This is a genomic window from Streptomyces sp. NPDC031445, from assembly GCF_055581365.1.
On the sequence record NZ_JBVIJO010000010.1, the window covers coordinates 1 to 57,671 of the forward strand.

Genomic DNA, 57,671 nt, shown 5'->3' on the forward strand with positions numbered 1-57,671 from the left:
ACGCAATCCCCGGAACTACCTGGCCTTTCTCGGCCTCGCCGCCGCCCTGTGCTGCTACAAGAGACTCGTCCACCTCACCACATAGGACACCGTCTTAGTCACCATATGCGTGGGCTGTGCCCTGGGGCGAGGACTCGCCGGGTCCGTAATCGCGGTGGATGCCCGGCGACGCGCTCGCCCGGGCACCGCCGCCTCCCTAGGCCGCGACGGCGCCTCCGGCACCACCCGCTGGAACAGCTCCCACAAGTCGTCCGGCACCAACCGCTCAACGATCCCCACGCCGGGAGGCTACCGACCTCAAGGAGAAGGACCGTAGTCAGCGGCCCATTCGGCGCTGCTCGTCGAACCGAAGCAGCACCCGTACCAGACGCCACACTCCGGCCATCGCTCCGAGCAGCGCGCCCCCCGCCAGTACGCCCTTTCCCGTGGCACCAGAGATGCCAAGGGCCAGAACGAGAGCCAGCGTGACGCCGAAGATCACCCCAGCCAGTACGGCGGCAGTCACGAAGGCAAAAACGATCTCCACCGTCATTGCGTCCTTTTCCCACCGCGACTCACGCCCCATGTCCATGGCGCAAGTCTCACATCACGGTCAAGCCTTGCGCCCGGGTCCGGCAGCCCGACTCTCGCGGGCAGCCGTCACCAATTGAGATAGCTTCTTAGGCAAAGATCAAGCTGAGTACCCGTTTCTGACCTCACCTCTGAGGTGGGTGAGGTGATGGCCTGATCACGCAGTAGTGGACGGCCAGAGTCACTACGCTGAGCGCCTTCACACCTCGGGAGGTTCGGTTGGTACGGCGGAGCGCGCTCGGGCAGGACTTCCGGTGGTTGTGGGGCGCCTACGCGGTCAGCGCAGCGGGCAGTGCCGTCGGCATGGGGGCGTTGCCGCTGATCGCTCTCCTGGTGCTGGATTCCTCCGCGTTCCAGGTCTCTGTGCTCGCCGCGTTGTCCGCGGTGGCCAGCGCGGTGATCGCTCTGCCGCTCGGTGTGCGTATCGAGCACCAGTACAAGCGGCCGGTCATGATCACCGCCGATGTGGCCCGCTGCGTGATGCTGGCGAGCATTCCGGTCGCCATGGCTTTCGGCAGGCTCACCTTCACCCAGCTGTGTGCCGTGGGCGTACTCCAGACGGCCGCGTCCGTCGCGTTCGACGCGGCGAGCGGGGCGCACCTGAAGGCACTTGTCTCGCCCGAGCACCGTCTTCGTGCCAACAGCCTGTTCGAGACGACCAACTGGATCAGCGTCAGCGCCGGCCCGCCCGTCGGCGGGCTTCTGATCGGAGCCCTGGGTACGGCCGCCACAGTGGTGGTCGACGCCTTGTCCTTCCTCGGCTCGGCCCTGGGCGTCGCCCGCATCCGGCAGCCCGAACCCGCGCCACCGCACCGCGCGGCCACCTCTCACCTGGGCCGCGACATCGCTGCCGGATGGCAATTCCTCCTGCGGCACCCAGGACTGCGACCGCTCTTCTTCAACGCGCTCCTCTTCGGCGGATCCATCATGATGTCCTCGCCGCTGATGGCCGTCCTCATGCTGGACGATCTGGGCCTGGCGCCGTGGCAGTACGGACTCGCCCTGGGGCTGCCGTGCGTGGGCGGCGTGCTGGGCTCACGCCTGACCCCGCTGCTCACCCGGCGATTCGGACAGCGTCGCGTCCTGCTGCTGTCCGGTGTCGCACGCACACTGTGGACGATCCTGTTGCCGCTGACGCCCTCGGGCGCCCTCGGCGTGTGCGTCATCGTGGCCGCCGACTTCGGCCTGCTCTTCTGCGCCGGGGTCTTCAACCCGTCGTTCACCACGTATCGCATGGCGGCCACACCGGACGCGTTCATGTCCCGCGTCGGCACCTCCTGGTCCGTCGGCTCGAAGACATGCCAGGCCGCCTTCATGATCACCGGTGGCCTCATCGCCGCCGCGGCGGGGGCACGGGGCGCCCTGCTCATCGCCGGCCTGCTGTGCATGGCGAGCGCGCTGCTCCTGCCATGGCGGAAGGAACGGATGGCCGCCGCCGGGCATGTCCCGGCGCCCGCGACGGAAGCGGTTCCGTCCCCGGCCGCGGACAGTCCGCCCGCGTAGCGGTTTCACCGGACTGCGGTGTCGCGGCTCACGAGTCGTCTCAATGGGTGACTGTTGCAACGGGACGTCAGAGGGTGAGGCCGGCAGCAGCCGGCCAGCCGGGAGACGGTCCGTTCCACGGCCCAACGGTGGGGCGGCCCAGCCGCTGGGAACTGTCCGTTCCTCTGCGGGCGATCCGGCGGCATGCCTGGAGCAGATCGGTCCGCTCCCGTGGGCTCCCACGCCCGATGAGGTCTTCGTACGTATCGAGCCGGAACTGGTCACCGGACGCCGGCTCGTCGGGGGCCGCACGATGTACGGCCCGCGTCGCGGCGGACAGGTCGATGAGCCGCCCCCCACGCCGGCCGCTGACCTTTCCGACCGGTGACCGGCGGTCGGCTTGCGGGTGCGGCCGGCACGGAGGCCCTGACGATCAGGGGGCTACGAACCTCCGCCTCGCCAGTTCGACTGCCGTGCGGACGCCGGTGGCGTACTCCGCCGGGCGCTCCCAGGCCGCGAAGTGGCCGCCGGCGGGTTCCTCGGTCCAGGAGCGGACGTCGAAGAAGCGTGCCGCGAACTCGCGGGGCGCGTTGACGAGGTCCTTCGGGAAGATCGTGAACGCCGTGGGGACGTCGATGCGTCCGGCCGGTTTCGCCGCGCTCTCGGCGTAGGGGGTGAAGGAGGTGCCGATGGCGCCGCTGACCCAGTACGCGGTGATCCACGTGAGCAACTCGTCCCGGTGGAACACCGTTTCCACATCACCGCCGCAGTCGGTCCACGCTCGCAGTTTCTCCAGGATCCACGCCGCCAGGCCCGCGGGCGAGTCACCGAGCGCCACAGCCAACGTGTGCGGCTTGGTGGCCTGTTCGTGCATGTAGCCGCCCTCGGTGGCCTGCCACTGACGACCGCGCCGCACGTACGCCCGCTCCGCGTCGGACAGGTCGTGCGGCGGGTCCACCAGGAAGCGGTACTGCGACACATCGGTCAGGTGCAGGGCGGCCACACGGTCGGGGTGAGCGGCGGCCAGCGCCTCCGCGACGTCGCAGCCCACATCGCCGGCGGACACGACGTACCGTTCGTAGCCGAGCTCGGCCATCGCGTTCGCGATCGCTTCGGCCATGGCCCGGGACGACATGCCTCGGGAGGCGACGGGCGCGGCGAACGGGAAGCCCGGCAGGGCCGGGACGATCACGTGGAGGTCGGACAGCAGGGGCCAGACCTTCTCGAACCGCAGGACGGAGTCGGGCCAGCCGTGGAGGAGCACCACCGCCACCGCGTCGGTGCGCGCCGCTCGCAGATGGACCGCCCGCACCGGTGTCTCGGCCAGGCCGGCCAGGACCCAGGGCAGGGCACGGATCCGTGCCTCATGCTCGCGCCAGTCGTAGGAGCGGGCCCAATGGGAGATCAGGTCCGCGAGGCGGTCGCCGTCGACACCGCGCGCCCATCCGAACCCGGCGGGGACGTCGACTCGGCGGTAGCCACGCAGGCGCGCGCGCAGGTCCTCCAGCACCGACTGCTCCACGGCGGGTGGAGTGGCGTGTTCCGTGCTGATCATGCTCGGTCGTCCTCTCGTTCGCTCGAAACGTCTTTGATGTCCGCGTTCCGGTGACGTTCCCGGGACGCCTTCTCCGGGACAACTGCCCCGCGCTCGGCCGTGATGTCACGCAAGGGCCCGGCGCGGTTGCCGAAGCCGCCGCGCCGGGAACCCGGCCCGGCGCCGGGCCGGTGGACGCGCTTCTGCCAGTCACCACGCCACGCGCTCGCGGATCGCGGAGGCGTCGGGTACCGGACACTCCCTGGGATCGTCCGTCAGGATCCGGCCACCGGGCGTCTTCTACAGGCTTGTAGAAGCTACGCTGTTCCGCGAAACACTTCGGCTCCCTGCCCAGGGGCCGGTGAAAGGAGAGACATGGGTGTCATCGCGTGGCTGGTTCTGGGTCTTCTCGCCGGGGCGATCGCCAAGGCCGTCCTGCCCGGACGTGACCCCGGCGGATGCATCGGCACCACCGTCATCGGCGTCGCCGGCGCATTCCTGGGCGGCTGGCTGTCGGCGACCTTCCTCGACCGCCCCATCCAGCGGGAGTTCTTCGACCTCGCCACCTGGGGCTCGGCCATCGGCGGCGCCCTCGTCCTGCTGATCGCCTACCGTCTCCTGTTCGGCAACTCCCGCAACTGACCTGAGCGAACCTCCAGTCCGCCGGTGAAGCCGCACACGGTCAGGCCCGCGGGGCCGCTCGCCTCCCTGCACGACGCTGCCGTCCGCCGGTCCGGAAGGCGGCGCCCCAGCGGGCTCTGCCCAGGCCGGGCATCGGATCCGCGACCTCTCCGCGGACGGCGGCCGGGCAACCGGCACCGGCGCCCCGCCGATGTCTACATTGCTGTAGAAGTCTGGCGTAGAGCATGATCACTCAACAAGCCCGCCTTCCGGCCCGGTTGGCCGGGAACAGCGTGCTGCGCAAAGGAACACAGCAGGATGACGGACAGCGCCCCCATGGTCCGGCCCGCCACGGCGCGGGTCTCGACGGCACGATGGTGCCGCGCCATCACCGAAGCCCGATGGTTCGCGGTCACCGTCTTCTGCCTGATCCTCGCCAACGCCGCGCTGCTGGGCGCGGAGACCTACACCGGGGTGGTCACCGACTGGCACGGCCGGCTGAGCCTGGCCGAACACGCGTGCGTGGCCGCCTTCACCGTGGAGATCCTGCTGCGTCTGGGCGCCCACGCCGACCGTCCCCAAGGCTTCTTCCGCGACCCGTGGAACCTCTTCGACCTCGCCGTCGTACTGAGCACCTTCCTGCCCCTCGTCCGGGAGAACACCACCGTCCTGCGGCTGCTGCGGCTGGCCCGCGTCCTGCGCACCGCCCGGTTCCTGCCGCAACTGCGCGTCATCCTCGTCGCCGTCGCCCGCAGTCTGCCCGGCACCCTCAGCTTCCTCCTCGTCGGCGCCCTGCTGCTGTACGTCTACGCGATGGTCGGCTGGGTCTTCTTCGCTCGCCACGACCCGCAGCACTACGGCTCCGTCGGCCGCGCCGCCCTCACCCTCTTCCTGCTCATGACCCTCGACGGGATCGGCGACGCCGTCCACGCAGGCCTCGAAATCTCCCGCCTGAGCCTCGTCTATTACGCGTCCTACGTCCTGCTCGCCTCCTTCGTCCTCGTCAATGTCCTCATCGGCGTCGTCCTGTCCTCCCTCGATGAAGCCCGCGACATGGAACGCAACCACGCGGCACCAGCCCCCCGCCCGGCGCCCACCCCGGCCACGCAGCAGACCCTGCACGACCGCATCGTCACAGCCCGCCGCGCCCTGGACGACCTCGAACGCGAACTCGCCCACGCCTCAGCGCCACCAGCCGTCGAAGCGGAACGGACCGTCTCCCCAGCGGGCACGGGTCTTCACCCCTGATCCTGGACACTCGGTGTCCGCATCGGCGGTCGACGGGCGCAGCACCCATGGTGCCGTCAGCCCACGCCGCTGGAGCAGTTCCTCCAGGGCGCCTCGCCGGAGCCGCTCCGATTCCACGGGCGTTCGGCTTCCCGCAGGACCAACTCGCCGTTCAGGCGAGCTGCACGCACTGTCCCATCAGGCCGGCGGGGATCGCATCCGACCCGTGGTACGCCCCGCACGACCTCCGGTCACCCAGGCAGGGCCGGACGGCACCGATGTCCGGGAGCGCGGTGAGGGGGTCGGTGTCCTCGGGCGTCACTCCGTTACGGGCAGGCACTCGGCGAGCAGGTCGACGACGTCCCGCCAGGCTCGCTGCGCGTGCTGAGGGTGAAAACCGACCCCAGGAAGCACGATGTGGTCGACCGGTGGGTGATGGAAGGCGTGCAAGGCGCCGCCGTAGACCACGAGGCGCCAGTCAGCTCCCGCAGCCTGCATCTCGGCAGTGAAAGCGTCCCGTTGCGCGGGCGCCATGATCGGGTCTTCCGACCCGACCCCGGCCCACACCGGGCAGTGGATGCGGGCCGTCTCGCCTGGCCGGCCCGTGGTCAGTCCGTTGACTGTCGCGATCGCGCGCAGGTCGACTCCGTCGCGGCCGAGTTCCAGCGCGATGGCGCCCCCGGTGCCGTAGCCGACGGCGGCGATCCGGTCCTGGTCGGTCCGCGGCTCGGCGCGGAGCACGTCGAGCGCCGCGTGGCCGATGCCTCGCATCCGGTCGGGGTCGGCGAGCAGCGGCATGCAGCGGGCCAACATCTCCTCGGGGTCGCTCAGATAGCGCCCGCCATGGAGGTCGAAGGCCAGGGCCACGTATCCCAGCTCGGCGAGCGCATCGGCCCGGCGGCGCTCGACGTCGCTGAGCCCCATCCCCTCGGGCCCGACCAAGACCGCGGGCCGGCGGTCGGCACCGGCCGGGAGCGCGAGATGCCCGATCATCGTCAGGCCGTCGGCCGCGTATTCGATCGTGCGTGTTGTGACCGTCGTCATGAGCCTGGACTGTAGTGATCACAGAGCCCGGTCGGGCCGGTGTTCTGCCGCCGGCAGAAGGCAGGTCTCCGGCGTATTCCGGGGAGGTCCCGGGTCCTCCTCGAAGGCGACCGGGTCCTCGATCCCGGTCTGTCACCCAGCGCTGTCGGCGATCGTCATCGGATCCGATGGGATGCGCGTCGCCGCGAACTCACCTATCGCACGGTCTCGTTGGACGTGTCGGCGACCTGTCGCCAAAGGAGCGCTTGCCGACAGGGGGGCGGTGTCGGGCAGTCCGGCTCACCTCTGTCAGGCTTGCACGGTGGGGCGGACGACGATCTCGCTGACGTCGATGCCGTCGGGTTGTCCGATGGCGTAGCCGATCGCGGAGGCGATCGCCGAGGGCGGCATGGCGATCTCGTCCCGCTGCCGGGTCATCGCGGCCGCGACTTCAGGGCTGGCTCCCTTGCCGATGCCTTCGGTATGGGTGAAGCCGGGTGAGACGAGGGTGACGCGCAGGTCGGGTCCCGACTCCTGGCGTAGGCCCTCGGTAAGCACCTTCACCGCCGTTTTGGTGGCCGCGTACACCGCCTGGGGGGATTTGACGACGTAGGCCGCAGTGGAGCCGACGTTCACGAAATGGCCGAAGCGCTGCCGGCGGAAGAGGGGCAGAGCCGCGCCGATGCCGTTGAGCAGGCCGGTGATGTGGGTGGAGACCATGGCGTCCCAGTCGTCCTGGCGCAGGTCGTCGAACGGTGAGACGGCCATCGTGCCCGCGTTGGAGACGAGGACGTCGAGTCGACCGTACTGGTTGAGGGCCGTGTCCGTCAGGCGCTGGAGGTCTTCGCGGCGCGTGACGTCGACGATGACGCCAGTGGCGGTGCCGCCCTTCGCCGTGATGCCGTCCACGACGGCGTTCAGCCGGTCCTCGCGCCGGGCTCCGAGTACGAGTCGGGCGCCCTTCTCGGCGAGGTGGAGCGCGGTTGCCTCTCCGATGCCGCTGCTGGCACCTGTGATCGCGATGACTTTGCCCTGGATGCCCGACATGATCGGCTTCCTTCCTCGGGGTGCGCGCAGGTCGGTGCGGTGACCTACAGTGAAACCGGAGGTGCCCCCAGTTGGTCCACGTTAAGTGGGGGCGTATCCGGTTAGCAAGTTCGCAGGTTCGAGAGCGCTTCGAAGAAGGGATGGCGAGTACTGATGACCGACGGCACGCTGCGGCCGCTGCGAGCTGACGCACGACGGAACAGGGAGAAGATCCTTGCGGCCGCTGTACGCGTCTTCACGACGGAGGGGCTGGACGCGCACCTGGAACGCATCGCCAAGGAGGCGGGCGTGGGCAGTGCGACCCTGTACCGCAACTTCCCCACCCGGGAGGCCCTGGTCGAGGCGGTCTACCGCAACGAGGTGGCCCAGCTGTGCGATGCCGCCCCCGCTCTGCTCACGCAGCAGCCGCCGGCAGAGGCCCTGCGCGCGTGGACACGCCTCTTCCTGGACTACGTCACCGCCAAGTACGGCATGATCGACGCCCTGCGCGCCATCGCCGCGACGGGGAGCAATCCTTATGGCCACAGCCGGGAAATGATCCAGGCCGCCATCACCTCGCTCATGGACGCCTGCACGGCCGCCGGGGTGATCCGCACCGATATCCGGCCCACCGACATCGGCGCTGCCCTGGAAGGCATCGCCCTCACCTCAGCGGGTGCTGAACACCGACAGCAAGCGGAGCGCCTGCTCGACCTCACCCTGGACGGCCTCACGGTCCGCCCGTGAGGACTCGTGCGTCGGTCCGCTCCACCACCGCAGGGCACCGGCGGCCGGGGTCGAGGCGGTGAAGCCGTAGTGGCCCAGGTGTGCTGTGCCGGGACGTTGGTGACACGCGTGCTGAGTGCTTGAACAGGTGAGGGCCTCAGGGGCTGAACGGGTCTTCGACGAGAATGCTGTGCGTCCCGGGCACCTGCGTCGCCAGCCCCGGGGGGATGATGTCGATGACGTTGCCTTGGCACCCCGGAACGTTGTGGACGCGGACGGGAACGTCCGTGAAGTTGAGTACGGTGGAGAGCTGGGCGACCTCGTAGCAGCCGAGCGGGTGGTTGTGGACGACTCCGTCGATGCGGAGGTATCCGTTCGTGGCGAACGCTGATCCGGGAACGGTGAGTACGAGCATTCCGGCGGCCGCGAACATGGTGAGTGTCGAGCTGATGCGACGCATGGCGCGCCTCCTCATGGGCAGGTCGGGGGGTGTTCCAGCCCTGCAAACGACCGTACGGAAGTGTGCGGGTACTGCATCCCGGTGCCGTCCGGACGGGCGACACCGGCCCGCGAACCACCGGGGCGGGGCATGCGGCAGCGTTCGGTCCGCCCGCCGGGGAAGGCGGTCGCGGCGCCCGACCGCCGGCCATAGGCGGGCACCGGTCTCCGCCTGCTGTCGAATTCAGCTGGGCCGCGGTCTCGCTGCCGCAGGCTGACGGCCTCGGCGTCGCGTCCGCCGCGTGTGCCTTCCCGACGCTGTGCAACCGTCTGAGGTGCTCCGGCGACCTTCCGGCTCTCGATCGGCGATCAGAGCTGTACGTGGTGTCCAGTGAGATCGGCGGCTGCATCTGCCGCCGGCCGTGACCAGCGAGGTGAAAGGCGGCCCGCACGCCCGACGCCGCGTCTGCGCACAGCTGATGCGCCCAGAGACCCCGGCGCTCAGTGGCCGCCGCGCGGCTCGAAGCAGCCGGTTTCCAGGAACCGGCCGTTGACCGTGACTTGGTAGTTGGTTGACTGCACGAACGCGGTGACACAGGCGTCGTGACGGACGTTGAGGGCGATGGTGGTACCCGGGTTGCTGTCGGGGTCGTGGGCCTGCACGAAGAGCGTTCCGCGCCCCCGGTCGCTGTCCGGACCCCCGTTCCGGTAGCCGAGCTTGAGCAGCGCCGTGCGCACACTCTCGGCGTCCCAAGTCCTGGCCGTCCAGAGCCGTTTGAGGACGGGCTCGATGCGGGCAGCTTCCGCGCGGGCGGCCTCCTCACTGGCGGGGGACATCTCTTTGGGGACCTTGAAGCCGTTGTTCTCGTGGTAGTGCGGGGCTCCGTCGTGGGAGCCGGGCTCCACGTTGCCCTGTGCCGGACCGGCGGGGGAGGGACTGTGAGGGGTGGAGACGGTGCCGCTGAGGCTCGGGGCGGGGCCGGCCGCCGTCGGTCCTGTGTGCTCCTTGCCGCAGGCGGTCAGGGTCAGGGCAGTGCCCAGGAGAAGGCTCGCAGCAACGTATCTCGGTCTGGGTGTCCGCATGAGGAGGACTCTGCCACAGCGCCGGTGCGGTCAACGTCCGTTCACCGAGCGGGAGTCACGCGAGCCGGCGGCATTCGGACGACGTGCCGCCTCGCGGCGGGACGGTCGTGCGGGCGGACGCGCCGAAGCGGTGGCGGGTATGACCCCGTGCCGCCACCGCCCCCTTGCCGCATCGCACGGCACCGCGCTGACGCGGCTCGCGAACGCATTCCTGACCTCCTGCGTGAACAGGGGCTGCTCGGAGGCCGCGAAGTGGCCGCCGGCCGGCATTCGGTGGGACAGGACGCCCTGCGGCCGGCCGGTGTCGCCGGTCCGGTGGAGGAACTTCTCGCGTCGTCCCGGCCGATCCCGCGGGGCGGACGCCTGCGCGGCGGGCTCCAAAGCGATGTCGCGGGGGTTTCCGGCCATGGTCGTTCTCCTTGTCGACGGTGGGACGTCACCGAGCCTGACGTGCCTTTCCGACCGCCCCTTGCATCAGGGCAGGGACACCACGGATCGGGACGGATGCGGAAGGTGGCGCATCCGTCCCGATCCGTGGTGCTCCTGCCAGGGGGCCGCTGCCGGAGCGCGCTCCGGCAGCGCGGGCGCGGCTGGTCCACGGCTGCGCCGCGCAGCGGCCTTGCCCCCTCGGCGTGGCCGGCCGCGCCGAGGGGGACGAGCGGTGACGGGTAGGGGCGACGCGTCAGCGGGAGACGGCGGCCTCCAGGTTGTTCAGCACGCCCAGCTGGCCGAACAGGACGGTGCCGGACGGGTAGCAGTTGAAGGACTCGATCTTGCCCTCACGCAGCCTGAACACGTCGCAGCACGGCACCTGGATGGTCTGGCCCGTGGGGGCGATGACGCCCATGGGGGTGTTCAGCGGTCCCCGGTGCGTCCCGTTCAGGGACAGCTCCACCACCACCAAGTCGCCCTGCACGTAGACGTCGTAGAGCTCGCGGTGCATGTCGGGGAAGGCCGCGGCGTAGTTCACCACCGGTTGGCCGACGTCCTGGCCGCGGTAGGTGACACCGATCGACTGGTCGGTGAACGTGCCGTTCTCGGTGAAGCAGTCGATCCACCCGGGGATGTCCTGGACCTCGGCCACCTGGTAGGCGTTCCGGATGGACTTCTCGTTGTCGGACGACATCGGATCTCCTCTGTGCTGAGTGGGCCGGGGCAGGGCGTCGGGCACCCGGTCGCACGCATCCGGCTCACCTTGCGGTGGGGGAGGGGTGCGGCGTGGTCGTCGGCTGCTCCGCGTGGCCGCCCGTGCAGGCGTCCGTGCAGGGTCCGTGCGGGGACAGGCGGCGCCGACCGGCCTCGGTGTGAACGGGCCCAGCCTAGCCAGTTTGAGTGACGCGTCAACCGAATGGCGAGTGGAGCAGGGGCTAATCTCAGCCAGGCGGGAGCGCGACCGTGCTCGGCCTCCCGCGAGGACCGCGCTGGTCCGCCGTCGAGATGCTGGGCGGGAAGGCGAAACATGGCGCGATTCAGCGGCGGGTGAACGGGGTTTCTACCTCTGCGGCGACGGCTGCCGGGAACGCGGGGCGAGTGTGCTTTGGCGTGGCGTCCGATTCCCGGCGAGAGCGGTTCCAGTTGACATGTCACCCACTTTCTTCTTGAATCACCACATGGACCGGTCGAGTCTCGTCGCGGACGAACTTCACAGGATCACGCTGCTCGTGGTGGACGGGGTGTCGCTGCTCGACCGGGCGGAGCGCGGACGCCGGCGTGGGGACGGGCGCGAGCCGCAGGCACGCTGCCGCGCGTGACCGGAACCCGACGGCAGAGGAGCACGGACGCGCGCGCCACGGATGCCCACCGGCCAAGGGGTTCTTGGTTCGTGCGCCCACCACACCCACCGCGCCCACCGCACCAGCCGATCCACCGCCCCCACACAAACGGCACCCACCGGACCAACGGCACCCACCGCACCAGCCGATCCACCGGCTCCGCTCTGCCTACCGCCCAGCCATCCCGCCAGTCCCCTCGGACCACTCCACCCACCAGACCCGCGGACCTGCCGGACCCACCGGACCGCGCTCCCCCAGAGGACCAACCGTGTTCAGATCACACCACCCCATGACCACCGCCGAGACGGCCGAGGAGTCGCTTCCGGCTAGCTCGCGCCGTGGTTTCCTGCGGTCGGCCGCCGTCGTCGGGGCGGCTTCAGCCGTGTCGGTCGGGCTGCCCCACGGCGCCTCGGCCGCCCAGCCGGCGTCGGTGGCGGGTCTCACCCTGCCCCCGGCCGGTCCGGACATCACCCGTTTCGATCTCCATGTTCCGCAGAGCGCGCTGGTGGACCTGCGCCGCCGGCTGGCGGCGGCCCGGCTGCCGGAACGGGAGACCGTCGGCGACGTCTCCCAGGGCGTCCCGCTCAGCCGGCTGCGCGGCCTGGTCGAGCACTGGCGCACCACGTACGACTGGCGCGCCCTGGAGTCCCGGCTGAACAAGGCGGGCCAGTACCGGACACGGATCGACGGGCTGGGCATCCACTTCCTGCACGTTCCGTCCAGGCACCCCGACGCCCTTCCGGTGGTCCTCAACCACGGCTGGCCGGGGTCGTTCGTAGAGTTCCTCGACACGATCGGTCCGCTCACCGACCCGACGCGCTACGGCGGCAGCGCCCGGGACGCCTTCCACGTCGTCATCCCCTCCATGCCCGGGCACGGTTTCTCCGACCGTCCCGCGCAGGCGGGGTGGGACCCCGCGCGCATCGCGTCCGCGTGGATCACCCTGATGGAGCGTCTGGGGTACCGCCGCTACATCGCCCAGGGCGGTGACTGGGGAGGTGCCGTCACCACCCAGATGGGCAAGCAGCGGCCGGCCGGTCTGCTCGGTGTGCACCTGAACCTGCCGGAGTTCATGCTGACCAACACGGCCCTGGGGGACGGCACGCCGGAGGAGAAGGCGGCCATCGCCCAGCAGCAGGTCTTCGCCCAGCAGTACTCGGGGTACTTCCAGGAGCAGGCCACGCGCCCGCAGACCCTCGGCTACGCCCTGGCCGATTCCCCGGTGGGGCAGGCCGCCTGGATCTTCGAGAAGTTCATCGACTGGACGGACAGCGACCACCGTCCGGAGCCGCTCCTGGGTTACGACCGCATGCTCGACGACATCAGTCTGTACTGGCTCGCCAACACCGGCGCGTCGTCGGCGCGGCTCTACTGGGAGTTCTACCGGGACAACCACGACCTGACACGCCTGGACCTGCCGGTCGGGGTCAGCGTCTTCCCCGGCGAGCTGGTGCGCACGCCGAAGGTGTGGGCGCAGAAGGCCTACGACGACCTGGTCTACTTCAACGACGACATCGCCGCGGGCGGTCACTTCGCCGCCTTCGAACAGCCCCGGATCTTCGTGGAGGAACTGCGGGCCTACGCCCGTCTCGTCAGGTGACCGCCGCCTGAGCGCGGGGCCCCGGCCGGGGCCCCGCCGTGCGGTACGGTCGCATGCCCGCAGGCGCGGAACCGTGCGACGTGTGCCGCACCAGCCACCTGTGTTGGCGTCGTCCACGCCATGTCTGACGCGCACGTCGGGCGCCCCGGCCGCATCGCAGGCCGATTGGCTTGCTGTACACACGGATGCGGGCCGGGTCGAACTCCTGCGGACCCGGCGACTTCGTGACCGGCGACGGAGAGCGGCAGCAGCTCCAGCCGGGCCGGCAGGACATCGACGACGCGGTCAAGAACGCCAAGGACGCCGAGGCGCGGGGGGAGAAGGTCCTGCAGTGAGGGCCGGACCTCACGGGCCGCCGAGCGAATGTTTCGAGATGCGCGTCGAATCATGTGGAAGGTATTGACGCCGTTCAGTGGTTCCCTATTATCCACCTTGCCCGATACTCCGACACATGTTCGACACTGCGAACGCGTCGGGGTCGCTCCGCTCTGTGCATGTCATGTTCGCAACAATGCGGCAGGAGCCCGCCCCTACTGCCGTGCACGTGCCCTCCGGAACTCGACCCGAGGAGCGATGAACCATGTCCCTGACCACCGAGCGGGCCAGGCGTCCGCGCACGCCGTTCCCGCTGACGCCGCTGACGTCCTTGCGTAGAATCCTGGCGTTCGCGTGCACGGTCGCACTGCTCGCCGTGGCCGCCCCCCTCCTCGCCCTGGAGACGGCGCAGCCCGCGGCCGCGCTGGACAACGGGCTGGCGTTGACGCCGCAGATGGGTTTCAACGACTGGAACGCGTACGGCTGCGCCGTCTCCGAGTCGCTGATCAAGTCCACCGCGCAGGCGATGCACACCAACGGCATGCAGGCGGCGGGCTACTCGTACGTCGACATAGACGACTGCTGGATGACCCACAGCCGCGATTCCGGCGGCCGTCTGGTGCCGGACCCGGCCAAGTTCCCCGACGGCATCAAGGGCACCGCGGACTACGTGCACTCGCTGGGGCTCAAGCTGGGGATCTACGAGGACGCGGGCACCGCGACCTGTGCCGGGTATCCGGGCAGTCTGGGCCACGAGACCACGGACGCCCAGACGTTCGCCTCCTGGGGCGTGGACTATCTGAAGTACGACAACTGCAACAACACCGGGGCGCCCGCCCGTACCCGGTACACCGCGATGCGCGACGCCCTGGCGGCCACCGGCCGGCCCATTCTGTTCAGTCTGTGCAACTGGGGCCAGGAGAACGTGTGGACCTGGGGCGCGGACGTGGGCAACAGCTGGCGCACCACCGGGGACATCAACGCGAGCTTCTCCAGCATGCTCTCGATCTTCCACAGCAACGTGGGGCTCGCCTCCTACGCCGGCCCCGGCCACTGGAACGACCCCGACATGCTGGAGGTCGGCAACGGCTCGCTGACGGCCACCGAGAGCCGTAGCGAATTCAGTCTGTGGGCGGAGATGGCCGCGCCGCTGATCGCCGGCACCGACATCCCCTCGGCCGGCAGGGACACCCTGGCCACGCTGACCAACTCCCGCGTGATCGCGGTCGACCAGGACCCGCTGGGCAGGCAGGGCGTCATGGTCTCCTCCTCGGGCGGCCTGGACGTCCTGGCCAAGCCGCTGGCGAACGGGGACGTGTCGGTGGCGCTGTTCAACGAGACGGGCTCGACGGCGACCATCACCACCAGCGCGGCCGCGATCGGCAAGACCGGGGCCTCCTCCTACACCCTGACCGACTTGTGGTCGGGGGCGTCCTCGACGACCTCGGGCACGATCAGCGCCTCGGTGCCCGCGCACGGCACGGTGATGTACCGGGTCGTGGGCGGCACGAGCAGCGGCGGCGGCACCACTGTGACCGGTGCGCTGCACGGGGTGGGGTCGGGCAAGTGCCTGGACGTCCCGAACTCGACCACCACCGCCGGCACCCAGGTGGAGATCTGGAGCTGCAACGGCAGCGCCAACCAGACCTGGACGCATTCCGTCTCCGACCAGCTCACCGTCTACTCCGGCAGCAGCCAGAGGTGTCTGGACGCCTACGACAACCGCACCACACCGGGGACGAAGGTGGAGATCTGGACCTGCAACGGCCAGACCAACCAGCAGTGGACGCTCAACGCGGACGGCACGATCACCGGCGTCCAGTCCGGCCTGTGCCTGGACGTGACAGGAGGGGCCGGCGCCGACGGAAGCCTCGTCCAGCTGTCGACCTGCAACGGCAGCGGTAGCCAGCGGTGGACGCTGGGGTGACTCCCCCTCCACGCCCCTGCCGAACACCGTACGGGCCCGCCTGCCGCGTGGCTGCCCGCCGCTGGCGACCGGGCGTCCGCACACCGACCACAGGCGGCTACGACGCCTCCGTGGCGGCACCGCCACGGAGGAGGTCTCCACGCCCGGACAGCCGTCGATCGCCGACGAAGGCGATGGAAGGCCACGCTCCTCGTCGCTCTGGCGATGGTCGTGACCGCGTCCGGCACCACGGCGTTCGCCGCGTCCTCCCGGATCGGTAAGGCCCCGCCGCACACCGGCGACCGCACAGTCATCGGGCCCCGTGACCGGGCTCCCCTCCCGCACGGGGACACCTCCCACCTGTGAAAGGAATCCACGTGTCAGCCTTCAGCCGGTTGTTCCGGCGCCTGCGCGTCCTGACCGCAGTGCTCGCGGGCCTGCTCCTGACCGCCGGCGGCATCGTCGCCACGACCGCCGCCCCGGCCCAGGCCGCCACCTCCATCACGATCAACGGCGCGTCCGGCGGCCGTACCTTCGACGGCGTCGGCGCCATCAGCGGCGGGGGCGGCAACAGCAGACTCCTGACCGACTATCCCGAGCCCCAGCGCGGCCAGATCCTGGACTACCTGTTCAAGCCCGGCTACGGCGCCTCCCTGCAAATCCTCAAGGCGGAGATCGGCGGAGACACCAACTCCACCTCAGGGGCCGAACCGAGTCACCAGCACACCCGCTCCGACCTCAACTGCGACCGGGGCTACGAGTGGTGGCTGATGGAGCAGGCCAAGGCCCGCAACCCGGGCATCAAGCTGTACGGGCTCGCCTGGGGCGCGCCCGGCTGGATCGGCGGCGGGAACTTCTGGTCGACCGACATGGCCGACTACCTGCTCTCGTGGCTGGGCTGCGCCAAGCAGCACGGGCTGACCATCGACTACCTCGGCGGGTGGAACGAGCGGGGCTACAACATCTCCTGGTACGAACAACTGCGCAGCGCGCTCGACAGCCACGGCTACGGCAACGTCAAGATCGTCGCGGCAGACTCCGACTGGTCCGTGGCGAACGACATCGACTCCGACCCGGCGTTCGCCTCCGCGGTGAGCGCCATCGGCACGCACTACCCCTGCGGCTACCGGTCGTCCCAGTCCACCTGCTCGGTGCCGTCGGCCGCCACGTCGTCCGGCAAGGCGCTGTGGGCGAGCGAGAACGGCTCGGACGACTACAACGGGGGAGCGCAGGCCGTGGCCCGCGGCATCAACCGCGGATACATCGACGGCCGGATGACCGCGTACCTCAACTGGCCCGTGGTCGCCTCGATCACGCCCAACCTGCCGTACCCCACCATGGGGCTCGCCCTGGCCCCGCAGCCCTGGTCCGGCCACTACGCGATCGGCAAGAACGCCTGGGTGATGGCGCAGACCAGCCAGTTCACCGCCCCGGGCTGGCACTACCTCGACGCGTCCAGCGGCTACATCGGCGGCAACCGGAACAACGGCAGCTACGTCTCGCTGAAGTCCACCAACGGCTCCGACTACTCCACGGTCATCGAGACGATGGACGCCGCGAGCGGCCAGACGCTGAATTTCAACGTCACCGGGGGACTGTCCGCCAAGACCGTCCACGTATGGTCGACCGACGTCACCTCCCAGAACCCGGCCGACTACTTCGTGCACACCGCCGACATCACCCCGTCCGGCAGCGGCTTCAGCCTCACTGTCCAGCCGGGCCGCGTGTACACCCTGACCACCACGACCGGCCAGGGCAAGGGCACCGCCACCGGTCCCGCCCAGGGCACGCTGAAGCTGCCGTACAGCGACTCCTTCGACGGCTACGCCGCCGGTGCCGAGGCCAAGTACCTGATGGACTGGCAGGGCGCCTTCGAAGAGGTGGGCTGCGGCGGCGGCCGCAGCGGCAAGTGCGTGCGCCAGATGAGCCCGCAGAAGCCGATCACCTGGGACGCGCTGTCCGATCCGCACGCCCTGCTCGGTGACACGGGCTGGAGCGACTACACCGTCTCCTCGGACGTGATGCTCGAACAGAGCGGATACGCGGAGCTGATCGGCCGTGCGGGCGCACAGGACTACAGCGGTACCGGAGGACTGAACGCCTACCGCCTGCGGGTGAGCGACACCGGTGCCTGGTCGGTGCTGAACTCGAACACCAACGGCACCCTCTCCACCCTGGCCCGCGGTACGACCGCGGCGCTGGGCACCAACCGGTGGCACACCCTGGCCCTCACCTTCTCCGGCGCCACCATCACCGCCGTCATCGACGGTGCCACGGTCGGTTCGGTGACCGACCGGACCTGGGCCGGCGGGCAGATCGGCTACGGGACCAGCCAGGGTGAGACGGCGCAGTTCGACAACCTGTCCATCACCCCCGGCAGCGGCGGCGGCGACGGCGGCACGACAGGCCCGGTCGTCGGCGTCGGCTCCGGCCGGTGCGTGGACGTGCCGAACCAGTCGCAGACGGCCGGCACCCAGGTGGAACTGTGGGACTGCAACGGCGGCGGCAACCAGCAGTGGACGAACACCTCGGCCGGTGAGCTGCGGGTCTACGGAAGCGTCTGCCTCGACGCGGCAGGCCAGGGCACCAGCCCCGGAACCAAGGTGGAGATCTGGGACTGCAACGGCGGCGGCAACCAGAAGTGGACGCTCCACTCCGACGGCACGATCACCGGCGACCAGTCCGGTCTGTGCCTGGACGCGACCGGCGGGGGGACGGCCAACGGCACCCTCCTGCAACTGTGGACCTGCAACGGCAGCGGAAACCAGCGGTGGACGCGCGGCTGATCACCCCGGTCGCGGTTCAGGGGGCGATGGTGAGCCGGCTGATGAGGTCGCCGTCGAGGGTGAAGCGGAAGCGGAGGTCGACCGTGCCGCCGGGGAAGTCGCCCCGCAGGCGCTGGGTGACGGTGAAGTGGTCGGCGGCGTCCCTGTGCGCCGACAGCAGTTCGGTGGTGTAGGTGTACTCGGAGGCGGCGCCGTCGAGCCACTGCGCGACGGCGGCGCGGCCACGGTAGGTGCGGCCGTCGTCGGTGACGGTCGCGTCTGCGGTGAGGGCCGCGACGGCGGCGGCGGTGTCGCGGGCGGTGTGCGCCTCGAGGTACCGGTGGACGACGCCGGGAAGCTCGTGCGTGCCGGGCGCGGCGGCGCTGGTGTCGGTCATGTGAGTCTCGCTTTCGGATCGGAGGGCCGGGTTCGTGGACAGGGCGGGACTTCGCTCAGAGGGTGGGGAGGGTGCCGCCGTCGATGACGTGTTCCGCTCCGACGATGGCGGAGGCCCGGTCGGACACGAGGAAGGCGACGAGTTCGGCCACCTCCTCGGGGCGGTTGGGCCGGCCGAGCGGGATGCCGCCGAGCGAGTCCATGAGCGAGGACAGGGCGGAGTCGCGGTCGCCCGTGCGCTCGGCGATCCGGTCGACGAGTGCGTCGGCGGCATCGGTCTGGATGAACCCCGGCACCACCGTGTTGACACGCACTCCGTGCGGGGCCACCTGGTTGGACAGGCCCTTGCTGTACGTGCTCAGGGCGGCCTTGGCGGCGGCGTAGGCCAGCGTGCCGTCCCACAGCGGCATGCGGTGCTGGATGGAGGAGACGTGGACGACCGCGCCCCGCCCTCGCGCCGTCATGCCGGGGACGAGCGCCCGGTCCAGCCGGACCGCGGCGAGCAGGTTGTGGGCCAGTTCCTGCGACCAGATCTCCTCGGTGAGCACCTCGAAACCGCCTGCGGGGGCGGACGATCCGCCCAGGCAGTGCACCAGGATGTCGGTGGTGCCCAGCCGGCGGGTCGTCTCCCGGGCCACGTGGCCGGCGCCTTCCGGTGTGGTCAGGTCTGCGCCGACGAAGTCCTCCTCGGCCACGTGGTCCGGCCTGGAGCGGGCCGCGACCAGGACGGTGGCGCCGGCGGCGCGCAGCCGGGCGGCGATCGCGGCTCCGGTGCCCTTGGTGCCGCCGGTGACGAGGGCGTGCCGGCCGGCCAGGGAGTCGTCGATGATGAGGGGCACGGTGCGTCCGTTCCGGTGTGCGCGGGGCACACCCCTTGTCGCTGTGTGACTGCTAAAATGAAAGCCAGTGACTTCGACTTTAGCAGTAACAGGAGAGGGGGGCGCAATGGCGAGCCGGATCCGGCTTGAGGACCGCGCCTGTCCGTTGTCCACGACCGTGCAGCACGTGGGCGAGTGGTGGACGCTGCTGATCCTTCATGACGCCTTCGACGGCTATACCCGGTTCGACCAGTTCCAGCAGAGCCTCAACATCTCGACCAGCATGCTCACCGCGCGCCTGAAGACCCTGGTCGCCGACGGTCTGCTGGAGCGCCGCCCGTACCAGACCCATCCGGTCCGCCACGAGTACGTGCTCACCGAGCGCGGACGTTCGCTGCGCCCGGTGATCGTCGCGCTGGCGGCCTGGGGGAACCAGCACCTGGCGCCGGAGGAACGAGCGATGATCCTCGTCGACGCGCGGACCGGGGAGGAGGTGGAGCCGGTCGTCGTGGACCGGCGCACCGGACGGGACCTCCATGACAGCGACGCGTTCGTCTTCACGGCGGGGCCCGCGGCCGGCGAGACCATGCGCGCCCGGTACGACGAACTGGAACGGCGTCGGCGGGGAGCCGGAGCGGAAGAGCAGGCGCGCGGTGCGGAGGAGCACCCCGCCTGACCGCGCCTTCGGAATGGCGGCACGGCCGCGGCGGCGAGCAGGCCCGCCGCCGCGGCCGTGAGCGATCCGACCCGGATCATGGCTGTCCACTGTTCGCGGGGGTGGCGTACGACGTGCCGATCCACGCCTCGTCGACCCGAAGCCGCTGGTAGCGTGCGGTGTCGGTGGAGGCGGCCCAGGTGGTGTCGACCTCGAGCCGGACGTAACGGGCGTTGGCGGCGGTCAGGTCGATGCCCTGGATTCCCCGGCGACTCGGCAGCCGGCCGGTCTTGACCGCGCTGCCCCAGGTGGAGCCGTCGTTGCTCAGGAACACCTTGTAGTCCTTGATCCGCGCGGACTGCTCGGTGTCGGAGCGGGCGTAGGCCACGGAGTCCTCACGCTGGTTGAGCCCGATGTACCGCACCTTCTTGGCCGAACCGAGGTCGAAGGTGAGGTTCACGGGCAGGGTCTTGCCGTTGTCCCAGTAGGTGAGGTAGTCGCCGTCCCCGGCGGCCGTCGCGGAGTGCCCGCTCGCGGAGGCGCTCGCGCTGACCTTGACGCCGGTGAGAATGCCCTGGCGGCCGGCCGTCGCGACCTTGAAGACCGTGTCGTACGGGTCCCAGTTCCCGAGCCCGCTCAGGGTGAGCACGCCGCCGGACTGCGACCAGGAGACCGCCTTGCCGGTGCGGAGGTCGGTGACGGAGGCGATGCGGTAGCCGTTGTCCCTCACCCGCAGCGTGCTGGTGCCCGGCGGGGTCAGGACGTGGATGTACTGCCGGCCGGGGTCGTTCTTGGCGATGGTGGTCACCCCGTACGCACCGTCGTTCCAGGAACCGGGCTTGAGGCCGCCGTACATGTACCCGCCGCCCTCGGTGCCGTGCAGGGACTCCCAGATGGGGTCGAGGTAGGAGTCCGCGAAGGTGTTGAAGGTCGCCTGGTTCGACGGGAACGTGCCGTTGACCTGGGCTGTCTCGGCCATCAGTGCCTTGACCGAGGAGCCTGCGTCGGTGACGAGGCGGCCGATGGTGAGCGCCCGGTCGACGGAGGGGTCGGAGCCGTCGTACCACCAGGCACCGGTCGACGGGAGTTTGAAGTCGGCCTCGGTCAGGCGGGGCTGTGCGGTGTAGACCGCCTGCGGGTAGTCGTAGGCCGGGGTCATGCCCGTCTTCTGCTCATTGCTGATCATGTCCATGATCGGCGTGTCCTCGTTGTTGTTGCTGAGCGTGTAGTCCGGGCGCTTGTCGTAGATCTGCCGGTAGAGGTCGTGGCTCTCCCAGTACGGGTTGTCGTTGTCGATCCAGAAACCACCGAGGCCGGGATAGCGGTCCATGACCTCGAAGAAGTTGTCGTAACTGAACTGACCGAAACCGTCGTTGGTGGTCAGGTCGATGTCCTTGCCCTTGTAGGCGGAGTAGGCGGCCGAGTCCAGCCACTCGTGACCGCCCTCGTCGTGCCACTGGGGGTCGTTGGTCATGTAGAGGATGACCTTCATGCCTCTGGCCTTGGCGGCCGTGATCAGCTCGCCCAGGAAGTCCCGCTCGGTGGAGCAGGATCCGGGGATCCTGGACGGCCAGGGGCGGGCGTAGCCGAGGCGGCTGTGGAAGGTGGCGAGGACCAGGTACTGGGTGTGCAGCTTCTGCGCCTCGTCGACCCAGTAGCCGGGCGTCCAGCCGCCGTCGGTGACGTCCTTCTCCCAGGCGGTGCAGCTGGTGTGGGCGGGTGCGGTGCGCAGGCCCCAGTGCAGGAAGAGCCCGCCGACGGAGTCGCGGAGGAAGTCCTGGCGGGGGTTCTCCAGGTCGAGCGGCTTCACCGCCGTACTCGTGCAGTCCTGGCGGGAACCGCTCGCCGACACCCGCAGGACGCCACCCGAGGAGCTGTGGCTGTCCGTCAGGCAGTAGCCGCCGGCGTCCTGGAAGCCGACGTCGAACGGCGAGGTGCCGCCCTTCCGCGCGGTGAACCGGTCCAGACGGATGCCACTGGCCGCGTTGGCGACGAACGCGGGCCGGCCGTCGTCCGAGGCGAACGTCACCGAGCTGTCGGTGAACCGGACGTTGTCGGCGTTGTGGAGGTACCAGCCGTAGGCGGGCCGGGTGCCGATGCTCTTGGGGTTGTAGTCGGTGGAGTCGTCGCTGGGCACGCCCGTCGACATGGTGCCGTTGCCACCGGGGACCGAGATGTCGACGTTGGTGAAGGTCACGCCGTCGATGCGGTGACCGGACTCGCCCCACAGGGTCGGGCTGAAGGCGGGGCTGTTGCCGGTCGCCGTGATGTCGTCGTACGTGACGTCGCTGATCGATCCGACGCCCGGACTGTTGCCGCACCGCTTGCGTGTGCCGATCTTCTGCATGATCGGCGAGTGGACGTCGGTCATCGTGATGTCGCGGTAATGGACGTCGGAGATCTTCGAGCCGTCCATCGAGACCATGCCGAGGCCGGACTTGTCCGCGCCGTCGATGCGGATGTTCTCGAACTGGTAGTCCGAGAAGTCGCCGCAGGTCTCGGAGCCGAACATCAGGGCGTTGCAGCACTTGGCCCCGAGGGTCGAATCGCTCACCCGCACATGCCCGCTGGGCAGCTTGGCGCCGAGCGCGTAGTCGCTCTTGAAGACCAGCGCGTCGTCGTTGGCGTGAACGACGGCGTTGGTGATCGTGACGTCGGTCGTGGAGACGACGTTCCAGCCGTCACGGTCGCTCGCGGTGTCGATCGTCAGGTGGTCGGAGGTCACGTGGGCGCAGCCGTTGACGAGGGCCGCGAAGTGACCGCCCCGGCGCAGGGTGAGACCGTCCCCGATCCTGAGCCCGTCGCAGCGCGTCAGCGAGATGATCTTGTCGGCCTCGCCGGACCTGGGGTTGCCGGTGATCAGGTTGCCCGCGCCGTCGATGACGCCCTGGCCGACGAAGCCGATGTCGGTCAGCTTGTCGCCGTAGACCATCGCGTCGTGGAAGTGGCTGTGCCCGTAGTCCTGATAGGCGTCGTTCGGGTTGGACTCGGCCTTGTCGTAGGTGTCGGCACCGGAGCCCTGGAGAGTGGCGCCCTTGTCGAGCCGGAGCGTCACATGGCTTCGCATGTGCAGGGTGTTCGCGGACTTGTAGGCGCCGGCGGGGAAGCGGACGGTGCCGCCGCCCGCCGCGTTCGCCGCGGTGATCGCCTTGTCGATGGCCGGGCTGTCGTTGGTGGAGCCGTCGCCCTTGGCGCCGTAGTCGCGCACGTTGTACCGGGCGGCGGCGCGGGCCGTGGTGTGCGGGGCGGCGAGGGACGCGGGGTGGCTGAGGCCGAGGACGACGGCGACCACGAAGAGGATGACGCCCGCGGCGCGACGGCGGGGATGGGTGGAGGGCTGCACAGGACGGCTCATGTGATGGCTCCTCACACGAGTTGGTAGCCACGGAGGTTGGTGAGCAGGAGGTAGGTGTCCCGCAGGGACCCGGAGGTGTCGCCCAGGGAGCGGTAGATGCCCCACTTCGGGCGGACCCGGTCGGCCAGGAAGGTGTCGACGCCGGTCTTCGAGGCGTCGATGAGGGTCCGTCCGCCGGACCTGAGGATCCAGCGGACGGAGCCCGCCGAGCCGTTGCCGACCTTGATCTGGAAGTCGACGTCGGTCCACTGGTCGTGCAGCGGGTCCAGGTCGGTGCGGCCGATCAGGGTGCCGGAGACGGGCAGGGCCAGCTCGATGGTCTGCCTGCCGTTCACCCGGCGCAGGGACTGCGTGACGATCGGGGAGGTGCCGCTGCCGGGCTGCTTCATCTGCATGACGTGGGTGAAGGTGGTGGTCGCCTTCAGCGAGCCCGGGATGTACATCGAGTAGGTGACGCGCCAGGTCTGGCCCTCGGTCCACTTCAGGTAGCTGCTGGAGCTCGTGCGCAGCCCGGTGACCTCCTGGCGCTGGCGGTCGGTGGAGGTGTCCCGGTCGGCCATGTGCATGGTGAAGCGCCAGTTGTCGCCGGTCGCGAAGATGTGCGGGTGCCCCGCGGGGTGCGAGTCGGCCCGGTCGTCCTCGACGGTCTCGAAGGCGCCGAGCCCGTCGCCGCTCGCGGAGGGGGCCCACCTCTGCTGCCAGGAGGCGGCGTGGGCGGCGGCGGGCAGCCCCAGCGTCGCCCCGGCCGCGCCCGCGACCGCCGCGCCCAGCAGCGCCCTTCTGGATGTGCTCATGACACTGATCACCTCGCAGTTGTTCGTTGCGGGCAGCCCTCTCGATAGGAGGGGAAGCCTGGAAACATCGGAGGAGTAGCGAGTCAACTGTTCACGTTCATGGACTGAATTCAGGAACTCGTTCGCCCGATGCGATCCAGCGTTGCGGTCGGCGGTTCGTCGGTCAATGCTCCGGACCACAGACATCGGAGCACTTCCGGCCAATCTTCGCTTCGCCCACTGATTCATCGGTCAGTTGGGGCCAACGAGGAGGGCACCTGCACCTGATCCGCCGGCGGCGTGCGCGGGGCCCGAACCGGGCGGGGCCCGGCTAGCGTGCCTCCGGGCGCCACCCCAGCGCCCGTGAGATCCCCCGCGCCGCCAGACGCACCGCCGGGATCAGCACGGGTACCTGGGCCGTCGCGTGCGGGACCACGATCGACACCGCCGCCGTCACCCCGCCGTCGCGGCCGTGTACCGGGGCCGCCACCGACAGGGCGTCCTCGGTGATCCGACGACTGCTCACGGCCACACCCGACCGCCGCACCTCGGCCAGTTCGCGGCGCAGTCGCGCGGCGTCCGTGACGGTGTACGGGGTGAACGCGGTCAGCGGCCCCTCGCAGTACGCCTCCTGGAACGGCTGCCCGCTGTGGGCCAGCAGCGCGAGCCCGACCCCGGTGGCGTGCAGCGGCCAGCGGGCGCCCACCCGGATGTGGACGCCGACCGCGGAGCGTCCGCAGAGCCACTCGATGTACACGACGTCCCCGCCGTCGCGCACGGCCAGCTGCACATTCTCGTGCGTCGCCTCGTACAGGTCCTCCAGGTACGGCAGCGCCACCTGCCGTAGCGCGAGCCCGCGCGGAGCGAGCGCCGCGACCTCCCACAGCCTCAGGCCCACGTGGTAGAGACCCTCCGCGTCCCGCTCCAGGGCGCCCCACTCGGTCAGGGCCCCCACCAGCCGGTGCGTGGTGGTGAGGGTGAGCCCGGCCCGGCGGCTGATGTCGGTCAGACAGAGCGCCGGATGCGCGTGGTCGAAGGCCGCGAGCACGGCGAGCAGCCGGTCCGGTGCGGAGCGCACCGTCTGCGGGGGCAGCGCTTCGGCGGTCATCGGGACGGCGTCAGCCGAGTTCGCCCGTGCCCCGCGTACCCGCCTCGTCGGTGACGCGCGGTGAGGTGCTCGACTCCCGCCGCGGGGCGCCCTCGGAGGTGGCGAGGAAACGCCGGCACCGCGTAGTGGCGCAGCCGCAGGCCGGACTCCTGGAGGAACGCGCTGGACAGCCGGCCCGAGTGCGGCCCGAGCCGGTACGGCGGAGAGCCGGTGGCCGCGTGCGGCCCGCGCGTCCACGGCTGACGGGCGTCGATCGGGGCGGAGCCCACGGCGCGTTCCGGGGCGTACTGCTGGCCGGTGATCGCGGACTCCCTGGGCCGGGCCTCCGTCCGGAGGCGGGCGTACGGATGTGCCGCCCCACAGCATGCCGCACGCACCGGTCCGCAACAACCATCGATCTCGTCCCCGGCACCGGTCCCGCAGGCGAGGTGGCCGTCGTCACCGGAAGCCGGCCGTGGCCCCGGCCCGCCCCGCGCCCGTGCCCCCGCCGGCCACGGCGGCGCCGTGGCTTGAGGGGGGGCCGTCACAGATCGAGCACCAACCGCCCGCCCCGGCACCGGGACACGCAGATCATCATGGTCTCGCCGGACGCCCGCTCCTCGTCCGTCAGGACCGAGTCCCGGTGCTCCGGTGTGCCTTCCAGGACGTCGGTCTCGCAGGTGCCGCAGGTGCCCTCGGTGCAGGAGTAGAGCACCTCGACGCCCGCGGCACGCACGGTGTCGAGGATCGACACCCGCGGCGGGACGGTGAAGGTACGGCCGGTCCGCTCCAGGACGACCTCGAACGCGCCGTCGTCTCCCGCGGGTCGCTCCCTGGGCCGGAAACGTTCGACGCGCAGGGCCCCGGCCGGGCAGCGCTGCTCCACCGCGTCCAGCAGCGCGTCCGGGCCGCAGCAGTAGACGAGCGTGCCGTCGGGCAGGTCGTCCAGTACCGGGGCCAGGTCCAGCAGCCCGGTCTCGTCCTGCGGGGCGAGCGTGACCCGGTCCCCGTACGGCTCCAGCTCCGCGGTGAACGCCATCGAGCGGCGGGTGCGGCCGCCGTACAGCAGGGTCCACTCGGCGCCCGCCGCGTCGGCCGCGGCGAGCATCGGCAGGACGGGCGTGATGCCGATGCCGCCCGCGATGAAGCGGTAGCGCGGGGAGGGCCGCAGGGGGAAGTGGTTGCGCGGCCCCCGCACCCGTACCTTGTCGCCCTCGCGCACCCGCTCGTGGACGTACGCCGAGCCTCCCCGCCCGTCGGGCTCGCGGAGCACGGCGATCCGCCACAGACGCCGGTCCGCGGGATCGCCGCACAGTGAGTACTGCCGCCCGAGGCCCGGACCGAGCAGGACGTCGACATGGGCGCCCGGCTCCCAGGCCGGCAGTTCCTCTCCCAGCGGATGGCGCAGGGTGAGGGCGAGCACGCCTTCGGCCGCCGGCTCGTGGCGGTCGACGACGAGCTCGGCTTCGTACTCGGTCATGGGGCGGTTCCTCCGGGCTGGTGTCCTTCGGGGTGTGCGAGCATCCACTCCCACATCCGCACCGGGTCCTCGGCGGTGTTCTCGGCACCGCAGTGACAGGTTCCGTGCAGGATGTCGGTGCCCGGGAGCCAGTCGATGCGGTAGACCTCGCGGCTCACGGCGGCGGACGGCGTGCTCACCGGACCCTCTCCACCGGCTTGTCGCCCTCCTCGACCAGACGGGCGAGGATACGGCGGGCGGCGAGACCACCGGTGTCGATGTTGATGCTCAGCTCCTGGTAGCCGGCCCGCTCGGTGCCGAGCGTCTTCTGCAGCAGGTTGAGCGCGTCGACGTCCTGCATGACGACCGTGTGGTTGAAGTCGTGCAGGAACGCGGTGACTTCCTCGTCGTCCTCCGCGAAGTCCCGGGAGACGGCCCAGAAGTCGTACACCTTGCCGTCGGCGGACGGGGTGATCGCATAGGTGATCTCGGTGTGGAAGCCGTTCGGGTCGCTGCCGTCCGGCTCGGGCAGCACGCCGGCCGGGGCGATCCGGCTGTGCAGCAGGTAGAGACAGGGCGCGTGGTACTCGATGTCCTGCCAGCGGGTGATACGGCCCTCGATTCCGGTGGAGCGGGCGTAGAAGGGCGGGCACTCGGCGTCGTCCATGTGCCGGCTGACCCGCACGATGCCCGCGCCCTCGTCGACCTCGGTGGTGATCGGCGTCTCGGCGACCTCCGGGGTGCCGATGTAGCCACCGTGCAGATACGTCTCGTGGGAGAGGTCGAGGAGGTTGTCGACCAGCAGGCCGTAGTCGGCGTCGATCGGTTCCATGCCGCGCACCGTGACCCAGTCCGGGGAGTCCAGGTGCCGGGCCCGCGGGACGACCTCCGCGTCGGCGAGCGCCGGATCGCCGATCCACACCCACACCAGGGAGTCCTGCTCGACGACCGGGTACGAGGTGACCCGGGCCGTGCGCGGGACGCGCCTTTGCCCCGGCACGTACACGCAGGCGCCCGTCCTGTCGTAGGTGAACCCGTGGTACCCGCACACGATGCGGTCTCCGTCGAGCCGGCTCTCCGAGAGGGGGAAGCGGCGGTGGACGCAGCGGTCGGCCAGCGCGACCGCCGTGCCGTCGTCCTCGGCGCGGTAGAGGACGAGCGGCTCACCGAGGATCGTCCGGCCGAGCAGCTCGCGCCCGACCTCGTGGCTGTAGGCGGCGACGTACCACTGGTTCCTGGCGAAGGCGGTCATGTGAGGCATGGGGTCGGCTCCCGTCTCTCGTGGTGGCGCCATCGTCGGGAGAGCCGCGACAGGGGCGCAACACGGCTTCCGCCCCACGGAAGGGACCCTGTGAACACCCCGTCCGTGGCCCGCCTCTCGCGCCGTGACGACGGTGATGCCCTGACCGACGCCGGGACAGGGCCGGGTCACCGCGGGGCGACCCTCGGTATGTTCACCGAATCGTGGAGTCCGCCGGGACTTCTGGACTAAGCTCCGGACTCGAGTCGTCCCTCGCTGCTCTTTCCGCGTGCCCGGTTGGATTCCTCGATAGGGAGGCAGCGCCGCATGAGCCGATACGCCCACGTGGCCTTCACCGAAAACGTCCGACGCGTCCAGCAGGAGCGGGGAAGCGCCGCCGCCATGCACCGGCTCCTCGCCTCGGACCCGGGGCGCGCCGACCGACTGGGCGCCGACGAGGCCGAGTTCATCGCGGCCCGCGACGGGTTCTACCTCGGCACGGTGACGGAGACCGGCTGGCCGTACATCCAGTTCCGCGGCGGGCCGCCCGGGTTCGTGCACGTGCTGGACGAGGAGACGCTGGCCTTCCTCGACGTGCGGGGAAACCGGCAGTACATCACGACCGGGAACGTGCGCGGGAACGACCGGGTGTCGCTGTTCTTCATGGATTACGCGCACCGCACCCGGCTGAAAGTCCTCGGCCGGGCCGAGATCAGGGACGCCGCCGAGTTCCACGGCCTGCGGGACCGGTCGGGGGACGCGCGCACCGACGGGCACGAGGAGGCGCTGATCGTCGTGCGGGTCGAAGGCCTCGCCTGGAACTGCGCCAAACACATCACCCCGCGCTTCTCCGAGGCCGAGCTCGCGCACGTGCTGGAGCCCGTGTACGAGCGCATCGTGCGCCTGGAGGAGGAGAACCGGGAACTGCGCCAGCGGCTCGGGGCGCGGACCTGATCCGCATCCCGAGCCGCGTCCGTGCCCGCCCCGCCGCGGTCAGCCGGCCGCGGTCAGCCGGTCCTTCGCCAGGGAGGCCAGGAGCAGGGCGCCGTCGCCCAGCACCTCGTTGCCGAACACCGCGTCGGCGCTGTGGTTGAAGCTCGCCGTCCCCGGGTCGCGGTCGGGCGGGCAGGCGCCGAGGAACAGCATCGCCCCCGGCACCCGGTCCAGCACGAAGGAGAAGTCCTCCGAGGGACTGAGGGTGTTCGGGGACCAGACGAGCCGCCCCGGACCCAGCGCCCTCTCGACCGTGCCGGCCGCGAAGTCCGCCTCGTCCGGGTCGACGACGGTGACCGGGTAGTCCATGGAGTGCTCCACCGTCACCGTGACCCCGTGGGCCGCGGCGACGCCCTCCAGCACCCGCCGCACCCCCTCCACGACCTGGGCCTTGGCCCCCGGCCCGAAGGTCCGGACCCCGATCTTCAGCTCCGCCTCGTCCGGGATGATGTTGGCCGACGTGCCCGCGTGGATGCTGCCGACCGAGAGCAGCACCGGGTCGAAGGGGTCGAAGCCCCGGCTCGCGTACGTTTGGAGCGCCAGGACCATCTCGGCCGCGGCCGGGACCGGGTCCTTCAGGAGCTGCGGCTGGGAGTCGTGCCCGCCCCGGCCCCGGACGGTCACGCGCAGGGCGTCACCCCCGGCCAGCAGCGGGCCCTTGCGGGTCAGCAGCCACCCGGGCGGCAGCATCGAGGAGGCCACGTGCAGCGCGTATGCCGCCACCGGGCGCGGGCCGGCCGCCTCCAGCACCCCCTCCTCGATCATCAGCCGCGCGCCGTGGTGCCCCTCCTCTCCCGGCTGGAACATGAACACCACGTCGCCGCGCAGCCCGTCCCGGTCCTCGGTGAGCAGCCGGGCCGCGCCCACCAGCATGGCCGTGTGCAGGTCGTGCCCGCAGGCGTGCATCCGGCCCTCGATTTTGGACGCGTACGGGACGCCGCTCGTCTCCGTCAGCGGCAACGCGTCCATGTCGGCGCGCAGCAGGACGACGGGACGGTCGCCGTCCCCCGCGTCCGGGCCCCCGCCGCGCAGCACGGCGGTGACGGAGGACAGCCCGCTGCCGGTCGTGATCTCCAGGGGCAGTCCGTCGAGCGCCGCGAGCACCTTGGCCTGGGTCCGCGGCAGGTCGAGCCCGAGTTCCGGTTCCCGGTGGAGGTCCTCGCGCAGTCGTACGAGGTCCTCCACCAGGCCGGGACCGGGACGGTGGCCGCTCACTTGACCGCCGTGATGATGCCGTGCGGCGTGATGGCCTCGGTGCAGCGGGTGCGGCGCACCTGGTCGAACCCGACCTCCTTCAGTGACTTCTCGTAACCCTCCCAGGAGTAGAGCATCCCGCCCTCGCCGGCCACCGCCGCGAAGAAGGGGCTGGCCAGGGCGGCCATGAGGGGACCGTCGTAGTTGTCCTCGGACATCGAGTTCAGGATCAGCACCCGGCCGCCGTCCGGCAGCACCGCGTGGGCGTGGCCCAGGAGCACGCGGATGCGGTCCTGCGGCCAGATCTGCAGCTGGTGCACGAACATCACGGTGTCGTGCCCCTCGGGGTAGTCGCCCGCGAAGATGTCGCCCTCGATCACCTTGACGCGGTCGCTGAGCCCGGCCTCCTCCACCCGCTTGCGGGCCAGGTCGACCACCTTGGGGATCTCCAGGACCGTGACCTCGACGTCCGGGTGCGCCCGGGCCACCGCCATCGCCATCGTCGCGTCGCCGCCGCCGACGTCGAGGACGCGCCGGGAGGCGCTGAAGTCGCCGTACTTGATCAGGTGCTTGCTGGCGACGGCCGACCAGGTGCCCATGAAGTGGTAGAAGACCTTGAGCAGTTCGGGGTCCTCGCTGAGCCGGTGGTAGACGGTGGCGCCGTCGCCCGGGTAGCGGCGCAGGCCGATGTTGCTGTTGGCCCGCAGGGACTCCGTGAAGTCGACGAGGCCCGGGTAGGTGACGTACGCCTCGAACCCGACGACGGCCTTGACGAGTTCCCAGTGGCCGCCCGTGAACAGGTCCGAGACCGACTTCGAGTTGCGGTACCCCTCCTCGGTGCGCTCCACCAGCCGCAGCGAGGTGACGCCGAGCAGCAGGATGTCCAACGACCGCTCGGCGAGGTCCAGTTCCGCGCCGATCCGCTCGCGCGGCGTGCCGGGGTTGCGCTCCAGCAGGTCGAAGAGGCCGAGTTCGACACCGGCGCGGGTGAACTGGAAGGCGTTGTGTCCGAGCAGCACGGTGGTCAGGGCGTCCGGGACGACGCTCTCGGGCTGGGTCTGTACCTCGGTCATGATGCTTCTCCCTGGAATGAGAGGGTGTCGATCAGGTCGTCTGTGGTGAGCGACTGCATGCCGGAGGCGGCTGTGGAACCCCGGCCGTCCGGAGCGTCCGGGGCGGTGACGGCGACCGCGCCGACCAGGTCGGGCGGTACGCCGGGCAGGTCGTACAGGAGTCGGCGGCCGAGCCGGAACGGCCGGTCCCGGCCCGTGGGGGAGAGCGGCAGGCGTGCGAGGTCCACGTCCGCCATCGCTGGCAGGCCCCGCGCGGTGAGCTTGACCAGTGCCTCCTTCCGTACCCAGGTCCGCAGGAACGCGCGGTGCGGGGCGGGCGACCCGCGGATGCGGTCGGTCTCGCCGCGGGTCAGGAACGACCCGAAGCCGCGCAGGTCGGGCCCGCCGGCCCGGGCGGCCGGCCCGGGCAGCCGCTCGACGTCGATGCCGACGGCGTGATCGGCCGCCGCGGCCGCCACCACCCCGTCCGCGTACGACAGGCTGACCCCGCACCGCGCTCCCGTGACCCGCGGCCGGCCGTGCGGGCCCGCGCAGAGCGGGCACCGCTGGTCCAGCGCGACGTCCCGGACGGTGCCGCCGGTCCGCCGTGCCACGCACATCCGGGCCAGGACGTGCGCGGCGAGGAAGTCGGCCCGGGCCCGCGCGGTGCGGGCGGCGGCCAGGCGCCGCCGCTCCGCGGCCGTCAGGAGCGACGCGTCCGCACCGGGCAGGGCCAGGAGCCGGTCGGTGTACGCGACGGCGACGGTCACGGCCGCCGTCACCGGCTCCTCACCTCTTGCGCTGGCTGTAGACGACACCGGCGAGGGACAGCGCGCCGCCGACCACCGCGAGCCACGGGGGCGTCTCGTCGAGGATCAGCCAGGCCAGGGTGACCGCGATCGGCGGGGACAGGTAGGTCAGCGCGCCCATCTTCCCCGCGGTGGAGCGGGCCAGCGCGTACCCCCAGGTCGTGAAGGCGACCGAGGTCGGGAAGACGCCCAGGTACACCGTCCAGCCGATCGCCTTGCCGCTGGCGTGCGAAAGGTTGTCGATGAGCTGGGGCAGGAACGGCAGGCAGAGCACCGCGCCGACGACACAGGCCAGCCAGGTGATCACCAGGGCCGAACTGTTGCCGAGCAGCGGCTTCTCGGTGACGACGCCGCCGGCGTACGCGGCGGCGGCCAGCAGCGCCAGCGCACTGCCCGTCCCGGCCTCCAGACCCTTGCTGGAGGTGGCGAGGCCGATCAGCAGGACACCGGCGAGGGCGACGCCGCCGCCGACGACCAGCGGACGCGGGAAGCCCTCCTTGAGCAGCAACCCGGCCAGGACGGCGATCAGCACCGGACCCAGGCTGATGATCATGGATGTGGTGCCCGCGTCGATCCGCTGCTCGGCGGCGTTCAGCGCCACGTTGTACACACCGAACCACAGCAGACCGCACAGCACCAGGCGCGGCAGGTCGGAGCGCGGCGGCAACGGGACCCTGCGGACCAGGACGACCACGCCCAGCAGCACCGCGCCGATGAACAGCCGGGCCAGGGTCAGCGCGCCCGGATCGAGGTCCTTGCCGGCCGCGCGGATGCCGATGAATGCGGAAGCCCACAGGAAGACGGTGAGCAGCCCGGCCGCGACCGCGAGCGGCGGAGTGCCCGGGGACGGGGCCGGGGGCTGTGGCGAATCCGGTGAGGCGGTCCCCTGATTGGCTTTCGCGGAGGTCACAGATGTTCACTTCCTTGTCGTTCTGCGAGGACGGTTCGCTCGCAGGTGTCCAGGGCCGCCGCCAGCCGCCGCGCGACCTGGGCGACATGGGGCGGGCCGAGCAGGGTGAAGTGGTTCCCGGGGAGCGTGGCCTCCTCGCGGACACCGCCCCGGGTCTGCCGCGCCCAGGAGGCGCGGTGCTCGCGGAGCCGGTCACGGGCCCACCAGAGCGTCAGCGGGGCGTCGACGACCGACGGCCGGTGCGCGAGCACCAACCGCTCGTGCAGCTCGGCCAGTTCCGCCTGCCGGAGCAGGGCCTCGGACGGCAGCACTCGGGAGCCGCGCTCCTCGGCCCAGGTGGTCAGCAGCTTCAGGCGCTCCGTCAGCGGCAGCCCGCGCAGCCGGTCGCGCAGCGCCGCGGTGTCCTCGGCGGTGACGTCGAGTCCGGGCAGTGAGTCGGCCAGGGCGACTGCGGGCGCGAGCAGCGGGTCGGGTTCGCCCTCACCGGGCACGGAGGAGTCCAGCAGGGCGACCAGCGCGACGCGCTCGCCCGCCGCCTCCAGGCCGGCCGCCACCTCGACCGCCAGGGCGCCGCCCATCGACCAGCCCGCCAGGTGGTACGGCCCGGTCGGCCGGCGTTCCCGGATCACGTCCACGTACTGGGCGGCCATCTCCGCCAGGGTCGCCGCCTCGGCCTCGCCGGTCAGGGCGCGCGACCGGATCGCCAGCACCTCGCGGCCCGGCGGCAGCAGCGTCACGAGCTGCCGGTACGCCATCACGTCCCCGCCCGCCGGATGCAGCAGGAACAGCGGCGCGGGCGTGACCGGCGCCCGCAGCGACAGGATCAGCGAGTGCTCGGACCCCGCCGAGACCAGCTCGGCGAACCGGGCCACCGTGGGCGCCTCGAACAGGGCGGTGAGGGGCAGCCGCACCCCGAAGCGGCGGGCCACCACCGCCATCAGGCGCGCCGCGAGCAGCGAGTGCCCGCCCAGCTCGAAGAAGTCGTCGTCCGGTCCGATGGCGTCCGCGTCCCGTCCGAGCAGCCCGGCCCACAGGCCGGCGACCGTGCGCTGGAGCGCGGTACGCGCCGCGCGGGCCGGGGCGGTGGCGGCGGCCGGGGCGGGCGCGGGCAGGGCCGCGCGGTCGAGCTTGCCGTTGGCGGTGACGGGCAGGGCGGTCAGCGGCACGAGGACCGGGGGCACCATGTAGTCCGGCAGGGACCGTTCCAGGAAGGCCCGCAGCTCCCGCGGTCCGGGCGGCTCGGCTCCGGCGGCCGGGACGACGTACCCCACCAGCCGGTCGTCCAGCAGCCGCACCGCTGCGGCCTGCACGGACGGGTGGGCGGCCAGCCGCGCCTCGATCTCGCCGAGTTCGACGCGGAAGCCGCGCAGTTTGACCTGGCCGTCGGCGCGGCCGACGAACTCCAGCGCGCCGTCGGGCCGTTGCCGCACCAGGTCGCCGGTCCGGTACAGCCGTCCGCCGGGCCGGCGCGGGTCGGGCACGAAGCGCTCGGCGGTGAGCTCGTCGCGGCCCCGGTACCCGGCCGCGAGCTGCACCCCGCCGATGTGCAGCTCTCCCACGACGCCGGGGGGCAGCGGGGTCAGCCGGTCGTCCAGCACGTCCAGGGTGGTGTTGGCCACCGGATGCCCGATGGGCACGGGGCCGGCCGCGTCCTCGGGTCCGCACGGCCACGCCGAGACGTCCACGGACGCCTCCGTGGGGCCGTACAGGTTGTGCAGCTCGACGGCGGGCGGCGGGAACACCTCGAAGAACCGGCCGACGAGGTCGGGCGGAAGGGCCTCGCCGCTGGCGATCACGCGGCGCAGCGAACCGCAGCCGGCGGCCGCCGGGTCGGCGAGGAAGACGCGCAGCATCGACGGGACGAAGTGCACGGTCGTCACCGACGTACGGCGGATCACCCCGGCCAGGTAGCCGGGGTCGCGGTGGCCGCCGGGCCGGGCCACGACGAGCCGGGCCCCGGTCATCAGCGGCCAGAAGAACTCCCACACGGACACGTCGAAGGTGAAGGGCGTCTTCTGCAGCACCGCGTCGGCCGCGGTGAGGCCGTACTCCTCCTGCATCCACAGCAGACGGTTGCAGATGCCCCGGTGGGTGAGCATGACGCACTTCGGCGTGCCCGTGGACCCCGACGTGTAGATGAGGTAGGCCAGTTGGTCCGGCGCCACCACCACCTCGGGGGCCGTGTCCCGCGGATCGGGCGGCTCGGCCAGGTCGACCCGCAGCACCGGTACGCCCTCCGGGACGGCGTCCGGCGACCCGGTGACGAGGACCAGCTCGGCGCCGGCGTCGGCGAGCATGAACGCCTCGCGCTCCGCGGGCGTGGCCGGGTCGAGCGGCAGGTAGGCCCCGCCCGCCTTCAGGACGGCGAGCAGGCCGACGACCAGCTCCAGGGAGCGCTCCATGCGCACGGCCACCGTCGTACCGGGCGCGAAGCGGTCCTCGCCGACGGCCCGCCGGATCCGGCGGGCCAGCCGGCCGGCCGCGGCGTCCAGCTCCGCGTACGTCAGCGAGCGGTCCTCGAAGACGAGCGCGGTGGCGTCGGGGGTACGGCGCGCCTGGCGCTCGATGTGCGCGTGCAGCGGGATGCCGAGGTCGTAGGAGCGCGCGGTGTCGTTCCAGGCGTCGAGCTGCTTCAGCTCCTCGTCCGACAGCATCCGCGGTGCGGACAGCGCGTCGTCGGGCCGGGTCAGCAGGGCGTCGAGCAGGGCTAGGTAGTGCCCGGTGGTCCGCTCCCGCTGCACCTCGTCGAAACAGGCGGTGTTGAAGTCGAAGTCGAGCACGAAGCGGGGCGGCGCGGTGGCGTCCTGGCGCAGCTCGCGGACCTGGAGGGTGAGCCGGTCGGGGGAGTGCCCGGTGTCGAGCAGCTCGAAGCCGGCCGTGCCGCCGAAGCCCTCGAAGGCCGCGTTCTGGTAGTTGAGGTACACGTCGTACAGACGGGTGCCGCCGCGATGCCGGGGCACGTGGTCCTGGTACCGGGCCGCTTGCAGGAAGGCGCGCTGCGTCTCGCGGGCCAGGTGGCGCAGCGTGATGTCGCCGCCGACCCGCAGGTGCAGCGGCAGCACGTTCATGAACAGGCCGGCCGTGTCGCGGAACTCGGCCGGGCGGTTGGCGAACGGCGTCCCCACGCGCAGCAGTTCGCCGCCGCCGATCCGGCGCAGGTAGGCGAAGAGCGCGGCGGCGAACGCGACGGCGGGCGACGCGTGGCCCTCCTGCCGGGCGAACTCGGCGATACGGGCGCTGCGGGCGGCGCCGAGGTCCAGGGTGAGCCGGGCGGTGCGGGTCGTGCCCGCCACGTCGTCCTCCCTGCCGTAGAAGGCCAGCCGCTCCACCGGCTCGGCCAGCGTCTCGCTCCAGTGGCGTTCGGCCCGGGCGCGGCGCTGCGAGCCGCGCAGCGACCGCTCGTGGTCGACGTACGCCTGGAACGGCGGCAGCGGCGCGGCCTCGTGGAGACTCCCGCGCCGGTCCAGGTCGTAGTACGCGGAGACGGTGCGCAGGAACAGCGACATGGACCACGCGTCGCAGACCAGGTGGTCCACGTTGAGGTACCACGCGTACGCCGTGTCGCCCAGTCTCAGCAGCGCGGAGTCGAAGACGCACCGCTCCGGGTCGAGCCCCGGCCCGCTGCGCCGCCGGGCCCAGCGCAGGGCGGCCTGCCGGGGATCGGGTTCGGCGGAGAGGTCCACCAGGTCCACCGGCGCCGGGACGGACCCGGTGACCCGCCGCAGGGGCACCCCGTCCACCTCGTGGAAGGTGCTGCGCAGGGCGTCGCTGTGGTCCACCAGCTTCTGGAAGGCGCGCTGGAAGCGGCCGTGGTCGAGCGGGGCGGCGATGGTGTAGAGGGCGGTGACGTTCTCGTAGTACAGCCGCACGCCCGCTGCGGTCCTCTTGCCGAACCACAGGGCGAGCTGACTGTCCGTCAGGTTCGTCTCGGGCTCGGCCGCCGTCCGTGTCCCGGGCTCCGGCCCGTCCGTCACCGCGACCGCCTCCGGCGAACGCACGGCCTGCCGGACCGCCTCCTGAAACTGCTCCGCCCAGCGGGCGACGGTGGCGGCGTCGAACAGGCCGGTGCGGTACTCGAGGCAGCCCAGCAGCTCGCCGTCCTGCTCGCGCAGATGCAGGCTGAGGTCGAGCGGGGACACGCCGAGGCCGAAGTCGTCCGGGGCGGCCGGGGTGACGGTCAGCCGCCCGGCGCGCCGGCCGCCGGTGAGGGCGGGCTGGAGCGAGAACGCGGTCTGCCGCAGCACCGTCCGCCCGGGCGGCCGGGGCGGATTCGTCTCGCGCACGATGTCACCGAACGGGAGGTCGTGCGTCAGCGCGCCCCTGACCGCCTCGCCGGCCTGCCGGGCCGTCTGCGCGAACGTCTGCCCGGGCCGCAGCCGCAGCCGCAGCGGCAGCGTGTTGACGAAGAAGCCGATCAGCGCCTGTTCGCCGGCTCCCCTGCGCTCGTCCACGGGGGCGCCGACGACGACGTCCAGGGCCCCGGTGATCCGGTGCAGCGTGACGGCGTACGCGGCGAGCAGCAGGCCGTAGACGGTGGACCGGTCACGGCCGGCCGCGGCGCGCAGCTCCTCGTGGAGGCCGGCGGACAGGCGGAAGCCGTGCCGGGCGCCCTCGATCGCCTCCCGCGCCGGCCGGGGCCGGTCGGTGGGCAGTTCGAGCACCGGGAGCTCACCGGACAGCTCGCCGCGCCAGTACGCCACCGACCGGTCGCGCTCGGCGCCGGCCGGCCGGCGCACGTCGGCCGGGAGGGCGGCGGGCGGCGGCAGGGGAGAGGGGCTCCCCGCGGCGAACGCCTCGTACAGCGCGGTCAGTTCGGCGGTGAAGACGCCCATCGACCAGCCGTCGCACACGAGGTGGTGCGCGACGACCGTCAGCACGTGCCGCTCGGCCGAGAACCGGTAGAGCGTGAAGCGCGCCAGGGGCGCCTCGTCCAGTGCGAAGGGACGCGTGCCGTTCTCGGCGTGCGCCCGGCGCGCCCGGCGCTCCCGCTCCGGCGGCTCCAGGTCGCCCAGGTCGACCAGGGGGAGGTCGACGGGCCGGGGCGCGACGACGTGCCGTACCGGTGTGCCGTCCCGCTCCTCGAACGCCGTGCGCAGCGACTCGTGCCGGGCCGTGATCTCGGTCAGCGCCCGGCGCAGCGCGTCCGCGTCGAGCGGCCCTTCGAGGTGCAGCGCGGCGGAGAGGTGGTGGGCCGGGCTGTCCGGGGCGAGGCGCTGGAGCAGCCACAGCCGTTGCTGCGCGTCGGAGGCGGCGCCGGGTCCGACGGGCCGCGCGGCGGGCCCGGCCGAGCGCTGCCGCAGCCGGGCCATGAAGCGGGCGCGCTCCGGCCCGGACAACTCGGCGAGGCGTCCCAGGAGATCGCTCACGGAGCCGCCCCCGCCACCCGTTCCAGGATGTCGTCGATGTTCGCGTGGGTCTCCAGCAGGGCGGCGATCCACCGCTCCAGACCGAAGGCGACGCATCCCGTGAAGGCCGGTCCGCCGTCGGCCAGGGAGATGCCGCAGCGCTCCCCGAAGAAGTTGCGGTGGAAGTTCAGCGAGCCGATGGCCAGGTCGCCGCCGTGCACGAACTCCTCCTTCACCGGGAACAGCTGCGCCAGCAGCGCCCGACCGCCGCCCTTCTCGAAGAACGGGTCCGACGCCGGCTGAACGGCCAGTTCCAGCCCGAGCCGGGCGGCGAACTCCACCACCTTCGGCCGGAACGCGGCCAGGTGCGCCAGCACGGCCTCGCGGGGCCCCAGGCACACGATCTCCCGCATGGTGAAGCCGTGCAGCCGGCGCAGCCCGTCGTAGTGCTCCTCGTTGCGGAAGCACTTGGCGACGGTGGTGACGTGGCGGGGTCCGGCGAGGGTCGCGGAGCGGTGGTGCAGGTACACGTTGTAGCAGGCCGCGGAGGCCAGGCCGTACGCGCTCGCGCCGAGACGCTCCGGCGGCAGCGCCGCGCCGTCCTCCACCTTCTGGGCCGGCAGCTTCAACGGGGCGGTCATCAGGGCGAGTTGCGGGAAGTTGTCGAAGTAGTCGATGGACGCCAGGTCCGCCGTGCCGATGACCGCCGGGAAGAGCATCGGGGTCGCGCCGCACTCCTCGGCCCAGCCCCGGAAGCACGCGTCCAGCAGGTCCATGAGGCGGACGAGTTCCGGGCCGAGGGCGACCAGCCCGCCGCGTTCCGTGTAGAGATCACTCATGGCCCACCGCGCCGGCGCCGGTGGCGTCCGCCAGGACCGTGTCGCGTATGCCGCGCAGGGTACGGAACCCGACCACGTTCTGCGGGGTCAGCTCCAGCTCCCGGCCCGCCAGCTCCTCCAGCAGGAGCAGCAGCTGGGGGAAGTCGAGGGAGTCGATGAGCCGGCTGTCGATGAGGTCGTCGTCCCAGCCGATCCCGCTGACCTCCGGGTTGCGCGCCAGCAGCCACGCCCGTACCTGCTCGATCACGTCCGTCGCCATCAGGCCGCGGCCTCCTGGAACGGAGAGGCGGTGATGATGTCCTGGCTCACCAGGAACCGGGTGATGCGCTTGAAGAACGTCTCGTGGTAGGCGGCGCGTGCCGGGTCCCGCAGCAGTTCCTCACGGAAGGCGAAGGCCTCGGGGATGCCGGCGTCCCGGTACACGGCGGGGTTGTAGAGGGACTGCACGCTCGCGGTGATGTAGCGCCGGAGGTAGACGTCGAGACGCTCGCGCAGCTCCTGGTCGCCGCGCTCCCGCAGGGGTTCGTACAAAAGGCCCACGAGCTTGCGGCCCATGATGATGTGCCGCCACTCGTCGTCGTGGTGGACCTGGTTCACCTCTCTGATCAGGGGGTGCAGGGTGGTGTCGCGGCCCATCCTGATGTTGAAGTGGTCGACCAGCTCCTCGAAGATCAGGATGCGGGCGAAGACCAGGAAGTTGGCGACGGCGGCGTCCTCCTCCGGCGTCGCGACCGGAAGCGACTTGTCGGGGTAGATCTTGCCGCCGTAGCGCAGGCAGAACTGGGCGAAGAACCACATGTGCCCGTTCTCCTCGCCCAGGAAGCGGTGGAAGAACTCGGACGGCAGCTCGAAGCCCCGGGTGTGTATGCGCCGGGTCACCTCGATCAGCAGCTCGCGTATGCCGTGGATGTTGAGGCTGAAGAAGTTGATGCTCTCCCACTTGCTCAGCCGCATGAGCTGCTTCTCGTCCAGCTCCCGTGCGTGCCGTGTGCCGGCCACCGTGAGCAGGTCGGGCGTCATCCACCACTGCTCCTCGGCGAGTTCGTCCACCCAGTCGAACCGTGTGTAGGGGCTGTAGTGGTGGTCGGTGGCGTCGGCGACCAGGTTGTCCAGCGTTTCCACCACGTCCGTCGTATCCATGTGCCCCCCTGGTGGGATCAGCGTGCGTCAGGAACGGTGAGACCTTCGGTCCAAGAGGTCGGTGCTCGCGCTGTTCAGCCGTTGTCGCTCCGGGCGATCAGACCGGCGGCCTGCTCGTCGTCCACGGTGAGCGGTCTGCTCTCCAGCAGGGCGGCCAGCTTCGCGACGGTCGAGGCCTGGAAGAGGTCGCCCGTCGTGACCCGTACCGGCAGCTCCGCCTCGATGCGGACGGCGAGCTGGGACAGGAGGAGGGACTGCGCCCCCGAGGCGAAGAAGTCGTCGTGCACCCCGACCTCGTCCCGTCCGAGCAGCTCCGCCCAGATGTCCGCGATCAGCGCCTCCAGCGGGGTGCGCGCGGGGACGGCGGTCCGCTCGGCGGACGCCGCCGTGCCCTCGGGCCGCCAGCCGCCGACCGGCGACAGGTCCCCGGACAGGTACGCCTCGCGCGTCGCGCGGCGCTGGATCTTGCCGCTGGAGGTCTTGGGGATGGTGCGGGGCGGGATGAGCACGAGTTCGTGGAGGTCGGCCTCGCACTCCTCGCGCACCGCCCGGCGGACGGCGAGCGCGACGGCTTCCGCGTCCGCGCCGTCCACGACTTCCGCCACCAGGACCAGCCGCTCCTCCCCGTCGACGGGAACCGTGAACGCCGCGGCGCATCCGGGCCGCAGGGCGGGGTGGCCCTGCTCGGCGGCGCCCTCCACGTCGTGCGGGTACACGTTGCGGCCCCGCAGGATGAGCAGGTCCTTCAGCCGGCCGGTGACGGCGAGCGCGCCCTCCTCGTCCAGGGCCCCGAGGTCCCCGGTGCGCAGGTACGGGCCCCGGCCGTCCGGGAGCGTGGCGCCGAACAGGGCCGCGCTCTCGGTGGGACGGCCCCAGTAACCCGCCGAAACGCTCGGTCCCGACACCCAGATCTCGCCGACCCGTCCCGCCCCGGCCGGCGCCAGGGTGGCGGTGTCCACCACGACGACGGACTGGTCGCCCCGTGCGGTCCCGCACGCGATCCGGGACACGCCCTCGACCGGGAAGCGGCGCACGCTCTCGCCGACCGGGTCGGCGGTCACCAGCAGGGTGGCCTCCGCCAGGCCGTAACTGGGACGGAAGGCGCCGGCGTCGAAACCGACCGGGGCGAACCGCTCCGTGAACCGCTCGGTCGTGTCCACGCGCACGGGTTCCGCACCGTTCACGGCGGCGCGCCAGGACGAGAGGTCGAGCGACGCCCGTTGTTCGTCGTCGATCTTCCGCAGGCACAGTTCGTATCCGAAATTCGGGGACGGGCTGATCGTGCCCCGGTGCACGGAGATCGCTTTCAGCCATCGATAGGGTTTCTGGAGGAAATGCAGAGGCGCCATGAGAATGCCCGGGAATCCGCCGTGAAGTGGTTCCAGGATGGCGCCGATAAGACCCATGTCGTGATACGGGGGGAGCCAGCTCACCATGACGTCGTGACCGGACCCGGCAAAAGCCCGGTAGATGGCTTCCAGATTGTGGATGAGGTTCGCGTGCGACAGCATGACGCCGCGCGGAAGCCGCGTCGAACCGGAGGTGTACTGGAGGAAGGCGAGGTCCTCGGGGGCCGTGGCGACCGGCCGGGCGCCGAGCGGGCCGCCCGCCTGGGGCGCGCCGCCCGCCAGGGCGTCGGTCGCGAGCCACTCCAGCGGGGCGTCCAGCGCCGACCGGGCGATCGGCAGCAGGTCCTTCGTGGTCAGGGCGATGCTCGCGCCCGCGTCGGCGATGATGGCGTCCAGCCGGCCGAGACCGCGGGCGTCCTGGGGCGGGTAGGCCGGTACGGCCACGACGCCCGCGAGCAGGCACCCGAAGAACGCGGTGATGTAGTCGAGGCCCGGGGCGAAGAGGAGGAGCGCCCGTTCGCCGCGCCCGTGCCGCGCGCCGAGAGCGTCGGCCACGTCGGCGGCCGCCGCGTACAGCTCCCGGTAGCTGATCCGCCGTTCGTCGTCCTCGCCGTCGACGAGGAATACGTACGCCGTGGCGTCGGGATTTTCTAATGCTCTGTCCCGGAGTATATGAACCAGAGTAGGTGATGTCGGCGACGAGATTGCGGGCATACTGACCGCCCCTCCGGACGCGATAAGACCGTATTCCTTCAGCTACCTGCCGGCCGCACGAGGGGCAAGACTAAATGCGGGTCCAGGCCACGTCAATGCGGTGGTCAGGGGCGTCCGCAATGGTCGCCGATATCCTGCCACCGGAGACGGATGGAAGATCTTGGTGAAACGTTGCGGTGATGTTTCGCGGTGTGCTGCGGGTGGCGTGCGGCGCTCCGGTCCGGCCGGCCGGGGGCCGCTGGGCCGAGTGCCGTTCCCGCAGGCGGGAGGAGGTGACCGGCGCGCCGGTGCGGGAGCCTCCCCTGTCGCTCCGCTCTCCCCGCGTCACCCGGCCGGGCGTGCGTCGGTGCCGTCGGTGACGGCGAACGGCGTCGGATCGTGTCCGAAACATGACAGGAAAGCGTTCGGTTCCGGCCGGTTGTAGGCGCCGGCGGGGTGGGCGGGTGCGTGGGGTGCGCGGCACCGGGTACGGCGGCGCTCTGGAAGCCAGGTCCCGGCTGGGGGCGGCGCCGTGGCGGCAGTTGTCCTGCGGGTGTGCCGTCCGGTCGCCACCCCGGACACTCAGGCGCCTTCCCGCGTACGAAGCCGGTCGTCACCACCTCGGCCGCGGACCCACCAGCGACACCATCGCGAGTCGCCCACCGTCCCGCGGCGACATCGGCCGGCGCCCGACGCCGGGCCGCTTCTGGCTTGGTGGCGTCCCGGGCCGGCCGCAGGCACATCTACCCGCGCTTGCCTCTGCGGTGGGGGTGGGGGCGGGGACGGTCGGGGAGCCAGAAGGAACGGGACAGGACCTTCTGCTCGTGTTTGGTCCGTTCCCGGGTCAGCTCGTCTCTGAAGCGCCGCCCGTGCGTCCGCAGGGCCTTGACGGTGAGCCGTTCCGCGACCAAGCGGAGATCCGCGGACTGCAGGGCGCCGACCAGGGCCGCCTGATCGGCGAGCGAGCGCAGGAGGAGCACGCGGTCCAGGACACGTTCCAGCACCCGTTCCCCGCGGTCGCTGCCGCCCGCCGAGAGCTGCTTGGCCAGCAGGGCGACGTCGAGGACCGGGCAGCCGGCGTACCTGGTGCGGATGACCGCGTCGAGGGGGCCGGTGAACCCCGCGGCTTCAAGGGCCAGCAGCAGGGACGTCAGCGGGACGAGATCCATGTCGTCGGCGAGCCGGCACAGGTGGTCCTGGCCGGCGTACCGCGATCCCGCCCTGGCGAGGGCCACGAGGAACTGGCCCGCCTGGCCGATGAGTTCACCGTGCAGCATGCACTGGAAGACGGTCTCGGCGGGCTCGGCCAGGCCGTGGTGCTCCAGCAGGGTGAGCAGCGCCGCGGCATCCGCCGGTGCCAGGACGCGAGCCGCGGTCCGCAGCAGCGGTCCCGCGCCCACGGTCGTGCCGTCCAGGTCGTGCAGAAGCTGGGCGATCTGGCCCGCCGTTCTCGTCCGCGCGACCAGGACCAGCAGGTCCGCTGCGAACTGGTCACGTCCTGCCAGGTAGAGCTCGCTGATCAGGATGGCGACGTCGTCGACGGGACGGCACCGCGCGGCCCGGGACAGCACCGACCAGTCGCGGCCGTCCCGGAGCACCTGGACGAGCGGAATCAGATGACCGACGCTGCGGGCTTGGGTCTCGGCGAAGACGGCCTCGGCGTCCGGCCCGAGGCCGTGGTCGGTCAGGGACCGTATGAACTCCGCGATGTCCGCCGCGGACCGTCTGGCCGCAGCCGCCCGCTGCAAGGCATCGGCCTGCCGGACCAGGTTCCTGTCGCGCAGCGTGATGCTCAGTGTCACCAGATCGGGAACGGTGCGCTGGGCGGCGGCGGACATGGCGACGACCACCGCGTCGTCGAGTTCCCCGCCGGCCAGGGTGAGGGTCACCGCCACCAGGTCGGGGACCGGGCGGACCGCGGCCGCCGCTCCCAGGAGGCTCTCGGCGTGTCCCGGCAGGCCGGCCCGGTGCAGCGCCAGGGCGAAGTCGGCCAGGTCCTCGGGCTGGTGGAACTTGACCGACGCCTGGAGGAGGGTCACCACGTAATCCTCCAGGCCCTCCCGGAACAGTTCCCTGGCCAGGGCGCTGGTGTCGTCGACCGAGCGCACTATCACCATGGCGGGCAGCGCGGTCCGCGCATGCGCGTCGAACCCCGCCTGCCGCAGCGCGCACAGAAGTCCGGCCACCTCCTCGACGGTGCGGGACTGACTGGCCGACCGCACCAGCTCGCTCGCCATGGCCTTACGGGTGCGCAGCTCCAGATCGCCCACGGCGCGCACCAGCTCCGGCACCGAGGACCTGCGGTCGGCCTCCTCCAGCATCACCATGATCGAGAGAGCTTCATCGCCCTCCCGGCCGGACTCGGACACCTCCTGAAGGGTCTCGAGCCGGGCCTCCAACCGGTGGCAGAGGTCCTCGGCGGCGATCAGTTCGGCACGGGTGACCGCCAGCGCCTCCTGAAGGTAGACGACCTGCTCCTGGAGGTCACCGCTCTCCTCCTGGAGCCGGGCGTACTCCCCCCGCCACAGCTCCACCTCACCCCGGCGGGCTTCCAGCTGTGTCTCCAGCTTCCGGCACCGGCTCCGTACCCGGGCCAGGCGGCCCTCCCGGTCCAGCAGCGCCTCCTCCAGGGCACGCTGCCGCGTGGTGATACGACGGGTCTCCTCGTCCGCCTCGGCCAGCTGGTCCTGGAGGCCCTGCACCTCGCTGCCGTGCTGGTTGCTCCTGAGCGCCGCCCGGTGCAGGTCCCGCAGCGCCGCCTCCGCCTCGGGGGTGAGGGGGACCTGCCTGTCCTGGACGTCCGTGATGACCCCGGCGACGAAGTCCCACGGCGGGACCCGCTCACCGCTGAGGTAGCGGCTCACCGAACCCGGGTGGAGGAACCGGCGGGCCGCATAGCGCCGCACGCTGACTCCGAGGAGCAGGAAGACCCGGCGGAGATCCTCCGCCAGCGCCCGCCTCTCCGGGGGCAGGCTGTTCTTCAGAGCGGCCAGCGTGACCGGCGGGGCGGTCACGGTCGGCTCGCCGGGGGCGCGTACGTGTTCTTCGTACATCCCGGCAGTATCGCTGGCTTTCCAACCCCGCAGTGGGTCGGCACCGTTGCCGTCCAGGGTGGCAACACCCGCTTGCCTGCTGCCACTTCGGGAGGCAACACGCGCAACGCTCCACGGCTGGCTCGCCGAGGCCACGATGGACCGGGACCTGGTGTGAGCGAGAGGAAGAAGCATGAGGATCACCGACGAGGCCGGGCGGCCCCGGGCCGTCCGCGCCGCCTTCTGGCGACGTCTCGTCCGTCAGGCGGCCATCGGCGCCGCCGGGGCCGCCGGTTCGGGCGCCGTGAGTCTGCTGGCGTGGTGGCTGCGCGGGGGCTGAAGGGAGTTGCCACTCGGTGCCGTGGCCGCCCACACCGGCTGAGCGGGTACGCCCACAGCCCCACCCCTTGCGGCGCCGGGGCATGCCCTCGGCTTCTCCGGCCCACCGCACGAACGCTCGGTCGCCGCGGCGCGCTGGGGCTACCTCACCGTCATCGCCCCCCATTCGCAGATGCCGGCGTCCACTTACCCCGCCCCCTCCCACCGAGCGACACGAAGTCGAGCAGGTCACGATGGACATGTAATGAAGTGACCACCTGCTCACAGAAGGAGGCAGGTGCCATGACACCTCCTTCGGATCCTTCCGGTCATGTCCCCCCACGCGGGACCGAACCACAGGAGGGCACCCTGGCCGAAGGCATGACCGCCCTGGCGAACATGGGCTGGCAGATCCTGCTCACCCTGGGCCTCGCCACCATCGCCCTGGGCGTCATCGCCCTGGTCTGGCCCGGTGAGACGCTCCGCGTCGTCGGCGTGCTCTTCGGCGTCTATCTGCTGGCCACCGGTGTCTTCCAACTCGCCGGTGCCTTCGGCGCCCACGTCCCCCGGCACCTTCGCGTACTGCACTTCATCACCGGCGCGGCCTCCATTCTGCTCGGCCTGGTCTGCTTCCGGGGCCCCCTGGAGTCGGTCTTCCTGCTCGCCCTGTGGATCGGCTTCGGCTGGCTGCTGCGGGGCACCTTGGAGACGGTCGCCGCGGCCTCCGATCAGACCATGCCGGCCCGCGGCTGGCACGTGGCCTTCGGCATCATCGGCACGATGGCCGGCATCGTCATGATCGTCATGCCCTTCGCCTCGATCGCGACACTCGCCCTGGTGGTGGGCGTCATGGCCATCGTCGTCGGCCTGACCGAGGTGGTCCGCGCGATCAGGACACGCGTCGAGATCGGTCACCTCGCCGGCGGTACGACCGCCCAGCGGCGCAGCCTGTTCCACGCACGTCCGCACCCCCAGCACTGATCGGTCCGAAACCGGGCAGCGGCCCGGAACGGGGCCGTGCCCCCCGACGGTGGAGGGCACGGCCCCGCCCTGTTCGGCGCGTGGCCTTACCGCACGGTCACGGTGACCGTCGAGGAGTGGGTCTTGCCGACCGTGACGCGGTAGTGCTGCGTGCCCTTGGCGGTGGGCCTGGTCGTCACGGCGTAGGAGTTGCCCTTCTTGACCACGGTGCTTGCCTTGAGCGTGGTCCACTTTCCGTTCGTCTCGTGCTGCAGCCTGACCGAGGCACCGACCGGGATGCCAGTGGTGCGTCCGGTGAACCGGACCTTCTGACCTGCCTTGACGGTGGTCGGGCTCGCGTGCACGGTGACCGACGCGGCGCGGTGGGTCATGCTCGGCGTCGGGGTCGGAGTGGGCGCGGCGGACACTGCGACCGAGCCGCCGGTGACCAGCGCGGAGGAAAGGGCGCAGACCGCCAGAGCGCGCGCACTGCGGCCGCGGAACTTGGTGCTCATGGGTTCTCCCGTTGGTGAGACGGACGAACGCCTCTGACGAGGCATGGGCTCCGTCACCTCACGGAGCGGAGCGGAGCCCTTACACAGGCTGCATCGGATCACCCGGCACGGCATCTTCGTACGTCACCGGAAGTAACCTCGCTGGGGACGTTGAATGATAGAGGCCAGGTCAGGGGGAACATACATCCGCGTCCTTTTTGCCCGGCCGTTGCTTTCCCGCGTTCGGTCCGCGCCCGGACTACTCAGCTCGGTGGCCGGGGGGACTCGGAACCGTGGCGGAGCCCGGACGGGAAAGCCTGTCCGAGGTGGTGCCGTGAGCACGGGTTGGTGGCGCGGCGGACGGCGATGAGGGCGATGTCGTCGCCGAGGCGTCCGCCGGTATGGGCGATGAGGTCACGCCTGAGGTGCTGGAGCAGCGCTTCGGGGTCGCTGCCGGCCCACCGTGCGACGCGGTCCGTGACCGGGTAGAAGGCGCCGCTGCGATCCCGCGCTTCGATGACACCGTCCGTGTAGAGCAGCAGCGTGTCCTCGGGGGCGAACGGCACCACATCCACCGGGTGATCTTCGGTGTCCGTCAGGCCGATGCCGAGTGGGGGTGCGGGATGCAGGTCCGGGGTGGTCACGGAGCCGTCCGCAGCGAGCCGGAGCGGCGCCAGATGGCCGCAACTGGTCAATCGTACGACGTGGTCGTCATCCGGAATCTCCAGCAGCAGGGCCGTGACGAAACGCTCCCCGGCTTCGTCCAGCGGCTCGAAGTCGGCGAGGTATCGAGCGACGCTCCTCTCTAGTGCGCCGGCCAGCTCCGGCAGGCCGGCGTGCTGGTGAGCGGCCTCCCGGAAGGCGCCGAGAACAAGGGCGGCCTCCCCGATCGCGGGCAGGCCCTTGCCCCGCACGTCACCGATCATCAGGCGGACCGCGCCCTCGGTGTGCGCGGTCGCGTACAGGTCACCGCCGATCTCGGCCTCGTCCTCGGCGGCCAGATAGAGACTGGCGAGCCGCAGGCTGCCCAGATGGTTCGGCAAGGGCCACAGCAAGACGCGCTGGGCGGCCTCGGCGACCGAGCGCACCTGCGCCAGCTGGCGGCTGCGCCGATCCCGCACCACACACATGACCACGATCAGGGTGACGAGCACGGACAGAGCGATGATCTGCACCATCACGCCCCGTGAGGCCAGCAACCCGGACCGCCAGCCGATGAACGTCTGGGCCGCCACGGCCAGGACTCCGACGCCGCCCGTCGTCCAGGGGCCCTCGAACCAAGCGGTGAGCGCGGGCGCGATCACGAGCAGGGGGCCGAGGACGATTTCGGCAGGGGTCACAGTGTCCGCGACCGTGATCAGGACAACGAGCACGAGCGGTATCAGCAGACCCGTGTGACGTGGCCGCCATATCCGCCCGAGCCCAGCAGGACGTCGCTTCCAGGAGTCCACAACCTCCACAGTGGACCGTCGGACAGTGATCTGCGAGCGCGGCCCAGGGCGGTGGGAACCTCCACGACGGCTCCCGACGCCGCCACCGCCACCACCGCCTGCGTCAGCAGCCCATCGACCGAGGAACGGCCTCCCGACCTCATAGGGTCTCCGTACCAACGCGCAGCCGCTCGCGAGCCGCCACCCGCCCACCTCTCACCGTCCTCGGCGAGCCGCGACCTGCCAGTCCTGCTGGTCCTCACGGGTGCCTCTGAGGTCGAAGGCCGTCCAGGAGGATGTCCAGGAGACGATCGGCTGTGACCGCGTGGCCGGACTGGTGCGCGACCGTGAGGATTCCGATCAGGCCGGCCGCGACCTCTTCGGCGGTGACGTCGGGCCGGAGGTCTCCGGCTGCGCGGCCCGCGTCGAGGATCGTCGCTATCGCGTTCAGGAGCTCGTCCCGGGTCTGGGCGTGGCCGACCGCGCCGGACTCGATCAGGGTCGGCAGGGTGTCGAGCATGCCGTTCTTCGTCGCGATCCAGTTGCCGAACAGGTCCATCCATCGTCGCATCGCGACGGCCGGGGCCTCCTTGGCGAGCAAGTCCCGGGCGCCGTTCGTGAGGCGGCCGACTTGGTCGCGGTAGACGGCCTCCACGAGGGACTCGCGCGTCGGGAAGTGGCGGTAGAGCGTCCCGATACCGACACCGGCCTCGCGGGCGATGGCGCGCAGGGACGTCTCGGCGTCGGGCGAGGCGAGCACGCGTGTCGCGACTTCAAGCAGCTGTTCGCGGTTGCGGACGGCGTCGGCCCGTGTTCCCCGCGGCTTGGAACTCGTCAAACGGATCACGCTCCGGTTATGTTGGATTCCATAAACGGAGCATAGTCCGTTTAAGGCGGCTCCACGAACACGAGGAAATGAGTAAGACGTGCAGCAACACGGCGACGCGCTTCGAGACGGCCCGAGCAGGGCTGTCGTGCTCGACTCGTTCGGCGGCCCGGAGGTCCTGGCCGTCAAGGATGTGCCTCGACCCAAGGCGGGCGACGGGCAGATTCGCGTCCGCGTGTCAGCAGCCGGGCTGAACCCGATGGACTGGATCATGACCGCCGACGCAGGGACCGCGGCACGGTTCGGCCTGAGCCTGCCCTGCGGGTTCGGCACCGACTACGCCGGAGTCGTGGACCAGGTCGGTTCCGGCGTGAGCGGCTTCGCGTTCGGTGACCGCGTTTACGGGGCGGCACTGTCCCGGGCGGTCGCCGACCACGTCGTCCTCGACGCGGACGGGAACATCGCCGGCGGCATCGCCCACCACACCCCGGACGGGGTCGACGACCGCACCGCCGCCACGCTCGCGATCGCGGGCAGCACCGCGTCCGCCGCCCTCGACGTACTTGACCTCGGTCCAGGCGACACGGTGCTGGTCGGCGGCGCGGGCGGCGGAGTCGGCGTGTTCGCGGTCCAGCTGGCACGGATTGCGGGCGCACGCGTCATCGGGACCGGCTCGCCGTCGTCAGCGGAGTACCTGCGAAGCCTCGGCGCCGAACCGGTCGCGTACGGCGAGGGCCTGGCCGGCAGAGTCCGCGATCTCGGTGCAGGCACCGTTACCGCCGCCCTGGACCTGCATGGAACGGACACGGTGCACGTCGCGCGCGAACTGGGAGTCCCGGACGACCGGATCTGCACCATCGCCGGCCAGGTCGACGGCGTTCCCGCCGCCAACGGCGCCAACGCCACGCCCGACGCTCTCGAGAACATCGCGCGCCTCGTCGCGGCGGACCGCCTGCGGGTACCCCTCGCGGCGACCTACCCCGTCGAGGACATCCGCGCGGCTGTCGAGCTCCAGGCGGCCCGACACGTCCGCGGCAAGGTCGTCATCGACCTCCGGCCCCAGCCCTGACAGCGCGCGCCGGGACGCACGGAGTGACCGTTTACGTTCCCTGCGGGCCATGTCTGCCGCGTAGCGGTGTGTCGCGGCCGGCACCAGCGCGGGTGCCGGGCCTGTCGAGCCGTACTGCCAAGTGGCCCGCGAGCCCCGGGACAGCGAAAGCGCGGCGCCTGTGGGCGAGTTCGCCCTGGGAAGCGGTATCGGAGCGGTTCCCCGCCGGAGGCGCCCGCGGCTCCCGGCCGGCCGAAGAGCACGCCGCCAACCTGCGCGCCCTCGACCTCGACAGCCTCAGGTGGCTGCGCATCGCGACGAAGCCGCGGACGCCGGCGGTCACCGGGCCCCGGGACTTCACACCTCAAGAACACGCGCGGCCGCCTTCACGTCTCGGCCCGCCCGGGAAACTGGTCAGACCCGCTTCAGGGGTCGATGCGGACCGCTGGGAAGCTCCACTTCGATCATGTCGCCAGGGCGCACTACGCCGCCTTCCCTCACGATGCTCATGATTCCGGCTTTGCGCACGATGTTCCCCGCCTCGTCGCGGCCGACGACCTGCTTCAGCAGCCCGTCCCGGAAGTTGTCGATCTGCAGGCAGGGATTGCGGAGGCCGGTGACTTCCAGGACGGCGGAGTCGCCGATGCGCAGCAATGTGCCGACCGGCAGACCGAGCAGATCGATGCCGCTCGTGGTGATGTTCTCGCCGAGTTCGCCGGGCGCCACCTTGAAGCCTTCTTCGCCGACCTCGGCGAAGAGTTCTTCATGAATGAGGTGGACCTGGCGCAGGTTCGGCTGGGTGGGATCCTGCGCGACGCGTGAGCGGTGCTTGACCGTCACACCGGCGTGAACGTCCCCCTCCACACCGAGACCAGTGAGCAGTCTGACGCTGTCCCGGTTCGGCTTGGTGAACGAGTACTCCCCGTTGCTGCTGACCGCCGTCACTCGCCCGCTCATACCCTGGAACCCCCTAGTCGGTAACCGTGCTCAGCCACGAGCCTAGCCTTCGCTCCTCAAGGCACAGCATCCACGATCCATCGCGGGTGAGGCGGTTCCCGACCTTCCGGCGCCGGTGGGGCAGCCGTCGCGAACGTCGTGGCGGTACTGGAGCTGGCGTAACCCTCACCGTATGGCGGTGATCAGGCCGCTTGCGACCGTCCGGCCGGGCGTCCGAACACGGCCGGTGGAGCAGCCGCGCGCGACACGCACGTACCTGATCCTGCAACCCCCAGCGGTCGCATCCCGACGTCACCCTGCGCGCCTACGCAGGCCGGCAGGCGCACAACGCCGACACACGCACTGCAGAGCCCTCGCCGCTCTCACGCCGAGCCGGCGTGTCCGCCCCTGCCGGCCCGGCGGGGCGGTGTTCACCGGCGGGGCAGTCCGGTCTGCGTTTGGTCGGCCGCGGAGCGGGAGGCGTACGTGTCTGCGCCACGTTTCGGAGCTTCAGAAGACCGCTGCGCCCGCGGTATGCACGCCACGGCGAGCGGCCTGTTCGGCCGCTTGCTCGTCGTGGATGAAGGCCCACGAGGTCGGCAGGTAGGTGTCGTCGCGTCCCCGGATCACTTTCGCCTCCTCGGACTTCGCCGGGGGGTTGCTGAGGTAGGCGTCGATCAGGGGGTTCCGCAGGCCGGCACCTCGGCGAAGGACGCGCTCGTGCCGCGGCAGCTCGTTGACATTGCAGCGTCGGCAGAGGATCCCGCGTACGCAGCGGCCACAGGACCGCCCCTGGGGGCAGCAGGCGTGGTCGTGATCGATGTGCCACGCCCGAGGCGCGGCATGAGGGATACCCCCATCGCACGGCTCCTCGTTGTCCCCGCAGAGGCCGCATGCGAAGCCCTGGGCGCGCCAGATGGCGTTGTACCGGGCGATCGAGAGCCCATACTTCTTGATCCCCCGCTGCATGCGACAGCACTTCGCGCACAGCCGGTCATTGACGAGTCGGATGACCCATTCCTCACACCAGGTGCAGAACTCGTCTTGCGGTTCGTACTCGGAGCTCAACCCCGCCATCCATGACATGGCGGGAGCCTAGAGCCAGGCACTGACAGTGACGGCCGAGCATGGTGCGCCACCACCGTGGAGGCTGCCCTGCTGGGCTGTACCGCCGGCGGCTCCCCCTGCCGCGGCCCCCCGCGCGGTCTACTTCCCCGCGCCATGCGCGCGGCGCAGCGTGCCGAAGGCCGCGCGGAGTTCCTTCGTGAAGATGTCCGGGACTTCCCACGCCGCGAAGTGGCCGCCGTTGCGGACCCGGTTGTAGTAGAAGAGATTGTGGTACGCGCGCGACGCCCAGCTTCTCGGTGCCTGGTAGATCTCGCCGGGGAACACAGTGATGGCGGCGGGGACCGATACCGAAACGGCGTTGAAGTTGTTGGCGTTGTTCTCCCAGTAGAGCCGCGAGGAAGAAGTCGCGGTGTTCGTCACCCAGTAGAGCGTGATGTCGTCGAGCATCTCGTCCTTGGTGAGCACGCGCTCCGGATGGCCGCCGCTGTACGTCCAGGCGGCGAACTTGTCGTACATCCAGGCGGCCAGGCCGACGGGGGAATCCGCCAGCCCGTATCCCTCGGTCTGCGGGCGGGTGACCATCATGGCCGAGTAGCCTGATCCGGTTTTGTAGAAGGTGGCCAGCTTGTCGTACGCCGCCTTCTCGTCCGGGCTCAGGCCGGCGGGTACCGGGTCGCCGCACGCCAGTTTCCTGGCGATGTCCGGCGGGACGGTCGCGGGGAAGTTGACGTGGATCCCGAGCAGTCCTGCCGGCCGCTGGACCGCCATCTTGTCCGAGATGACGGCACCCCAGTCGCCGCCCTGGGACACGTAGTGCTTGTAGCCCAGGCGCTCCATCAGCACGGCCCAGGCCCGGGCGATGCGGTCGGGATTCCACCCGGTGGTCGTCGGCCGTTCCGAGAAGCCGTAGCCGGGCATGGACGGTATGACGAGATGGAAGGCGTCCTCGGCGCGGCCGCCGTGGGCGGTGGGGTTGCTGAGCGGGCCGATGACCTTCAGGAACTCCAGGACGGATCCGGGCCAGCCATGGGTCAGGATCATCGGGAGCGCGTCCGGGTGACGGGAGCGAACGTGGATGAAGTGTATGTCCAGCCCGTCGATCTCCGTCTTGTACTGCGGCAGCGAGTTGAGTTTCTCCTCGACCTTTCGCCAGTTGTAGGTGGTTTCCCAATAGCCGGCGAGTTCCTTGACGGTGGCCAGTTGGACGCCCTGGGACTGATCGCGGACCGTTTCCCGGTCGGGCCACCGTGTCGCCGCGATGCGGCGCCGCAGCTCGGTGAGTTCTCGCTCCGGGATGTCCACCCGGAACGGCCGGATGGCTTGCCGCTCGCTCGCCGCGGCCGGTTTTCCGGACAGGTCCCAGGACCGCAGGCCGACGACACCTGTCGCTGACGCGGCCAAGGCGGCTGAAGTGGAGAGGAACTTCCTGCGAGAGGGCGCACGGAGAGCCTCGGGCATGATGTCTCCTCGGGGTGGTCTCAATCGCTGAAAGGGGCATCCGCGGCACTCTCACGGCATCGAATCGCTCGTCCGTGAGGAAAGTGGTGCGGCGCGCCCGTGATTGCTGCGCGTATGAGCATTCGGGACGGTTCTGCAGTCGCTTGGCTCGTGAATGTCCGGGTGGGTACATTACTGAAAGTAACGGTACATAACTGTTCGTGAGTGTGCAACTCGAATGGATGAGAGCAAGGAGTGCCAGGAGGAATGCGATCGCTGGTCGAGCGGGGCGGGCGGTGGCGGGATCAGCGGCAGGTGCTCGACGCGATCGCGTTCAAGACCGCACCGGGGACGCCGTGGATGGATCTGCTCGAACACTTCGGTTCGTGGAAGGGCGCCCACTGCCGACTGCGGATGTGGGCGGCCTGCCGCAGGCGTGCCGAAGTGGGCGCCGTGGGGGGACGGCGGGCGCGTGCCGGGCGCGAGCCAGGGGAACAGCAGTCCGGCGTCGAGGTGGTTGACGGCTTCCAGCGTCGTGGCGTCGACGCCGGTGTCGAGACCGTTGGCGAAGGTGGGCGTGAAAGGCCAGTCGCTGCGGAAGAGCATCTCGGATGCCCCGGAGAACTCCGGGGCGTCCGAGGCCGGACTCGACGGCTTGCCGTGCGGTCAGCCCACGGTGTTGAGGCCGTAGTCACCGAGGAGGTCGATGTCGACGTCGACGGCGGTGGAGCCGGCGTTGTAGAGGTCGATCTCGCTGTTCGCGCCCACCTTGACCAGCGCGGCGCCGGCCGCGGGGTGTCCGCTGGTGTAGTCGGCCGAATGCACGTCGGGTCGGGTGGTGCCGTCGGCGTAGGCGACGAGGTAGCCGCTGCCGGTCGGCGAGGGCACCGTGAGATTGAGGTCGACCGCGCGCACCGCGCTCGCCGGTACCCCGTGGGCGCCGGTGACCTTGAGCCTGAGCGTGGCGTGCGCGCCGAGCTTCGCGGTCCTCCCGCCGGTTCCCGTACGGGTGTTCAGGATCCGGACCGGACTGACCGGCTGGAACGTCGTCCCGCTCGCGGTGGGGCCGTACCAGCCGACCACGTCCGCGACGAGGTGCGCCGAGGACTTGCTGTTGTTGCGGAGTACGACCTTGCCGTTGATCAGCGGAACCATGGGGACGACCATCTGGGCGCCGGCGGTCTGCCCCGTGGTCCAGTACGGGCCGCTCACACCGGAGTTGATGGAGCCGGCGGGGGAGGCGGTGAGGCTGCCGGAGCCCTTGGTGGCGGTCGCCACCACGTTGAGCACCACGGCGTTCGCGTCGGCCGGGACGCCGTGGGCGCCCGAGACGGTCAGGGTGACCGAGTGGCCGCCGGCGACCGCCCCGGTGTGGCCGCCGGCGGCGCCGCGGGTGTCGAGCAGACGGATCGGCGTGGCCGGGTGGTAGGTGCGGCCGAACTGCGCGTGCGACTGGAGGCCGAGCGTGGCGACATTGACGGTCACCGGGCCGGAGCTGCCGTTGTAGAGGTCGATCGCACCGGTGGGAGTCACCTTCACCGTCGCCTCGTTGGAGACCGTCCGGCCGGGCTCGAAGCCGACGGTGGAGGTGCCCGGCCTGGTGGTGCCGTGGGTGTAGAGGGTGAGGGTGCCCTTCGCCTTGGCTCCGCTGGTGACGACTTGCAGGCGCGCTGCGTCGACGCCCTCGGAGTCGGCGTGCACGGTGGCCGCGGAGAGCTTCAGTACGCCGTGGGCGGGGATCGTCCTCTCGGCGTCGTACTGCGCGGTGATGGGCAGGAAGGCGTCCGCGGCGTGCACGGTCACCTTGGCGGTGGTGGTGCGGCCGAGCAGGTCGGTCTGGGTCAGCGTGGCGGTGTACGAGCCCGCCGCCGGATACTGGTGCTCGATCTTCTGGGGTCCGTCGGCCAGGCTCTCATGGTCACCGTCACCGAACGTCAGGACCCGGGAGGCGACTTCCCACGCGTCCGCCGGTTGCGCGACGGTGAACAACGCGTCCCCGGCGTCCACCTGCCCGTCGGCAGTGGTGACCAGGGCGCCGGAAAGCGAGGCGGCCGGTGGTGTGGCCGTACCCGCGTCGACGGCGGCGAACCGGACGGTGCGGCTCGACCCGCCGGCGTCGGTCACCGTGACGGCCGGGGCATACACGCCCGGAGTGGTGTAGGCGTGCGTGATCGGGCCGCCCGGTGCCTGGGTGACCGGAGCGCCGCCGTCCCCGAAGTCGACCGAGTACGTCGCGATCGACTTCCCCCACGAAGTGGTGGCGTCGTCGGTCCTCACCGAGGTGACGAACGGCGCGACGCCCCGTGACGGCGACGGCATGTCGTCGCCGGGGACGGTGATGGAGTCCTGCCGTTCGAAGGCGCCCCGGTCGGGGCGGGCCGTCGGGCCGCTGCCGGCGCCGGTGTCGTCGACGAGGGGGTCGTCGACCCGCGGGGAGCCGTCGACGTCGGCGGTGAGCTCACCCGGAGCGTCGGCGTCGGCGGAGTCGATGAGCGCGGAGTGCTCGGGCGGCGCCGCTGCGGTGGACACGTTGAGCCCGTCGATGTCGTGCGCGCCCTGACCGGTCGCGTCGTGCAGCGACACGGCGGTGGTGTAGGGGGTGCCGGCCCACGCGTACTCGGGCCGCGGCCGGGCGGAGGTACCGACACCGTTCGCCGCCACGTTGTAGTCGCCGGTGACCTGGTCAGCGGATGCCGCGGACACGGAGTAGAGCGGAGCCGCGGGCGCGGGGCAACTGTCGGTCTGCCTCGCTGCGACAGAGGCGACCACGTTGTTCTCCACGGTCCCCCGGCTCGCGCCTTCCAGCGAGATCCCGGTGGCGCACGGAGCGATGACCGTGTTGCTCGTCACGGCGGCGCCGGACGTCCCCGTCAGCACGATCCCGCCCCGCCGCGGATCGGTCACCACGTTGGTGGTCACGGTGACCCGCGAGGCTCCCGACTGCGCCTGCACGCCGTAGGCGTACCCGTGCGGGACCCGGTTGCGCGACACGGTCACGTCCGAGGAGGCGCCGTCCACGCTGACCGCGGTACCGGTGCCGCCGGCCGACGGCACCGGACGACGGAACGACAACCGGTCGAGGGTGACGCTCGTGGAGCCCGTCACCGCTACCGCGTCCGCGCTCGCGTAGCCGATTCCCAGCGACTGGATACGCACGTCGTGCACCGCTTCGAGCGTCAGCGCCGGTGCCGATCCCTTCGGCGTGAGCACCGCCGGTGAGACGCCGGGGACGAGGGCGGCCCCGGTGAACGTGATGGGAGCGTCCTTGGTGCCGGACCGGGTCAGGGTCACGGACTCGACGTAGGGAAGGCCGTCCGGCGACTCGAGACGAACCGTCTGCCCCGGTGCCACCGCGTCCGCCGCTGCCTGCACCGTGCAAAAGGGCATGCCCGCCGAGCCCGTCGCCGTGTCGCTGCACGCCCCGTCGTGATTCACGTACAGCGTCCCGGCCGGGCTCGGCTCAGCCGCCGCATCACTGGTTCCCCAGCCGCTCACCACCCCCGCGACGACGAGAACGGCCACGGACACACCAGACGCGGGGCGAGGTCTTCGCATATGAGCTCCAGGGAAGGATCAGCGGTGCGGATGACGGCACCGGGGCCGGATGCGCGGGTCGTCGACCCACCGCTCGTGAGGCGATGACGTGGTGGGAGCAAGCCGCTGGTCGCAGGCCCGACCTGCCGGTCCCGGACGGTTCGGCTCAGGAGCTATGCGCGGCCCTCATGATCTCAGCCACACCCTAAAGGAACGGCCACGATCCGGCCTTGCCTTGCTCAAGTCGCCAGGTGTCGCGGCGAGTTGCACGCCAAGCCGCCAATGCGGCCAAGCTGCGGTGGCCCCTGTTCGTACCGCATACCGGGATCGCCTGCGATGTGCCGCCGGAACTCGGGGGTGCCCTTGCCGGGGGCCGTCACTGTGGCTCGGGTT

General features: G+C 71.1%; 46 protein-coding genes and 1 pseudogene. 15 read left to right on the plus strand and 32 right to left on the minus strand.

Annotated features, from left to right (window positions below):
* Nucleotides 1–316: 316 nt before the first annotated feature.
* Nucleotides 317–571 (minus strand): DUF6332 family protein, encoded by a 255-nt coding sequence (locus tag ACZ5DC_RS24895; RefSeq protein WP_468656122.1) that lies wholly within the window; start codon nt 569–571, stop codon nt 317–319.
* 218 nt (nt 572–789) lie between these two features.
* On the opposite strand from ACZ5DC_RS24895, the gene ACZ5DC_RS24900 reads away from it, so the two are divergent.
* Both ACZ5DC_RS24900 and ACZ5DC_RS24905 read left to right on the plus strand, forming a co-directional pair.
* Entirely contained in the window at nt 790–2,073 is a 1,284-nt protein-coding gene (locus tag ACZ5DC_RS24900) for an MFS transporter (protein WP_468656124.1), read from the plus strand.
* 187 nt (nt 2,074–2,260) lie between these two features.
* A pseudogene (locus ACZ5DC_RS24905) lies at nt 2,261–2,440 on the plus strand (hypothetical protein); the annotation flags it as partial.
* 45 nt (nt 2,441–2,485) lie between these two features.
* Here ACZ5DC_RS24905 and ACZ5DC_RS24910 read toward each other — a convergent pair.
* Entirely contained in the window at nt 2,486–3,607 is a 1,122-nt protein-coding gene (locus tag ACZ5DC_RS24910; protein ID WP_468656126.1) for an epoxide hydrolase family protein, read from the minus strand.
* A gap of 354 nt (nt 3,608–3,961) precedes the next feature.
* Here ACZ5DC_RS24910 and ACZ5DC_RS24915 point away from each other — a divergent pair, with 354 nt between their 5' ends.
* Nucleotides 3,962–4,228, plus strand: coding sequence for a GlsB/YeaQ/YmgE family stress response membrane protein (locus tag ACZ5DC_RS24915; RefSeq protein WP_366752113.1), 267 nt, complete (start codon nt 3,962–3,964; stop codon nt 4,226–4,228).
* 297 nt (nt 4,229–4,525) lie between these two features.
* Entirely contained in the window at nt 4,526–5,455 is a 930-nt protein-coding gene (locus ACZ5DC_RS24920) for an ion transporter (protein ID WP_468656129.1), read from the plus strand.
* A gap of 297 nt (nt 5,456–5,752) precedes the next feature.
* Here the strand turns inward: ACZ5DC_RS24920 and ACZ5DC_RS24925 are convergent, their stop codons facing one another.
* Both ACZ5DC_RS24925 and ACZ5DC_RS24930 read right to left on the minus strand, forming a co-directional pair.
* Nucleotides 5,753–6,478, minus strand: coding sequence for a dienelactone hydrolase family protein (locus ACZ5DC_RS24925; RefSeq protein ID WP_468656132.1), 726 nt, complete (start codon nt 6,476–6,478; stop codon nt 5,753–5,755).
* A 288-nt stretch (nt 6,479–6,766) separates the two neighbouring features.
* A complete protein-coding gene (locus tag ACZ5DC_RS24930) occupies nt 6,767–7,504 on the minus strand; it encodes an SDR family oxidoreductase (protein WP_468656134.1) in 738 nt (245 codons plus the stop codon).
* A gap of 153 nt (nt 7,505–7,657) precedes the next feature.
* Here ACZ5DC_RS24930 and ACZ5DC_RS24935 point away from each other — a divergent pair, with 153 nt between their 5' ends.
* Nucleotides 7,658–8,230: a TetR/AcrR family transcriptional regulator gene (locus tag ACZ5DC_RS24935; protein WP_468656136.1), complete on the plus strand. Its 573-nt coding sequence runs from the start codon at nt 7,658–7,660 to the stop codon at nt 8,228–8,230.
* A 136-nt stretch (nt 8,231–8,366) separates the two neighbouring features.
* Here the strand turns inward: ACZ5DC_RS24935 and ACZ5DC_RS24940 are convergent, their stop codons facing one another.
* The 3 genes from ACZ5DC_RS24940 to ACZ5DC_RS24950 form a co-directional block, all read right to left on the minus strand.
* Entirely contained in the window at nt 8,367–8,669 is a 303-nt protein-coding gene (locus ACZ5DC_RS24940) for a hypothetical protein (protein WP_468656138.1), read from the minus strand.
* 479 nt (nt 8,670–9,148) lie between these two features.
* Entirely contained in the window at nt 9,149–9,730 is a 582-nt protein-coding gene (locus ACZ5DC_RS24945) for a hypothetical protein (protein ID WP_468656140.1), read from the minus strand.
* 682 nt (nt 9,731–10,412) lie between these two features.
* Complete coding sequence (locus ACZ5DC_RS24950) at nt 10,413–10,856, minus strand: nuclear transport factor 2 family protein (RefSeq protein WP_468656142.1); 444 nt, start codon at nt 10,854–10,856, stop codon at nt 10,413–10,415.
* Nucleotides 10,857–11,340: 484 nt separating this feature from the next.
* On the opposite strand from ACZ5DC_RS24950, the gene ACZ5DC_RS24955 reads away from it, so the two are divergent.
* From ACZ5DC_RS24955 to ACZ5DC_RS24975, 5 genes are all read left to right on the plus strand, one after another.
* On the plus strand, nt 11,341–11,481 hold the full coding sequence (locus ACZ5DC_RS24955) for a hypothetical protein (RefSeq protein ID WP_468656145.1): 141 nt from the start codon (nt 11,341–11,343) through the stop codon (nt 11,479–11,481).
* A gap of 403 nt (nt 11,482–11,884) precedes the next feature.
* Nucleotides 11,885–13,102, plus strand: a complete 1,218-nt coding sequence (locus tag ACZ5DC_RS24960) for an epoxide hydrolase family protein (protein WP_468656689.1) — start codon at nt 11,885–11,887, stop codon at nt 13,100–13,102.
* A 170-nt stretch (nt 13,103–13,272) separates the two neighbouring features.
* Entirely contained in the window at nt 13,273–13,437 is a 165-nt protein-coding gene (locus tag ACZ5DC_RS24965) for a hypothetical protein (RefSeq protein ID WP_468656147.1), read from the plus strand.
* Nucleotides 13,438–13,682: 245 nt separating this feature from the next.
* Nucleotides 13,683–15,344: a glycoside hydrolase family 27 protein gene (locus tag ACZ5DC_RS24970; protein WP_468656149.1), complete on the plus strand. Its 1,662-nt coding sequence runs from the start codon at nt 13,683–13,685 to the stop codon at nt 15,342–15,344.
* Nucleotides 15,345–15,700: 356 nt separating this feature from the next.
* Nucleotides 15,701–18,109: a ricin-type beta-trefoil lectin domain protein gene (locus ACZ5DC_RS24975; RefSeq protein WP_468656151.1), complete on the plus strand. Its 2,409-nt coding sequence runs from the start codon at nt 15,701–15,703 to the stop codon at nt 18,107–18,109.
* Nucleotides 18,110–18,125: 16 nt separating this feature from the next.
* Here ACZ5DC_RS24975 and ACZ5DC_RS24980 read toward each other — a convergent pair whose 3' ends face one another.
* Together ACZ5DC_RS24980 and ACZ5DC_RS24985 are read right to left on the minus strand one after the other, a co-directional pair.
* On the minus strand, nt 18,126–18,485 hold the full coding sequence (locus ACZ5DC_RS24980; protein WP_468656153.1) for a nuclear transport factor 2 family protein: 360 nt from the start codon (nt 18,483–18,485) through the stop codon (nt 18,126–18,128).
* 55 nt (nt 18,486–18,540) lie between these two features.
* A complete protein-coding gene (locus tag ACZ5DC_RS24985; protein WP_468656691.1) occupies nt 18,541–19,314 on the minus strand; it encodes an SDR family oxidoreductase in 774 nt (257 codons plus the stop codon).
* A gap of 115 nt (nt 19,315–19,429) precedes the next feature.
* Here ACZ5DC_RS24985 and ACZ5DC_RS24990 point away from each other — a divergent pair, with 115 nt between their 5' ends.
* Nucleotides 19,430–19,978, plus strand: coding sequence for a winged helix-turn-helix transcriptional regulator (locus tag ACZ5DC_RS24990; protein ID WP_468656155.1), 549 nt, complete (start codon nt 19,430–19,432; stop codon nt 19,976–19,978).
* A 76-nt stretch (nt 19,979–20,054) separates the two neighbouring features.
* Here the strand turns inward: ACZ5DC_RS24990 and ACZ5DC_RS24995 are convergent, their stop codons facing one another.
* The 6 genes from ACZ5DC_RS24995 to ACZ5DC_RS25020 form a co-directional block, all read right to left on the minus strand.
* Nucleotides 20,055–23,312, minus strand: coding sequence for a glycosyl hydrolase family 28 protein (locus tag ACZ5DC_RS24995; RefSeq protein WP_468656157.1), 3,258 nt, complete (start codon nt 23,310–23,312; stop codon nt 20,055–20,057).
* A gap of 11 nt (nt 23,313–23,323) precedes the next feature.
* The gene (locus ACZ5DC_RS25000; RefSeq protein ID WP_468656159.1) at nt 23,324–24,106 is read right to left on the minus strand and encodes a Tat pathway signal sequence domain protein; all 783 of its coding nucleotides are present in this window, start codon (nt 24,104–24,106) and stop codon (nt 23,324–23,326) included.
* Nucleotides 24,107–24,416: 310 nt separating this feature from the next.
* Nucleotides 24,417–25,193 carry an IclR family transcriptional regulator gene (locus ACZ5DC_RS25005; RefSeq protein ID WP_468656161.1) on the minus strand — a complete coding sequence of 259 codons (777 nt, stop codon included), beginning with the start codon at nt 25,191–25,193 and terminating at the stop codon, nt 24,417–24,419.
* A 523-nt stretch (nt 25,194–25,716) separates the two neighbouring features.
* Nucleotides 25,717–26,652 carry a PDR/VanB family oxidoreductase gene (locus ACZ5DC_RS25010; protein WP_468656163.1) on the minus strand — a complete coding sequence of 312 codons (936 nt, stop codon included), beginning with the start codon at nt 26,650–26,652 and terminating at the stop codon, nt 25,717–25,719.
* Nucleotides 26,649–26,831, minus strand: coding sequence for a hypothetical protein (locus tag ACZ5DC_RS25015; protein ID WP_468656165.1), 183 nt, complete (start codon nt 26,829–26,831; stop codon nt 26,649–26,651). The genes ACZ5DC_RS25010 and ACZ5DC_RS25015 overlap by 4 nt, the downstream gene beginning before the upstream one ends.
* Nucleotides 26,828–27,892 (minus strand): aromatic ring-hydroxylating dioxygenase subunit alpha, encoded by a 1,065-nt coding sequence (locus ACZ5DC_RS25020; protein ID WP_468656167.1) that lies wholly within the window; start codon nt 27,890–27,892, stop codon nt 26,828–26,830. Before ACZ5DC_RS25020 ends, ACZ5DC_RS25015 begins: the two co-directional genes overlap by 4 nt.
* Before the next feature lie 306 nt (nt 27,893–28,198).
* Here ACZ5DC_RS25020 and ACZ5DC_RS25025 point away from each other — a divergent pair, with 306 nt between their 5' ends.
* The gene (locus tag ACZ5DC_RS25025) at nt 28,199–28,825 is read left to right on the plus strand and encodes a pyridoxamine 5'-phosphate oxidase family protein (RefSeq protein ID WP_468656169.1); all 627 of its coding nucleotides are present in this window, start codon (nt 28,199–28,201) and stop codon (nt 28,823–28,825) included.
* A 39-nt stretch (nt 28,826–28,864) separates the two neighbouring features.
* Here ACZ5DC_RS25025 and ACZ5DC_RS25030 read toward each other — a convergent pair whose 3' ends face one another.
* From ACZ5DC_RS25030 to ACZ5DC_RS25075, 10 genes are all read right to left on the minus strand, one after another.
* Nucleotides 28,865–30,079, minus strand: coding sequence for a M20 metallopeptidase family protein (locus tag ACZ5DC_RS25030; protein WP_468656171.1), 1,215 nt, complete (start codon nt 30,077–30,079; stop codon nt 28,865–28,867).
* Nucleotides 30,076–31,131: a methyltransferase gene (locus ACZ5DC_RS25035; protein ID WP_468656173.1), complete on the minus strand. Its 1,056-nt coding sequence runs from the start codon at nt 31,129–31,131 to the stop codon at nt 30,076–30,078. The genes ACZ5DC_RS25030 and ACZ5DC_RS25035 overlap by 4 nt, the downstream gene beginning before the upstream one ends.
* Complete coding sequence (locus ACZ5DC_RS25040) at nt 31,128–31,892, minus strand: 4'-phosphopantetheinyl transferase family protein (protein ID WP_468656175.1); 765 nt, start codon at nt 31,890–31,892, stop codon at nt 31,128–31,130. Before ACZ5DC_RS25040 ends, ACZ5DC_RS25035 begins: the two co-directional genes overlap by 4 nt.
* 7 nt (nt 31,893–31,899) lie before the next feature.
* Complete coding sequence (locus ACZ5DC_RS25045; RefSeq protein ID WP_468656177.1) at nt 31,900–32,829, minus strand: DMT family transporter; 930 nt, start codon at nt 32,827–32,829, stop codon at nt 31,900–31,902.
* Nucleotides 32,826–38,195, minus strand: coding sequence for an amino acid adenylation domain-containing protein (locus ACZ5DC_RS25050; protein WP_468656179.1), 5,370 nt, complete (start codon nt 38,193–38,195; stop codon nt 32,826–32,828). The genes ACZ5DC_RS25045 and ACZ5DC_RS25050 overlap by 4 nt, the downstream gene beginning before the upstream one ends.
* Nucleotides 38,192–39,013 (minus strand): class-II aminoacyl-tRNA synthetase family protein, encoded by an 822-nt coding sequence (locus ACZ5DC_RS25055; protein WP_468656181.1) that lies wholly within the window; start codon nt 39,011–39,013, stop codon nt 38,192–38,194. Before ACZ5DC_RS25055 ends, ACZ5DC_RS25050 begins: the two co-directional genes overlap by 4 nt.
* Complete coding sequence (locus tag ACZ5DC_RS25060; RefSeq protein WP_468656183.1) at nt 39,006–39,272, minus strand: acyl carrier protein; 267 nt, start codon at nt 39,270–39,272, stop codon at nt 39,006–39,008. The genes ACZ5DC_RS25055 and ACZ5DC_RS25060 overlap by 8 nt, the downstream gene beginning before the upstream one ends.
* On the minus strand, nt 39,272–40,153 hold the full coding sequence (locus tag ACZ5DC_RS25065) for a diiron oxygenase (protein WP_468656185.1): 882 nt from the start codon (nt 40,151–40,153) through the stop codon (nt 39,272–39,274). Before ACZ5DC_RS25065 ends, ACZ5DC_RS25060 begins: the two co-directional genes overlap by 1 nt.
* 74 nt (nt 40,154–40,227) lie before the next feature.
* Nucleotides 40,228–42,216, minus strand: coding sequence for an AMP-binding protein (locus ACZ5DC_RS25070; protein ID WP_468656187.1), 1,989 nt, complete (start codon nt 42,214–42,216; stop codon nt 40,228–40,230).
* Nucleotides 42,217–42,938: 722 nt separating this feature from the next.
* The gene (locus tag ACZ5DC_RS25075) at nt 42,939–45,248 is read right to left on the minus strand and encodes an ATP/GTP-binding protein (RefSeq protein ID WP_468656189.1); all 2,310 of its coding nucleotides are present in this window, start codon (nt 45,246–45,248) and stop codon (nt 42,939–42,941) included.
* A 172-nt stretch (nt 45,249–45,420) separates the two neighbouring features.
* Between ACZ5DC_RS25075 and ACZ5DC_RS25080 the strand changes: the two genes are divergently transcribed.
* Both ACZ5DC_RS25080 and ACZ5DC_RS25085 read left to right on the plus strand, forming a co-directional pair.
* The gene (locus tag ACZ5DC_RS25080) at nt 45,421–45,567 is read left to right on the plus strand and encodes a hypothetical protein (RefSeq protein WP_468656191.1); all 147 of its coding nucleotides are present in this window, start codon (nt 45,421–45,423) and stop codon (nt 45,565–45,567) included.
* A gap of 281 nt (nt 45,568–45,848) precedes the next feature.
* On the plus strand, nt 45,849–46,526 hold the full coding sequence (locus ACZ5DC_RS25085) for an HdeD family acid-resistance protein (protein ID WP_468656193.1): 678 nt from the start codon (nt 45,849–45,851) through the stop codon (nt 46,524–46,526).
* Nucleotides 46,527–46,612: 86 nt separating this feature from the next.
* Here ACZ5DC_RS25085 and ACZ5DC_RS25090 read toward each other — a convergent pair whose 3' ends face one another.
* The 3 genes from ACZ5DC_RS25090 to ACZ5DC_RS25100 all read right to left on the minus strand — a co-directional run bounded on the left by ACZ5DC_RS25090 (nt 46,613) and on the right by ACZ5DC_RS25100 (nt 49,267).
* Nucleotides 46,613–47,020 (minus strand): hypothetical protein, encoded by a 408-nt coding sequence (locus tag ACZ5DC_RS25090; RefSeq protein WP_468656195.1) that lies wholly within the window; start codon nt 47,018–47,020, stop codon nt 46,613–46,615.
* A 242-nt stretch (nt 47,021–47,262) separates the two neighbouring features.
* Nucleotides 47,263–48,450: a PP2C family protein-serine/threonine phosphatase gene (locus ACZ5DC_RS25095; RefSeq protein WP_468656197.1), complete on the minus strand. Its 1,188-nt coding sequence runs from the start codon at nt 48,448–48,450 to the stop codon at nt 47,263–47,265.
* Between the two features lie 238 nt (nt 48,451–48,688).
* Nucleotides 48,689–49,267: a TetR/AcrR family transcriptional regulator gene (locus tag ACZ5DC_RS25100; protein ID WP_468656199.1), complete on the minus strand. Its 579-nt coding sequence runs from the start codon at nt 49,265–49,267 to the stop codon at nt 48,689–48,691.
* 88 nt (nt 49,268–49,355) lie between these two features.
* Between ACZ5DC_RS25100 and ACZ5DC_RS25105 the strand changes: the two genes are divergently transcribed.
* A complete protein-coding gene (locus tag ACZ5DC_RS25105) occupies nt 49,356–50,324 on the plus strand; it encodes an NADP-dependent oxidoreductase (RefSeq protein WP_468656201.1) in 969 nt (322 codons plus the stop codon).
* A 393-nt stretch (nt 50,325–50,717) separates the two neighbouring features.
* On the opposite strand, the gene ACZ5DC_RS25110 is transcribed toward ACZ5DC_RS25105, so the two are convergent.
* From ACZ5DC_RS25110 to ACZ5DC_RS25125, 4 genes are all read right to left on the minus strand, one after another.
* Nucleotides 50,718–51,260 (minus strand): MOSC domain-containing protein, encoded by a 543-nt coding sequence (locus ACZ5DC_RS25110; protein WP_468656203.1) that lies wholly within the window; start codon nt 51,258–51,260, stop codon nt 50,718–50,720.
* Nucleotides 51,261–51,749: 489 nt separating this feature from the next.
* Nucleotides 51,750–52,325, minus strand: a complete 576-nt coding sequence (locus tag ACZ5DC_RS25115; RefSeq protein ID WP_468656205.1) for an endonuclease domain-containing protein — start codon at nt 52,323–52,325, stop codon at nt 51,750–51,752.
* A gap of 120 nt (nt 52,326–52,445) precedes the next feature.
* A complete protein-coding gene (locus ACZ5DC_RS25120; RefSeq protein WP_468656207.1) occupies nt 52,446–53,765 on the minus strand; it encodes an epoxide hydrolase family protein in 1,320 nt (439 codons plus the stop codon).
* Between the two features lie 645 nt (nt 53,766–54,410).
* A complete protein-coding gene (locus ACZ5DC_RS25125; RefSeq protein ID WP_468656209.1) occupies nt 54,411–57,035 on the minus strand; it encodes a PKD domain-containing protein in 2,625 nt (874 codons plus the stop codon).
* Nucleotides 57,036–57,671 lie beyond the last annotated feature (636 nt).

Coding starts and splice junctions, on each gene's coding strand:
- ACZ5DC_RS25005 (WP_468656161.1), bottom strand. CDS start 25,193: ATGACCGCCGAAGCGCTGCCCCCGCAGACGGTGCGCTCCGCACCGGAC.
- ACZ5DC_RS25035 (WP_468656173.1), bottom strand. CDS start 31,131: ATGACCGAGGTACAGACCCAGCCCGAGAGCGTCGTCCCGGACGCCCTG.
- ACZ5DC_RS25075 (WP_468656189.1), bottom strand. CDS start 45,248: ATGTACGAAGAACACGTACGCGCCCCCGGCGAGCCGACCGTGACCGCC.
- ACZ5DC_RS24925 (WP_468656132.1), bottom strand. CDS start 6,478: ATGACGACGGTCACAACACGCACGATCGAATACGCGGCCGACGGCCTG.
- ACZ5DC_RS24940 (WP_468656138.1), bottom strand. CDS start 8,669: ATGCGTCGCATCAGCTCGACACTCACCATGTTCGCGGCCGCCGGAATG.
- ACZ5DC_RS24955 (WP_468656145.1), top strand. CDS start 11,341: ATGGACCGGTCGAGTCTCGTCGCGGACGAACTTCACAGGATCACGCTG.
- ACZ5DC_RS25070 (WP_468656187.1), bottom strand. CDS start 42,216: ATGCCCGCAATCTCGTCGCCGACATCACCTACTCTGGTTCATATACTC.
- ACZ5DC_RS25110 (WP_468656203.1), bottom strand. CDS start 51,260: ATGAGCGGGCGAGTGACGGCGGTCAGCAGCAACGGGGAGTACTCGTTC.
- ACZ5DC_RS25055 (WP_468656181.1), bottom strand. CDS start 39,013: ATGAGTGATCTCTACACGGAACGCGGCGGGCTGGTCGCCCTCGGCCCG.
- ACZ5DC_RS24995 (WP_468656157.1), bottom strand. CDS start 23,312: ATGAGCCGTCCTGTGCAGCCCTCCACCCATCCCCGCCGTCGCGCCGCG.
- ACZ5DC_RS24910 (WP_468656126.1), bottom strand. CDS start 3,607: ATGATCAGCACGGAACACGCCACTCCACCCGCCGTGGAGCAGTCGGTG.
- ACZ5DC_RS25025 (WP_468656169.1), top strand. CDS start 28,199: ATGAGCCGATACGCCCACGTGGCCTTCACCGAAAACGTCCGACGCGTC.
- ACZ5DC_RS24950 (WP_468656142.1), bottom strand. CDS start 10,856: ATGTCGTCCGACAACGAGAAGTCCATCCGGAACGCCTACCAGGTGGCC.
- ACZ5DC_RS25000 (WP_468656159.1), bottom strand. CDS start 24,106: ATGAGCACATCCAGAAGGGCGCTGCTGGGCGCGGCGGTCGCGGGCGCG.
- ACZ5DC_RS25120 (WP_468656207.1), bottom strand. CDS start 53,765: ATGCCCGAGGCTCTCCGTGCGCCCTCTCGCAGGAAGTTCCTCTCCACT.
- ACZ5DC_RS25060 (WP_468656183.1), bottom strand. CDS start 39,272: ATGGCGACGGACGTGATCGAGCAGGTACGGGCGTGGCTGCTGGCGCGC.
- ACZ5DC_RS24945 (WP_468656140.1), bottom strand. CDS start 9,730: ATGCGGACACCCAGACCGAGATACGTTGCTGCGAGCCTTCTCCTGGGC.
- ACZ5DC_RS24970 (WP_468656149.1), top strand. CDS start 13,683: ATGTCCCTGACCACCGAGCGGGCCAGGCGTCCGCGCACGCCGTTCCCG.
- ACZ5DC_RS25115 (WP_468656205.1), bottom strand. CDS start 52,325: ATGTCATGGATGGCGGGGTTGAGCTCCGAGTACGAACCGCAAGACGAG.
- ACZ5DC_RS25090 (WP_468656195.1), bottom strand. CDS start 47,020: ATGAGCACCAAGTTCCGCGGCCGCAGTGCGCGCGCTCTGGCGGTCTGC.
- ACZ5DC_RS24915 (WP_366752113.1), top strand. CDS start 3,962: ATGGGTGTCATCGCGTGGCTGGTTCTGGGTCTTCTCGCCGGGGCGATC.
- ACZ5DC_RS24990 (WP_468656155.1), top strand. CDS start 19,430: ATGGCGAGCCGGATCCGGCTTGAGGACCGCGCCTGTCCGTTGTCCACG.
- ACZ5DC_RS24920 (WP_468656129.1), top strand. CDS start 4,526: ATGACGGACAGCGCCCCCATGGTCCGGCCCGCCACGGCGCGGGTCTCG.
- ACZ5DC_RS24980 (WP_468656153.1), bottom strand. CDS start 18,485: ATGACCGACACCAGCGCCGCCGCGCCCGGCACGCACGAGCTTCCCGGC.
- ACZ5DC_RS25010 (WP_468656163.1), bottom strand. CDS start 26,652: ATGACCGAGTACGAAGCCGAGCTCGTCGTCGACCGCCACGAGCCGGCG.
- ACZ5DC_RS25085 (WP_468656193.1), top strand. CDS start 45,849: ATGACACCTCCTTCGGATCCTTCCGGTCATGTCCCCCCACGCGGGACC.
- ACZ5DC_RS25020 (WP_468656167.1), bottom strand. CDS start 27,892: ATGCCTCACATGACCGCCTTCGCCAGGAACCAGTGGTACGTCGCCGCC.
- ACZ5DC_RS24930 (WP_468656134.1), bottom strand. CDS start 7,504: ATGTCGGGCATCCAGGGCAAAGTCATCGCGATCACAGGTGCCAGCAGC.
- ACZ5DC_RS25065 (WP_468656185.1), bottom strand. CDS start 40,153: ATGGATACGACGGACGTGGTGGAAACGCTGGACAACCTGGTCGCCGAC.
- ACZ5DC_RS25080 (WP_468656191.1), top strand. CDS start 45,421: ATGAGGATCACCGACGAGGCCGGGCGGCCCCGGGCCGTCCGCGCCGCC.
- ACZ5DC_RS24895 (WP_468656122.1), bottom strand. CDS start 571: ATGGACATGGGGCGTGAGTCGCGGTGGGAAAAGGACGCAATGACGGTG.
- ACZ5DC_RS24935 (WP_468656136.1), top strand. CDS start 7,658: ATGACCGACGGCACGCTGCGGCCGCTGCGAGCTGACGCACGACGGAAC.